Origin of the sequence: Streptococcus mitis (assembly GCF_901542415.1) — a bacterium.
GTDB lineage: Bacteria > Bacillota > Bacilli > Lactobacillales > Streptococcaceae > Streptococcus > Streptococcus mitis_BL.
Map to the genome: position 1 here is coordinate 1,691,340 of NZ_CABEHV010000004.1, position 57,076 is coordinate 1,748,415.

At 40.6% G+C, this 57,076-nt stretch carries 66 protein-coding genes and 1 riboswitch (1 of these 67 running past the window's edge); of the genes, 59 read left to right on the plus strand and 7 right to left on the minus strand.

The genetic code is table 11. From position 1 onward, the window contains the following. The first annotated feature begins 6 nt into the window (after positions 1-6). From uvrA to FQT24_RS09045, 48 genes are all read left to right on the plus strand, one after another. Entirely contained in the window at positions 7-2,838 is a 2,832-nt protein-coding gene (gene uvrA / locus FQT24_RS08800; protein WP_143952768.1) for an excinuclease ABC subunit UvrA, read from the plus strand. Further along, the gene (locus FQT24_RS08805; protein WP_143952769.1) at positions 2,831-3,892 is read left to right on the plus strand and encodes a M24 family metallopeptidase; all 1,062 of its coding nucleotides are present in this window, start codon (positions 2,831-2,833) and stop codon (positions 3,890-3,892) included. The genes uvrA and FQT24_RS08805 overlap by 8 nt, the downstream gene beginning before the upstream one ends. Positions 3,893-3,949: 57 nt before the next feature. After that, positions 3,950-4,100: riboswitch (M-box (ykoK) riboswitch) on the plus strand. Between the two features lie 194 nt (positions 4,101-4,294). Further along, complete coding sequence (mgtA, locus tag FQT24_RS08810; protein ID WP_143952770.1) at positions 4,295-6,955, plus strand: magnesium-translocating P-type ATPase; 2,661 nt, start codon at positions 4,295-4,297, stop codon at positions 6,953-6,955. 135 nt (positions 6,956-7,090) lie between these two features. Beyond that, a complete protein-coding gene (spx, locus tag FQT24_RS08820; RefSeq protein WP_000591165.1) occupies positions 7,091-7,489 on the plus strand; it encodes a transcriptional regulator Spx in 399 nt (132 codons plus the stop codon). Between the two features lie 60 nt (positions 7,490-7,549). After that, the gene (locus FQT24_RS08825; protein ID WP_000725153.1) at positions 7,550-8,119 is read left to right on the plus strand and encodes an SP0191 family lipoprotein; all 570 of its coding nucleotides are present in this window, start codon (positions 7,550-7,552) and stop codon (positions 8,117-8,119) included. An 86-nt stretch (positions 8,120-8,205) separates the two neighbouring features. Then, complete coding sequence (locus FQT24_RS08830; RefSeq protein WP_000507059.1) at positions 8,206-8,472, plus strand: IreB family regulatory phosphoprotein; 267 nt, start codon at positions 8,206-8,208, stop codon at positions 8,470-8,472. 3 nt (positions 8,473-8,475) lie between these two features. Next, positions 8,476-8,895 (plus strand): Holliday junction resolvase RuvX, encoded by a 420-nt coding sequence (gene ruvX, locus FQT24_RS08835; protein WP_004239076.1) that lies wholly within the window; start codon positions 8,476-8,478, stop codon positions 8,893-8,895. Positions 8,896-8,910: 15 nt separating this feature from the next. Next, on the plus strand, positions 8,911-9,216 hold the full coding sequence (locus FQT24_RS08840) for a DUF1292 domain-containing protein (protein WP_000017620.1): 306 nt from the start codon (positions 8,911-8,913) through the stop codon (positions 9,214-9,216). 353 nt (positions 9,217-9,569) lie between these two features. Further along, a complete protein-coding gene (locus FQT24_RS08845; RefSeq protein WP_143952771.1) occupies positions 9,570-10,820 on the plus strand; it encodes a folylpolyglutamate synthase/dihydrofolate synthase family protein in 1,251 nt (416 codons plus the stop codon). 86 nt (positions 10,821-10,906) lie between these two features. Beyond that, on the plus strand, positions 10,907-11,371 hold the full coding sequence (locus FQT24_RS08850) for an SP_0198 family lipoprotein (RefSeq protein WP_143952772.1): 465 nt from the start codon (positions 10,907-10,909) through the stop codon (positions 11,369-11,371). 254 nt (positions 11,372-11,625) lie between these two features. Beyond that, on the plus strand, positions 11,626-13,158 hold the full coding sequence (gene cls / locus FQT24_RS08855) for a cardiolipin synthase (RefSeq protein WP_143952773.1): 1,533 nt from the start codon (positions 11,626-11,628) through the stop codon (positions 13,156-13,158). A 254-nt stretch (positions 13,159-13,412) separates the two neighbouring features. Then, positions 13,413-14,966: a damage-inducible protein CinA gene (locus FQT24_RS08865; RefSeq protein WP_143952775.1), complete on the plus strand. Its 1,554-nt coding sequence runs from the start codon at positions 13,413-13,415 to the stop codon at positions 14,964-14,966. Between the two features lie 119 nt (positions 14,967-15,085). Continuing rightward, positions 15,086-17,293, plus strand: coding sequence for an anaerobic ribonucleoside-triphosphate reductase (gene nrdD / locus FQT24_RS08870; protein ID WP_185952565.1), 2,208 nt, complete (start codon positions 15,086-15,088; stop codon positions 17,291-17,293). 11 nt (positions 17,294-17,304) lie between these two features. Beyond that, entirely contained in the window at positions 17,305-17,445 is a 141-nt protein-coding gene (locus tag FQT24_RS08875; RefSeq protein WP_143952777.1) for a hypothetical protein, read from the plus strand. Positions 17,446-17,488: 43 nt separating this feature from the next. Then, entirely contained in the window at positions 17,489-17,989 is a 501-nt protein-coding gene (locus tag FQT24_RS08880) for a GNAT family N-acetyltransferase (protein WP_143952778.1), read from the plus strand. Positions 17,990-17,994: 5 nt separating this feature from the next. Further along, a complete protein-coding gene (nrdG, locus tag FQT24_RS08885; protein WP_143952779.1) occupies positions 17,995-18,591 on the plus strand; it encodes an anaerobic ribonucleoside-triphosphate reductase activating protein in 597 nt (198 codons plus the stop codon). A 254-nt stretch (positions 18,592-18,845) separates the two neighbouring features. Further along, positions 18,846-19,154 (plus strand): 30S ribosomal protein S10, encoded by a 309-nt coding sequence (gene rpsJ / locus FQT24_RS08890; protein WP_001284513.1) that lies wholly within the window; start codon positions 18,846-18,848, stop codon positions 19,152-19,154. 81 nt (positions 19,155-19,235) lie between these two features. After that, on the plus strand, positions 19,236-19,862 hold the full coding sequence (gene rplC, locus FQT24_RS08895; protein ID WP_000160197.1) for a 50S ribosomal protein L3: 627 nt from the start codon (positions 19,236-19,238) through the stop codon (positions 19,860-19,862). A gap of 24 nt (positions 19,863-19,886) precedes the next feature. Next, positions 19,887-20,510, plus strand: coding sequence for a 50S ribosomal protein L4 (rplD, locus tag FQT24_RS08900; RefSeq protein ID WP_000024549.1), 624 nt, complete (start codon positions 19,887-19,889; stop codon positions 20,508-20,510). Then, complete coding sequence (locus tag FQT24_RS08905) at positions 20,510-20,806, plus strand: 50S ribosomal protein L23 (RefSeq protein WP_001055347.1); 297 nt, start codon at positions 20,510-20,512, stop codon at positions 20,804-20,806. The genes rplD and FQT24_RS08905 overlap by 1 nt, the downstream gene beginning before the upstream one ends. 17 nt (positions 20,807-20,823) lie before the next feature. Beyond that, positions 20,824-21,657 (plus strand): 50S ribosomal protein L2, encoded by an 834-nt coding sequence (gene rplB / locus FQT24_RS08910; RefSeq protein WP_000512911.1) that lies wholly within the window; start codon positions 20,824-20,826, stop codon positions 21,655-21,657. A gap of 103 nt (positions 21,658-21,760) precedes the next feature. After that, positions 21,761-22,042 (plus strand): 30S ribosomal protein S19, encoded by a 282-nt coding sequence (rpsS, locus tag FQT24_RS08915; protein ID WP_000533766.1) that lies wholly within the window; start codon positions 21,761-21,763, stop codon positions 22,040-22,042. Positions 22,043-22,053: 11 nt separating this feature from the next. After that, on the plus strand, positions 22,054-22,398 hold the full coding sequence (gene rplV / locus FQT24_RS08920; protein ID WP_000818137.1) for a 50S ribosomal protein L22: 345 nt from the start codon (positions 22,054-22,056) through the stop codon (positions 22,396-22,398). A 12-nt stretch (positions 22,399-22,410) separates the two neighbouring features. Then, positions 22,411-23,064, plus strand: coding sequence for a 30S ribosomal protein S3 (rpsC, locus tag FQT24_RS08925; protein ID WP_000529936.1), 654 nt, complete (start codon positions 22,411-22,413; stop codon positions 23,062-23,064). 3 nt (positions 23,065-23,067) lie between these two features. Further along, positions 23,068-23,481, plus strand: a complete 414-nt coding sequence (gene rplP, locus FQT24_RS08930) for a 50S ribosomal protein L16 (RefSeq protein WP_000960946.1) — start codon at positions 23,068-23,070, stop codon at positions 23,479-23,481. A gap of 9 nt (positions 23,482-23,490) precedes the next feature. Beyond that, positions 23,491-23,697, plus strand: a complete 207-nt coding sequence (gene rpmC / locus FQT24_RS08935) for a 50S ribosomal protein L29 (protein WP_000772918.1) — start codon at positions 23,491-23,493, stop codon at positions 23,695-23,697. A 24-nt stretch (positions 23,698-23,721) separates the two neighbouring features. Beyond that, entirely contained in the window at positions 23,722-23,982 is a 261-nt protein-coding gene (rpsQ, locus tag FQT24_RS08940; protein WP_000440801.1) for a 30S ribosomal protein S17, read from the plus strand. Positions 23,983-24,007: 25 nt separating this feature from the next. Then, positions 24,008-24,376, plus strand: coding sequence for a 50S ribosomal protein L14 (gene rplN / locus FQT24_RS08945; RefSeq protein ID WP_000616545.1), 369 nt, complete (start codon positions 24,008-24,010; stop codon positions 24,374-24,376). A gap of 78 nt (positions 24,377-24,454) precedes the next feature. Then, a complete protein-coding gene (gene rplX / locus FQT24_RS08950) occupies positions 24,455-24,760 on the plus strand; it encodes a 50S ribosomal protein L24 (protein WP_000497691.1) in 306 nt (101 codons plus the stop codon). 23 nt (positions 24,761-24,783) lie between these two features. Continuing rightward, positions 24,784-25,326, plus strand: coding sequence for a 50S ribosomal protein L5 (rplE, locus tag FQT24_RS08955; protein ID WP_000013542.1), 543 nt, complete (start codon positions 24,784-24,786; stop codon positions 25,324-25,326). Positions 25,327-25,343: 17 nt separating this feature from the next. Next, the gene (locus FQT24_RS08960) at positions 25,344-25,529 is read left to right on the plus strand and encodes a type Z 30S ribosomal protein S14 (protein WP_001085697.1); all 186 of its coding nucleotides are present in this window, start codon (positions 25,344-25,346) and stop codon (positions 25,527-25,529) included. 284 nt (positions 25,530-25,813) lie between these two features. Continuing rightward, the gene (gene rpsH, locus FQT24_RS08965) at positions 25,814-26,212 is read left to right on the plus strand and encodes a 30S ribosomal protein S8 (RefSeq protein WP_000245504.1); all 399 of its coding nucleotides are present in this window, start codon (positions 25,814-25,816) and stop codon (positions 26,210-26,212) included. Positions 26,213-26,399: 187 nt separating this feature from the next. Next, positions 26,400-26,936, plus strand: coding sequence for a 50S ribosomal protein L6 (gene rplF, locus FQT24_RS08970; RefSeq protein ID WP_000086640.1), 537 nt, complete (start codon positions 26,400-26,402; stop codon positions 26,934-26,936). Between the two features lie 83 nt (positions 26,937-27,019). Next, positions 27,020-27,376 carry a 50S ribosomal protein L18 gene (gene rplR / locus FQT24_RS08975; protein ID WP_000624044.1) on the plus strand — a complete coding sequence of 119 codons (357 nt, stop codon included), beginning with the start codon at positions 27,020-27,022 and terminating at the stop codon, positions 27,374-27,376. A 17-nt stretch (positions 27,377-27,393) separates the two neighbouring features. Further along, entirely contained in the window at positions 27,394-27,888 is a 495-nt protein-coding gene (rpsE, locus tag FQT24_RS08980; RefSeq protein ID WP_000874202.1) for a 30S ribosomal protein S5, read from the plus strand. Positions 27,889-27,901: 13 nt separating this feature from the next. Continuing rightward, entirely contained in the window at positions 27,902-28,084 is a 183-nt protein-coding gene (gene rpmD, locus FQT24_RS08985) for a 50S ribosomal protein L30 (RefSeq protein ID WP_000057241.1), read from the plus strand. Between the two features lie 143 nt (positions 28,085-28,227). Further along, the gene (gene rplO / locus FQT24_RS08990) at positions 28,228-28,668 is read left to right on the plus strand and encodes a 50S ribosomal protein L15 (protein ID WP_143952780.1); all 441 of its coding nucleotides are present in this window, start codon (positions 28,228-28,230) and stop codon (positions 28,666-28,668) included. A 12-nt stretch (positions 28,669-28,680) separates the two neighbouring features. After that, positions 28,681-29,991: a preprotein translocase subunit SecY gene (gene secY / locus FQT24_RS08995; protein WP_000465392.1), complete on the plus strand. Its 1,311-nt coding sequence runs from the start codon at positions 28,681-28,683 to the stop codon at positions 29,989-29,991. Between the two features lie 150 nt (positions 29,992-30,141). Beyond that, positions 30,142-30,780 carry an adenylate kinase gene (locus FQT24_RS09000; protein WP_001050440.1) on the plus strand — a complete coding sequence of 213 codons (639 nt, stop codon included), beginning with the start codon at positions 30,142-30,144 and terminating at the stop codon, positions 30,778-30,780. Positions 30,781-30,896: 116 nt separating this feature from the next. Then, the gene (infA, locus tag FQT24_RS09005) at positions 30,897-31,115 is read left to right on the plus strand and encodes a translation initiation factor IF-1 (RefSeq protein WP_001029883.1); all 219 of its coding nucleotides are present in this window, start codon (positions 30,897-30,899) and stop codon (positions 31,113-31,115) included. Positions 31,116-31,139: 24 nt separating this feature from the next. Beyond that, positions 31,140-31,256: a 50S ribosomal protein L36 gene (gene rpmJ / locus FQT24_RS09010; protein WP_001808836.1), complete on the plus strand. Its 117-nt coding sequence runs from the start codon at positions 31,140-31,142 to the stop codon at positions 31,254-31,256. Between the two features lie 17 nt (positions 31,257-31,273). Beyond that, entirely contained in the window at positions 31,274-31,639 is a 366-nt protein-coding gene (gene rpsM / locus FQT24_RS09015; protein WP_000090781.1) for a 30S ribosomal protein S13, read from the plus strand. Positions 31,640-31,656: 17 nt separating this feature from the next. Further along, positions 31,657-32,040: a 30S ribosomal protein S11 gene (gene rpsK / locus FQT24_RS09020; protein ID WP_001118386.1), complete on the plus strand. Its 384-nt coding sequence runs from the start codon at positions 31,657-31,659 to the stop codon at positions 32,038-32,040. A gap of 42 nt (positions 32,041-32,082) precedes the next feature. Next, on the plus strand, positions 32,083-33,018 hold the full coding sequence (locus tag FQT24_RS09025; protein ID WP_000568988.1) for a DNA-directed RNA polymerase subunit alpha: 936 nt from the start codon (positions 32,083-32,085) through the stop codon (positions 33,016-33,018). Positions 33,019-33,029: 11 nt separating this feature from the next. Then, positions 33,030-33,416, plus strand: a complete 387-nt coding sequence (gene rplQ, locus FQT24_RS09030; RefSeq protein WP_000331493.1) for a 50S ribosomal protein L17 — start codon at positions 33,030-33,032, stop codon at positions 33,414-33,416. A gap of 264 nt (positions 33,417-33,680) precedes the next feature. Continuing rightward, positions 33,681-33,947, plus strand: a complete 267-nt coding sequence (locus FQT24_RS09035) for an ACT domain-containing protein (RefSeq protein WP_101782123.1) — start codon at positions 33,681-33,683, stop codon at positions 33,945-33,947. A gap of 9 nt (positions 33,948-33,956) precedes the next feature. After that, entirely contained in the window at positions 33,957-35,294 is a 1,338-nt protein-coding gene (locus FQT24_RS09040; protein ID WP_143952781.1) for a PFL family protein, read from the plus strand. Between the two features lie 244 nt (positions 35,295-35,538). After that, the gene (locus FQT24_RS09045; RefSeq protein ID WP_143952782.1) at positions 35,539-36,231 is read left to right on the plus strand and encodes a histidine phosphatase family protein; all 693 of its coding nucleotides are present in this window, start codon (positions 35,539-35,541) and stop codon (positions 36,229-36,231) included. 101 nt (positions 36,232-36,332) lie between these two features. Here FQT24_RS09045 and FQT24_RS09050 read toward each other — a convergent pair whose 3' ends face one another. The 6 genes from FQT24_RS09050 to FQT24_RS09075 all read right to left on the minus strand — a co-directional run bounded on the left by FQT24_RS09050 (position 36,333) and on the right by FQT24_RS09075 (position 44,038). Beyond that, complete coding sequence (locus FQT24_RS09050) at positions 36,333-37,991, minus strand: ABC transporter permease (RefSeq protein ID WP_000440019.1); 1,659 nt, start codon at positions 37,989-37,991, stop codon at positions 36,333-36,335. Further along, positions 37,981-39,072 carry an ABC transporter ATP-binding protein gene (locus FQT24_RS09055; RefSeq protein WP_143952783.1) on the minus strand — a complete coding sequence of 364 codons (1,092 nt, stop codon included), beginning with the start codon at positions 39,070-39,072 and terminating at the stop codon, positions 37,981-37,983. Before FQT24_RS09055 ends, FQT24_RS09050 begins: the two co-directional genes overlap by 11 nt. A 12-nt stretch (positions 39,073-39,084) precedes the next feature. Next, a complete protein-coding gene (locus FQT24_RS09060; RefSeq protein ID WP_143952784.1) occupies positions 39,085-40,131 on the minus strand; it encodes an ABC transporter substrate-binding protein in 1,047 nt (348 codons plus the stop codon). 161 nt (positions 40,132-40,292) lie between these two features. Continuing rightward, positions 40,293-41,333 carry an ABC transporter substrate-binding protein gene (locus FQT24_RS09065; RefSeq protein ID WP_143952785.1) on the minus strand — a complete coding sequence of 347 codons (1,041 nt, stop codon included), beginning with the start codon at positions 41,331-41,333 and terminating at the stop codon, positions 40,293-40,295. A 292-nt stretch (positions 41,334-41,625) separates the two neighbouring features. After that, positions 41,626-42,396 carry a response regulator transcription factor gene (locus FQT24_RS09070; protein ID WP_143952786.1) on the minus strand — a complete coding sequence of 257 codons (771 nt, stop codon included), beginning with the start codon at positions 42,394-42,396 and terminating at the stop codon, positions 41,626-41,628. Then, the gene (locus FQT24_RS09075; protein WP_143952787.1) at positions 42,389-44,038 is read right to left on the minus strand and encodes a sensor histidine kinase; all 1,650 of its coding nucleotides are present in this window, start codon (positions 44,036-44,038) and stop codon (positions 42,389-42,391) included. Before FQT24_RS09075 ends, FQT24_RS09070 begins: the two co-directional genes overlap by 8 nt. Positions 44,039-44,185: 147 nt before the next feature. On the opposite strand from FQT24_RS09075, the gene leuS reads away from it, so the two are divergent. The 5 genes from leuS to FQT24_RS09100 all read left to right on the plus strand — a co-directional run bounded on the left by leuS (position 44,186) and on the right by FQT24_RS09100 (position 49,945). Beyond that, positions 44,186-46,687: a leucine--tRNA ligase gene (gene leuS, locus FQT24_RS09080; RefSeq protein ID WP_143952788.1), complete on the plus strand. Its 2,502-nt coding sequence runs from the start codon at positions 44,186-44,188 to the stop codon at positions 46,685-46,687. Positions 46,688-46,779: 92 nt separating this feature from the next. Continuing rightward, complete coding sequence (locus FQT24_RS09085) at positions 46,780-47,235, plus strand: MarR family winged helix-turn-helix transcriptional regulator (RefSeq protein WP_125415555.1); 456 nt, start codon at positions 46,780-46,782, stop codon at positions 47,233-47,235. Positions 47,236-47,291: 56 nt separating this feature from the next. Continuing rightward, the gene (locus FQT24_RS09090) at positions 47,292-48,524 is read left to right on the plus strand and encodes an acyl-CoA thioesterase/BAAT N-terminal domain-containing protein (RefSeq protein ID WP_143952789.1); all 1,233 of its coding nucleotides are present in this window, start codon (positions 47,292-47,294) and stop codon (positions 48,522-48,524) included. A gap of 297 nt (positions 48,525-48,821) precedes the next feature. Then, the gene (locus tag FQT24_RS09095) at positions 48,822-49,517 is read left to right on the plus strand and encodes a GNAT family N-acetyltransferase (protein WP_143952790.1); all 696 of its coding nucleotides are present in this window, start codon (positions 48,822-48,824) and stop codon (positions 49,515-49,517) included. An 11-nt stretch (positions 49,518-49,528) separates the two neighbouring features. Beyond that, complete coding sequence (locus FQT24_RS09100; RefSeq protein WP_143952791.1) at positions 49,529-49,945, plus strand: GNAT family N-acetyltransferase; 417 nt, start codon at positions 49,529-49,531, stop codon at positions 49,943-49,945. An 828-nt stretch (positions 49,946-50,773) separates the two neighbouring features. Here the strand turns inward: FQT24_RS09100 and FQT24_RS09105 are convergent. Continuing rightward, the gene (locus tag FQT24_RS09105) at positions 50,774-50,866 is read right to left on the minus strand and encodes a type I toxin-antitoxin system Fst family toxin (protein WP_000970382.1); all 93 of its coding nucleotides are present in this window, start codon (positions 50,864-50,866) and stop codon (positions 50,774-50,776) included. A gap of 133 nt (positions 50,867-50,999) precedes the next feature. Between FQT24_RS09105 and ruvB the strand changes: the two genes are divergently transcribed. The 6 genes from ruvB to FQT24_RS09135 form a co-directional block, all read left to right on the plus strand. Continuing rightward, the gene (gene ruvB, locus FQT24_RS09110) at positions 51,000-51,998 is read left to right on the plus strand and encodes a Holliday junction branch migration DNA helicase RuvB (RefSeq protein WP_143952792.1); all 999 of its coding nucleotides are present in this window, start codon (positions 51,000-51,002) and stop codon (positions 51,996-51,998) included. Further along, on the plus strand, positions 51,979-52,551 hold the full coding sequence (locus FQT24_RS09115; RefSeq protein ID WP_045612346.1) for a nucleotidyltransferase family protein: 573 nt from the start codon (positions 51,979-51,981) through the stop codon (positions 52,549-52,551). The genes ruvB and FQT24_RS09115 overlap by 20 nt, the downstream gene beginning before the upstream one ends. Positions 52,552-52,782: 231 nt before the next feature. Beyond that, entirely contained in the window at positions 52,783-53,541 is a 759-nt protein-coding gene (locus FQT24_RS09120; protein ID WP_143952793.1) for an isoprenyl transferase, read from the plus strand. 8 nt (positions 53,542-53,549) lie between these two features. Further along, complete coding sequence (locus FQT24_RS09125) at positions 53,550-54,353, plus strand: phosphatidate cytidylyltransferase (protein ID WP_033689427.1); 804 nt, start codon at positions 53,550-53,552, stop codon at positions 54,351-54,353. Positions 54,354-54,374: 21 nt separating this feature from the next. Further along, the gene (gene rseP, locus FQT24_RS09130; protein WP_084862787.1) at positions 54,375-55,634 is read left to right on the plus strand and encodes an RIP metalloprotease RseP; all 1,260 of its coding nucleotides are present in this window, start codon (positions 54,375-54,377) and stop codon (positions 55,632-55,634) included. Between the two features lie 12 nt (positions 55,635-55,646). Continuing rightward, positions 55,647-57,076, plus strand: the 5' portion of a protein-coding gene (locus tag FQT24_RS09135; RefSeq protein WP_143952794.1) for a proline--tRNA ligase. 424 nt of this gene lie beyond the right edge of the window; 1,430 of the gene's 1,854 nt are visible here — the first part of the coding sequence; it begins with the start codon at positions 55,647-55,649; its stop codon lies off the right edge, out of view.

Genomic DNA, 57,076 nt, shown 5'->3' on the forward strand with positions numbered 1-57,076 from the left:
ACAAAGATGCAAGATAAAATTGTCATTCATGGGGCGCGTGCCCATAATTTAAAAAATATTGATGTGGAGATTCCGCGAGACAAGTTGGTTGTCGTAACCGGCTTGTCAGGTTCAGGGAAATCCAGTCTGGCTTTTGATACCCTCTATGCGGAGGGTCAACGTCGCTATGTGGAGAGTTTGTCAGCCTACGCTCGTCAATTCTTGGGGAATATGGAGAAGCCCGATGTAGATGCTATTGATGGTCTCAGCCCAGCTATTTCCATCGACCAGAAAACGACTAGTAAAAATCCTCGCTCGACCGTGGGAACAACGACTGAAATCAATGACTATCTGCGTCTCCTCTACGCACGTGTGGGGACGCCTTACTGTATCAACGGGCATGGGGCTATCAAGGCTTCTTCGGTGGAGCAAATCGTGGATAAGGTTTTGGAGTTACCTGAACGCCAGCGCCTGCAAGTTTTAGCTCCGGTCATCCGCAAGAAAAAAGGCCAACATAAGAGTGTTATTGAGAAGGTTCAGAAAGACGGTTATGTCCGTGTCCGTGTGGATGGGGAAGTCTATGATGTGACCGAAGTGCCAGAGTTGTCTAAGAGCAAGCAACACAATATTGATGTCGTGGTTGACCGTATTGTTATCAAGGAGGGTATCCGTAGTCGTCTCTTTGATTCCATTGAGGCTGCCCTTCGTATTGCAGAAGGTTATGTCATTATCGACACCATGGACGACTCTGAGTTGTTGTTCTCTGAGCATTATGCCTGCCCAGTTTGTGGATTTACTGTTCCAGAGTTAGAGCCGCGTCTCTTCTCCTTCAATGCTCCTTTTGGCTCTTGTAGTGAGTGTGACGGCTTGGGCATCAAGCTGGAGGTGGATACTGATTTGGTAGTACCAGATGCCAGCAAAACCTTACGTGAGGGGGCCTTGGCTCCTTGGAATCCTATCTCATCCAACTACTATCCAAATATGCTAGAGCAGGCTATGACAGCCTTTGGAGTGGATATGGATAAGTCTTTTGAGGACTTGTCAGAAGAAGATAAGAACTTGATTCTCTATGGCTCAGATGGTAAGGAATTCCATTTCCACTATGAGAATGAATTTGGTGGTGTGCGCGATATCGACATTCCTTTTGAGGGAGTTGTCAATAATATCAAGCGTCGCTATCACGAGACAAACAGCGATTATACACGCACTCAGATGCGCCTCTACATGAATGAGCTGACCTGCGGAACCTGTCACGGCTATCGTCTCAATGATCAGGCCTTGTCTGTCCGTGTGGGTGGTGAGCAAGGACCACATATCGGAGAAATTTCAGACCTGTCTATCGCAGACCACTTGGACTTGGTGAGCCAGCTAACCTTGTCTGAAAATGAAGCCATCATTGCTCGTCCCATTCTCAAAGAAATCAAGGACCGTTTGACTTTCCTCAATAACGTGGGGCTTAACTATCTGACCCTGTCTCGTTCAGCAGGAACCCTTTCAGGTGGGGAAAGTCAGCGTATTCGTTTGGCAACCCAGATTGGTTCTAACCTATCAGGTGTTCTTTATATTCTAGATGAGCCGTCAATCGGTCTTCACCAGAGGGATAATGACCGTTTGATTGCCAGTCTCAAAAAGATGCGTGATTTGGGTAATACTCTCATCGTGGTGGAACATGATGAAGATACTATGCGCGAAGCTGATTATCTGATTGACGTTGGTCCTGGTGCCGGTGTTTTTGGTGGGGAGATTGTTGCTGCAGGTACGCCCAAACAGGTGGCTCGCAACAGCAAGTCTATCACAGGCCAGTACTTGTCAGGAAAACGTGCCATTCCAGTACCAGAAGAGCGACGTGTCGGAAATGGTCGTTTTATCGAGGTGACAGGAGCGCGTGAGAACAACCTGCAAAATGTCACAGCTCGCTTTCCACTAGGAAAATTCATCGCCGTTACAGGGGTATCTGGCTCAGGCAAGTCGACCCTAATCAACAGCATTCTCAAAAAAGCTATTGCCCAGAAGCTCAACCGCAATTCAGACAAAGCAGGTAAATTTAAGACTATTACAGGGATTGAGCATGTCGACCGCTTGATTGATATTGACCAGAGCCCTATCGGACGGACGCCGAGGTCCAACCCAGCTACCTATACAGGTGTCTTTGACGATATACGTGACCTTTTTGCTCAAACAAACGAAGCCAAGATTCGTGGTTACAAGAAGGGGCGCTTCAGTTTTAACGTCAAGGGTGGTCGTTGCGAAGCCTGCTCAGGTGACGGGATCATCAAGATTGAGATGCACTTCTTGCCAGATGTTTATGTGGCTTGTGAAGTCTGCCACGGAACCCGCTACAATAGTGAAACCCTAGAAGTTCATTACAAGGAAAAAAATATCTCGCAGGTCTTGGATATGACCGTCAACGATGCAGTGGAATTCTTCCAACATATTCCAAAGATTCAACGTAAACTTCAGACCATCAAGGATGTGGGACTGGGCTATGTGACGCTAGGGCAACCAGCTACCACCCTTTCTGGGGGAGAAGCCCAGCGTATGAAGCTGGCTAGTGAACTCCACAAACGATCGACAGGAAAATCTTTCTACATTCTGGATGAGCCGACGACAGGTCTTCATACCGAGGATATCGCTCGCTTGCTTAAGGTTTTAGCTCGCTTTGTAGACGATGGCAATACAGTCCTCGTCATTGAGCACAATCTAGACGTTATTAAGACTGCAGACCATATTATTGACTTGGGACCTGAGGGCGGTGTCGGTGGTGGAACCATCATCGCAACAGGAACTCCAGAAGAAGTAGCGGCCAATGAAGCCAGCTACACAGGACACTATTTGAAAGGAAAGTTACATCATGAATAAACGTGTACAAGCATTTCTAGCTAAAATGCAAGAAAAAGAACTAGATGGCATCATCATCAATAACCTTAAAAACGTCTATTATTTGACTGGTTTTTGGGGCTCAAACGGAACAGTCTTCATCAGCCGTGACCGTCAGGTCTTGGTGACAGACTCTCGCTATATCATTGCAGCTAAGCAAGAAACCAGTGGGTTTGAGATTGTGGCTGATCGTGATGAATTGGCTGTCATTGCAGGCATTGTTAAGGATATGGGCTTGTCTCGAATCGGTTTTGAGGATGAGATTTCAGTATCTTATTACCACCGTATGCAGGTAGCCTTTGAAGGAATTGACTTGCTTCCACAAACTCAGTTTGTTGAAGGTCTTCGTATGATTAAGGATGAGGCGGAGATTGCAGCTATTCGCAAGGCTTGTTCTATTTCAGACCAAGCTTTCCGCGATGCGCTTGACTTCATCAAACCAGGAAAAACTGAGATTGAGATTGCCAACTTCCTTGACTTCCGCATGCGTGAGTTGGGAGCATCTGGCTTGTCTTTTGACACTATTCTAGCTAGTGGGATCAACTCTTCCAAACCCCATGCCCATCCTATGCACAAACCAGTGGAGCTAGGAGAAGCCATTACCATGGACTTCGGTTGCCTTTATGACCACTATGTCAGTGATATGACACGGACTATCTACTTGGGGCATGTTAGCGACGAGCAAGCAGAGATTTACAATACGGTTTTGAAAGCCAACCAAGCCTTGATTGACCAGGCTAAAGCAGGATTAGGTTTCCGTGACTTTGACAAAATTCCTCGTGATATTATCATCGAGGCAGGTTATGGCGACTACTTTACCCACGGTATCGGACACGGTATTGGGCTGGATATTCATGAGGAACCTTACTTTAGCCAAACTTCTACAGAAATTATTAAGGCAGGTATGGCCTTAACCGATGAACCAGGTATCTATATCGAAGGTAAATATGGCGTTCGTATTGAGGATGATATCCTGATTACAGAGGCAGGTTGTGAATTATTGACCCTAGCTCCAAAAGAGTTGATAGTTATCTAAGAGTTAAACAACTCAAATGATTGACTTTTAAATTTTAAAGGTTTATACTGAAAAGCGAAAACGGTAGGTGAGGCTACCATAGGGATACGGATGACTACCGCAAAGCAGTGGAGACACTACTCGTTGGTCAACAGTCCTGGTCGCGAAGGCCAAGACTAAGCTCATTACATTGCCCTATGGAGTTAAAGCTTGAACGAAAAACAGATAATTAGTTTTTTAATCCTGCCATTTTATGGTGGGATTTTCTACTGTTTAAATCAAAGAAAGGAGATAGACGATGCAAATTGACGATCATCCGGAACCGCACATACACAGCCAATCGCTGATTTGTGTCGTTCTGCCCTTATAAAGTGATTGGTCTCTGTGTATGAAACACATCATTCATACAGATAGGAGAAACCAATGAAAACTACAAAAGAAAGATTAGCAACAGCTATTCATACATCTTTAAACGAAACTCTCTCTTTTTATAAGACAAGTCTAACAGGCTTGACTGAGGAGCAGGTGGAGAAAAATCGTGACCGATATGGCGAAAATACTATCACAAAGGGTCAAGAAGACAGTATCCTCAAAAAGATTTACGAATCCATTATCAATCCTTTTACAATCATCTTACTGGTCATCGCCGTAATTTCCTTGGTGACCAATGTCTGGTTGGCAAAACCAGGTCAAGAAGATCCGACGACTTCTATTATCATCGTTGTCCTAGTCCTCATTTCTGGTGGCATACGCTTTGTCCAAGAACTCCGTAGTGATAAGGCTGCGACCAATCTATCAAAAATGATTGTCAACACAGCGACTGTCATTCGTCAAGGAGAAATCCAAGAAGTACCTATCGATGATTTGGTAGTGGGTGACGTGGTTAAATTAAGCGCTGGAGACATGATTCCAGCAGATCTTCTTTTATTTGAGTCGCGCGATTTCTTTGTACAACAGTCGGGCTTGACAGGTGAAAGTGAATCGGTTGAAAAATTGGCCTTGACCAAGGCAACAGTTCAACAATCTGATAGTCTGCTAGAAGCAGAAGCGCTCACCTTTATGGGAACCAATGTCTTATCTGGTAGTGCCAAGGCCGTGATTTTAGCAGTTGGCGATGATACCATGATGGGGGCCATTGAGCAGACTTTGAACACCTATGACGAGCCTACTTCGTTTGAGCGGGAGATGAATAGTATTTCTTGGCTCCTGATTCGCTTGATGTTGGTCATGGTTCCCATCGTGTTTCTTTCTAATGGCTTGACAGATGGAGATTGGTTAGAAGCTGGCGTATTTGCTTTGAGTGTTGGTGTCGGATTAACACCTGAGATGCTTCCTATGATTATCACGGCCAGTCTAGCAAAAGGCTCCATTATCATGGCCAAGGAAAAAGTGGTTATCAAGAAACTCAATGCCATACAGGACTTAGGGGCGATTGATATCTTGTGTACGGATAAAACCGGAACCCTCACTCAAGACGAAATTGTTCTTGAATATCCTTTGGATATACATGGAGATTTGGATTTGACCGTCTTGAGACGAGCTTATCTCAATTCTTATTTTCAAACGGGCTTGAAAAATTTGATGGACAGAGCCATCATCAAACGGACTGAAAAGGAAGCAAAAGAACACACCCTCTTGCAAAATCTGGCTCAAACTTTTCAAAAAATAGATGAGCTTCCCTTTGATTTTGAACGTAGACGGATGAGTGTTATCGTTAAGGATGAACACGGAGTGGTTAGTTTGGTAACCAAGGGGGCCCTAGAGGAAATGTTGACGATTTCCAGTCATGCGGAATACCATGGAGTGATTACTTCATTGACAGATGCTATTAGAGAAGAAATTTTAGCGGAAGTCCGACAACTAAATCAACAAGGTTTGCGTGTCTTGGGAGTGGCCTATAAGTCAGGTTTGAGGGAAGGTCATGCCTATACAGTTGATGATGAAGGGGATATGATTCTAACTGGTTATTTAGCCTTCCTAGATCCTCCTAAACCATCTGCAGCACCAGCAATTAAGGCTCTGTTAGAACATGGGGTTCAAACAAAGATTTTGACGGGAGACAACGAAAAAGTTACCCAAGCAGTCTGTGAAAAGGTTGGTTTGGATATCAATCAGATGCTGTTAGGATCTGAAATTGATCAGATGAGTAATCAAGAATTGGCTCAAGCCGTGGAGGAGGTAACAGTCTTTGCCAAACTTTCTCCTGACCAAAAAGCAAGGATTATTTTGCAATTTAAGGCTAATGGTCATGCTGTAGGTTATATGGGGGATGGAATCAATGACGCTCCTTCTATGAAGGTTGCAGATGTGGGGATTTCTGTTGATACAGCAGTAGATATTGCCAAAGAAACAGCTGATGTTATCCTACTTGATAAGGATCTCATGGTGCTGGAAAAAGGACTTGTTGAAGGTCGTAAGGTATATGCCAATATGACTAAATATATCAAAATGACAGTGAGTTCTAATTTTGGGAATATCTTATCCCTATTGGTCTCTGGCATCTTTTTGCCATTTTTACCAATGGCACCAGTCCATTTGATTATCCTAAATCTAGTCTATGATTTGTCTTGTATTGCCTTGCCTTTTGACAAGGTGGATAAAGATTTTTTGAGAAATCCGCATACCTGGGAAGCTAAGTCCATCACACGTTTCATGGTTTGGATGGGGCCTATTTCTTCTGCCTTTGATATTTTGACCTTTATTTTGCTCTATTTTATCATTGTACCCATGACGACAGGTCAAGCCTATGTCCATGGAGCGGAGTCTGCCGTAGGATTTATTGTCTTGTTTCAGACAGGTTGGTTTATCGAGTCCATGTGGTCACAGACCATGGTTATTCATATGTTGCGTTCAGCCAAAATTCCCTTTTTACAAAGTCGTCCAGCTTGGCTAGTCCTTGTGACAACCTTATTGGCTGCAGCCTTTGTGACCTTCCTTCCCTATAGTCCACTAGCTAGTCTTCTCCATCTAACTCCTTTAAAATCGATTTATTTCATCTTTTTACTTTTCATCATTATTTTGTATATGATTAGCGTGACAATTGTGAAAAAAATCTATATTAAGAAATATAAAGAATGGCTGTAAATTTTATTTTGTCAAGAAAAAAGTACGAAAATGACGAAAAAAGTCAAAAAAATTTAAAAATAGGTCGCAAGTCGGATGTTTTTTATGGTATAATAGACTAAACTGATAGTAACATGTAGCGAAAGGGGTAGGTACATGATTAAAATTTATACAGTCTCAAGTTGTACTAGCTGTAAAAAAGCAAAAACCTGGCTCAATGCCCACCAGTTAAGTTATAAAGAACAAAACCTTGGTAAAGAAGGAATTACGAGAGAAGAATTACTGGATATTCTAACCAAAACAGATAACGGAATAGCCAGCATCGTTTCGTCTAAAAATCGCTATGCCAAAGCCCTTGGAGTGGATATTGAAGATTTGAGTGTCAACGAAGTCCTCAATCTGATTATGGAAACACCGAGAATTTTAAAGAGCCCAATCCTTGTAGATGAAAAACGCCTGCAAGTTGGCTATAAGGAAGATGATATTCGTGCCTTCCTACCACGCTCTGTCCGTAATGTAGAAAATGCAGAAGCACGTTTGCGTGCAGCTCTATAAACATCAAGGCTGGGAGCAACTCCCAGTCTTATTTTAATTTAAAAAAGAAAGAAGAAAGAAATGAAAAAAATAGTTCTTGTTAGTCTAGCTTTCCTTTTTGTCCTAGTTGGTTGCGGACAGAAAAAAGAAACTGGAACAGCTACAAAAACAGAAAAGGATACGCTTCAGTCGGCATTGCCAGTTATTGAGAATGCTGAGAAGAATACAGTTGTGACCAAGACTTTGGTCTTGCCCAAGTCAGATGATGGTAGCCAGCAAACCCAAACCATTACATACAAGGACAAGACTTTTTTGAGCTTAACGATTCAACAAAAACGTCCAGTTTCTGATGAGTTGAAGACTTATATCGACCAACATGGGGTGGAAGAAACTCAAAAAGCTCTTCTCGAGGCAGAGGAGAAGGATGAGGCTATCATAGAAGCTCGTAAATTAGCAGGATTTAAGCTTGAAACCAAACTATTGAGCGCAACAGAACTTCAAACAACGACTAGTTTTGATTTTCAAGTTTTGGATGTCAAGAAGGCTTCTCAGTTAGAATATTTGAAGAACATTGGTTTAGAAAATCTCTTGAAGAATGAACCAAGCAAATATATTTCAGACAGATTGGCAAATGGCGCGACAGAACAATAGAAAATCCAAATAAATAGACTGCCTGAATTGTAGAACGTAAGGAATTATGCTATAATGGTACTATTCTAAGGAAAGAGGGTGTTAGAATGGGATTTACTGAAGAAACAGTACGTTTTAAATTGGACGATTCCAATAAAAAAGAAATTAGCGAAACTCTGACTGATGTTTATGCTTCGTTGAACGATAAGGGCTACAACCCGATTAACCAAATCGTAGGTTACGTATTGAGTGGAGACCCTGCCTACGTTCCTCGTTATAATAATGCACGAAATCAAATCCGTAAGTATGAGCGCGATGAAATCGTTGAAGAATTGGTCCGCTACTACCTTAAAGGACAAGGAGTCGATCTATAACCTATGAGAATTATGGGATTGGACGTCGGTTCAAAAACGGTAGGGGTAGCCATTAGCGATCCGCTTGGTTTTACAGCTCAAGGACTTGAAATCATCCAAATCAATGAGGAGCAAGGTCAATTTGGTTTTGACCGCGTTAAGGAGTTGGTTGATACTTACAAGGTGGAACGATTTGTAGTGGGCTTGCCTAAAAACATGAACAATACAAGCGGACCGCGCGTGGAAGCTAGTCAAGCCTACGGAGCAAAGCTAGAAGAGCTTTTTGGTTTACCAGTAGACTATCAAGATGAACGCTTGACAACAGTTGCCGCAGAGCGCATGTTGATTGAACAAGCAGATATTAGTCGCAATAAGCGCAAGAAAGTCATTGATAAGTTAGCAGCTCAGCTGATTTTACAAAATTATTTAGATAGAAAATTTTAATACAAAGGAGAGGCTATGTCACACGATCATAACCACGACCACGAAGAACGTGAATTAATTACACTAGTAGATGAGCAAGGAAATGAAACCTTGTTTGAAATCCTTTTGACGATTGACGGAAAAGAAGAATTTGGTAAAAACTATGTTCTTCTAGTACCAGTTAACGCAGAAGAAGACGAAGACGGACAAGTTGAAATCCAAGCTTACTCATTCATCGAAAACGAAGATGGAACAGAAGGCGAATTGCAACCAATTCCAGAAGACTCAGAAGACGAATGGAACATGATTGAAGAAGTCTTCAACAGCTTTATGGAGGAGTAAACACGTCCAGTGGACGTGTTTAGCCCTGCGCTAGAAATTAGAAACGCAGGCACATCCAGGGGATGTTTTTAGCCCAGTTCCTTAAAATAAGAGAGAACTGGTGTGTTCAGTGAACATTTTTACCCTGACGCTAAAAATAAAGACCGTAAGTAAGTCTGGGAGACTGTATCAGCCCAACTCCTAGAAATTAGAAGAGTTGAAATATTTGGGGAGAATTTTACCCCACGTTAATATCCATAGTTGCTAGTGATTAGCTAACCAGGTAAGAGGTCGGGACGAAAATCCTGACCTCATTTTTGTTATCTACGGAATTTTGCTAGATAATTGATTAGACTTTTGTCAAGGAGATGTATATGTTTGAAGTAGAAGAATGGCTCCATAGTCGGATTGGTTTGAATTTTCGATCAGGTTTGAGCCGAATGCAGCAAGCGGTGGATTTGTTAGGAAATCCCGAGATGTCTTACCCTATTATCCACGTCACTGGGACTAATGGGAAAGGTTCTACCATTGCTTTTATGAGGGAGTTATTTATGGGGCATGGCAAAAAAGTTGCGACCTTTACCTCCCCTCATATCGTCTCCATCAATGACCGAATCTGCATTAATGGAGAACCTATAGCAGACTCAGACTTTATCCGTTTAGCTGAGCAGGTCAAGGAGATGGAAAAAACACTTCTGCAAACTCATGACCAGTTGTCCTTTTTTGAATTGCTGACCTTGATTGCTTTTCTTTATTTTAGAGAGCAAGAGGTGGATTTGGTTTTATTAGAAGTGGGAATTGGTGGCTTACTTGACACAACCAATGTGGTAATTGGAGAGATTGCTGTCATCACCTCCATCGGACTTGACCATCAGGAGACTCTGGGTGACAGTATAGCAGAAATTGCAGAGCAGAAAGCTGGTATTTTTAAGGCTGGTAAAAAGGCAGTGATTGCTAAGTTGCCTTCAGAAGCTAGGCTTGTTTGTCAGAAAAAAACAGACTCTTTAGCTGTTGACCTTTATCAGGCAGGTCAGGATTTTTCAATGCTGAATGGGGATTTTTCAAGCTCTTTGGCTTACCTTTCACAGTTGAAAATAGGTTTGGAAGGAGCTTATCAGCAGGAAAATGCGGCCTTGGCGTTGCAAACGTTTCTTCTTTTTATGGGAGAAAGAAAGGAAGCTGTTGATGAACAGGTTGTAAGACAGGCTTTGGAGAAGACCCATTGGGCTGGGCGTTTGGAGCGTATTCGTCCTCAGATTTACTTGGACGGTGCTCATAACCTTCCTGCCTTGACTCGCTTGGTTGAGTTTATTAAAGAAAAAGAGCAGGAAGGTTATCGTCCTCAAATCCTATTTGGAGCCTTGAAACGGAAGGATTATCAAGGGATGTTGGCTTATCTGACTGAAAAATTGCCTCAGGTGGAACTCAAGGTGACGGGCTTTGACTATCAAGGTTCTTTGGATGAAACAGATGTAACAGGTTACGATATAGTTCCTTCTTACCGAGAATTTATTAGCAATTTTGAAGCAAGAGCAGATGCCCAGGATTTGTTGTTCGTTACAGGTTCTCTCTATTTTATCTCAGAAGTACGGGGCTACTTGCTGGTCCATGAGCAGATGAATTGACCTCCTTTTTTGAACTTGTTATACTAGGAAAACTACTAGTTAGAAGGAAAAAATTCTGTAAATTGGTAGCAGAAAGGAAATTCATCATGAAATTAAAAAGATTCACACTTTCTCTTGCTTCTCTAGCAAGTCTTAGTCTCTTAGTAGCTTGTTCACAAAGAATTCAACAAGTTCAACAACCAGTAGTTCAATCGCAAACACAACAAACTCAGCAATCACAACCTGCTGCTTCCTCTTCTACAGAAAATAGTAACCAGGCAACGACAAGTTCTTCACAAAATGTGCCTGAGGCTCAACCAACCAATATTGATGGAACTTACACTGGCCAGGACGAAGGAGACCGTATCACTTTAGTGGTAACTGGAACAACTGGTACATGGACACAGGTGGAAACTGATGGGGAACAAGAAATCAAGCAGGTTAGCTTTGATGCCGCTAATCAACGCATGATTATTGGGGATGATGTCAAGATTTATGCAATCAATGGAAATCAGATGATTATAGACGATATGGATAGAGAAGCGTCTGATCGCATTGTTTTATCAAAATAGACTAGAAGGAGACTGGTTTTGTCAGTCTCTTTTGCTTTTACTCAGAAAAATGATTATAAATACTTGCCTTCTATCGAATACATGAGTTATACTAGTATCAATTACCTGTTTTTAGCATTCATACTCTTCGAAAATCTCTTCAAACCACGTCAGCTTCCATCTGCAACCTCAAAACAGTGTTTTGAGCAACCTGCGGCTAGCTTCCTAGTTTGCTCTTTGCTTTTCATTGAGTATCAAAATATCAAGGAGGGGATATGAAATATAGAAAATTTCAATTATTAATGTCCAAGTATGGCTTTAGTCTTTCGATTATGCTGCTTGAACTTTCTCTTGTTTTTGGTCTCTTTCTTTACTTAGGGCGTATGGCTCCTATTCTGTGGGTTATTCTCTTAATCTTTATGAGTATGGCGACTATCGTAGCGATTGTCAATCGCTCAATGGCGCCTGATAGTAAAGTGATGTGGTTAGTGGTGACTTTTGTTCCTGTCATTGGTCCCTTGCTCTATCTGATGTTTGGTGAAAGGCGATTGTCCAAAAAAGAAATCAAGCAGTTGGACAAACTTGGTTCTATGCATTTTCGGGAGGATAACAGTAAAGCTCTCCGCCAGAAATTGAAGGAAGATGATAAGGCGGCTTACGGAGTTATCAAATCTTTACTAAGTATGGATAGCAATGCCGATGTCTATGATCGAACAGATTCACAATTCTTTTCTTCGGGTGAGAGCATGTGGCAACATATGCTAGAAGACCTCAAGAAAGCTGAGAAATTTATCTTTCTAGAGTACTATATTGTCGAAGAAGGTCTAATGTGGAATAGCATACTAGATATACTAGAGCAAAAGGCAGCTCAGGGTGTAGAGGTCAAGATGCTCTATGATGATATCGGCTGTATGGCGACTTTGCCTGGAGACTATACTGTTCAGCTTCGTAGTCGAGGAATTGAAGCCCATAAGTTTAACAAGGTGATTCCTCGTTTGACGGTAGCTTATAATAATCGGGATCATCGGAAAATCCTTGTCATAGATGGTCAGATAGCCTATACAGGAGGGATTAACTTAGCCGATGAGTACATCAATCATGTAGAACGCTTTGGTTATTGGAAGGATAGTGGGATTCGCTTAGATGGTCCTGGTGTCAAGGCTCTAACCCGTCTCTTTTTGATGACCTGGTACATCAATCGTGGGGAAATTAGTGATTTTGACCAGTATCACTTGGAAAATCAACCTTGTTCTAGCCAAGGACTCTGCATTCCATATGGGAGTGGACCCAAGCCCATCTTCCGTACTCAGGTAGGGAAAAAAGTCTATCAAAGTTTAATTAATCAAGCCACTGATTCAGTCTACATCACAACTCCCTATTTGATTATTGACTACGACTTGACAGAGAGTATTAAAAATGCAGCTATGAGGGGTGTTGATGTCCGCATTGTGACACCTTTCATTCCGGATAAAAAATTAATCCAACTCATCACAAGAGGAGCCTATTCGGATTTGTTATCAGCAGGAGTAAGAATTTTTGAGTATAGTCCAGGCTTCATTCACAGTAAACAAATCTTAGTGGACAAGGACTTTGCTGCAGTTGGAACCATTAACTTAGATTACAGAAGTTTGCTTCACCACTATGAAAATGCAGTTTTGCTATATAAAACGGCATCAATCACGGAGGTTCAAAAAGATTTTGAGGAGATTTTTTCAGTATCGCAAGAAATTTTTGCTCATACGATAAAAAATAGCTGGTACCAAAAATTGATTAAGGAAATTGCCCAGTTATTTGCCCCTATCTTATAAGAAATCTAGGACTTAGGACACAAGCCAGTCCTATTTTTCTTGTCTTTTACGAATAAGAAGATGTAGGAGGAAAGATGCTAACTCAGAAAGAATTGAACTATATCACGATATTTAAACAGACACATTTACACCGATTTCGAGAAATTGAAACCTTTGTGAAACTATGCAAAAAATCACTCAAACAGCCATCACAAGCTGACAATTCTAGGTCTTTTTGATATACTAAGACAGATAAATTGAATAGGAGAAACGACATGGCTGTATATGGCAGAATCGAAGAAGTATCCGAAACGATACAGAGTAATGAAATTGAAAATAGATTGGATAGGAACCTTGAATCTCATGTAGAAAAAGAAGAACAGGTAGCTTTTCCGTTTTTCAGACTCATCATTGGAAGTACGATTGCAACGGTTTTTTCTGTGGTGATACCTTTACTTTTAGATATGGTAAGTCCTTCTCAGGCTCAGGATTTGTATATAGGGTGGGCTTTACATCAGGGAGGACAGCTCTACAGTAGCTATTATGCTAGTCACGGTCTTATTTATTACTTGCTACTTTACATCACCCAAGGAGGCATCCTTTTTGCCTTGGTAGAATGGCTAGCCCTCTTAGGAGGAGGTTATTTCCTCTTTTCTTCAACTGACTATCTGACGGGACAAAGGGAACAAGCCAAGCAACTCCTAACCATATTTTATATTTTGGTATCCGGTCTCGGTTTTGGAGGAGGATATGCTACGATTTTAGCTCTGCCATTCCTGTTTGAAGGATTTTCATTCATAGCAGCTTATCTATCAAATCCTAACCATGACAAGGGGTTTCTACGTCTGGGAATTTTCTTGGCTCTATCATTTTTCATAGAGCCTCTTACAAGTCTTCTCTTTATTGCAGTAGTAACGATCGGTTTATTTGTCTTTAATGTTGGGCATGGCCGCCTTGCTCATGGAGTTTATCAGTTTTTTGCAGCAGCACTTGGCTTTTCTCTCATCTTTTACCCAGTAGGATATTATGTTCTTGCTTCAGGTGGTTTTGGAGAAGCTCTAGGAAGTCTTTTATATCCGATTGATTCCCTTCAGGTCTTTACCAATCCTCAACTAATGGATAATGTTGTATTCTATGGTTTGTTGACCTTTGGTTTAGGAGCTCTCTTCCTTGTTTTTCTAGGCTTGTTCCAATCAAAGGCATCAAGATTATATGTTATTTCAGTACCAGCTAGTTTTGCTTTCTTATTTGTATTAGCCTTGTTGCTTTTTTCTCAAGAACCTCTTCACGGTTCGCGTTTGATTCTAATCATTCCATTTTTACTCCTTCTTTTGATGACCAGTATTCGTGGGAAACATTCAGCTAGGGGAGCTCGCCGTAGTAGAAGAGAAGAAGTTCCTACTTTATGGAAAAAATTCATGAAGGGGAATCTCTACCTACCGATACTAGTGGTGGTTTATCTGATTGCTATTCCTTTTGTGGCTCGTTTTGTCTTGCATCCAGCTTCTTATAGAGAACAACATCAAGTGGTAGATAGAGTCAAACAAGAGACGAGTGATGGTGACCAAATCTATATCTGGGATTCTCATGTTCAGATGTATAAAGAAAGCCAGCGTTTGGCTGGGTCTACGCTCCCATCACCTCTTCTTTATATGAATACAGAAGAAAATAAAACTTCCATGATTAATGACTTGAAAGAAAACCAACCTAAGTTAATTGTGGTGAACGACAAGGTGGTTCTCTGGTCTGAAGTAGAAACAATCTTGAAAGAAAATTACCAACAAGTAAAGACTGATTACTCAGAGTTTAAAGTCTATAAAATTAAATAAATAAATCAATATCTTGTGTATTTTTAAAAATTTTAGGATTTTTACCACAAGATATTGATTTTTATTTTTTTAGTGATATAATACTTTTTAGATATAACATTTTAGAAAAGAGCATGTATATGATTGCACTAGAAGAAAAAATTACAACTTTACCAACTCTCTTCGTCGAGAAACGAGATGGGAGACGTGTTGTATTTGATGTGGACAAGATTGACAAGGCTCTCCACAAGGCGGCAGACAAGGTTATGGATGTGACACCCTTGGTCGAAAAACGCCTCAATGCTCTGACCGAGCGAATTGTCACAGAAATTCATAGTCGCTTTCCACAGGGGGTTAAGATTTACGAAATTCAAAATATCGTAGAACATGAACTCCTTGAAGCCAAAGAATATGCGCTAGCTGAGGAGTATATTACTTATCGGACACAAAGGGATTTTGAGCGTTCAAAAGCGACTGATATCAATTTTAGCATCCATAAACTTCTCAACAAAGACCAGGCCGTTGTCAATGAAAATGCTAATAAAGACAGCGATGTCTTTAATACCCAGCGTGATTTGACGGCCGGGATTGTTGGAAAGTCAATCGGACTGCAAATGCTTCCTAAGCACGTAGCCAATGCCCACCAAAAGGGGGATATCCACTATCACGATTTGGATTATAGCCCCTACACACCGATGACCAACTGCTGTTTGATTGATTTCAAGGGTATGTTGGAAAATGGTTTTAAGATTGGAAATGCAGAGGTAGAAAGCCCCAAGTCTATCCAGACTGCAACAGCTCAGATTTCGCAAATCATCGCCAACGTTGCTTCTAGCCAGTACGGTGGCTGTTCAGCTGACCGTATAGATGAAGTTTTGGCGCCTTATGCAGAGAAGAATTATCAAAAACACCTCAAGGATGCGGAAGAATGGGTCTTACCTGACAAACGGGAAGATTACGCTTGGAAGAAAACCCAAAAAGACATCTACGATGCCATGCAATCTCTTGAGTATGAAATCAATACTCTCTTCACTTCAAATGGACAAACACCTTTTACTTCGCTAGGTTTTGGTCTGGGAACCAATCGTTTTGAGCGTGAAATTCAAAAAGCTATCTTGAACATCCGAATCAAGGGCCTTGGTTCAGAACATCGAACAGCCATCTTCCCTAAACTCATCTTTACTCTGAAACGAGGTCTCAATTTAGAGGAAGGAACTCTAAACTACGACATCAAGCAGTTGGCTCTAGAGTGTGCAACCAAGCGGATGTATCCAGACGTCTTGTCTTATGATAAGGTTGTTGACTTGACAGGCTCCTTCAAGGTTCCTATGGGTTGCCGTTCGTTCCTTCAAGGATGGAAGGATGAAAATGGTGTAGAAGTCAATTCAGGCCGTATGAATCTGGGTGTTGTGACGGTTAACTTACCTCGTATTGCTCTTGAATCTGAAGGTGATATGAATAAGTTCTGGGAAATCTTCAACGAGCGGATGAACATTGCAGAAGATGCTCTGGTTTACCGTGTCGAACGAACTAAAGAAGCGACGCCAGCCAATGCTCCTATCCTTTATCAATACGGTGCTTTTGGCCATCGTCTAGGTAAAGAAGAAAGTGTTGACCAGCTCTTTAAGAATCGTCGAGCGACAGTTTCGCTGGGCTATATCGGCTTGTATGAAGTAGCGACAGTTTTCTTTGGTAACAGCTGGGAAAGTAATCCAGATGCTAAGGAATTCACGCTGGATATCATTCGCGATATGAAACGCCGTGTAGAAGAGTGGTCAGACCAATACGGTTATCATTTCTCTATCTACTCAACACCGTCTGAAAGTTTGACAGACCGTTTCTGTCGACTAGATACAGACAAGTTTGGTTCTATTCCTGATATTACAGATAAGGAATACTATACCAACTCTTTCCACTACGATGTTCGTAAAAATCCAACACCGTTTGAAAAATTGGACTTTGAGAAAGTCTATCCAGAAGCAGGTGCGTCGGGTGGTTTCATCCATTATTGTGAGTATCCAGTTCTCCAGCAAAATCCAAAGGCCTTGGAAGCTGTGTGGGATTATGCCTATGACCGCGTGGGTTATCTTGGGACCAATACTCCAATTGACCGTTGCTATAAGTGTGACTTTGAGGGGGATTTTGAGCCAACTGAGAGAGGATTTGCTTGTCCAAACTGTGGCAATAGTGACCCTAAAACAGTAGATGTTGTTAAACGGACTTGTGGCTATCTAGGCAATCCTCAAGCAAGACCTATGGTCAACGGCCGTCACAAGGAAATCGCTGCGCGTGTCAAACATATGAATGGCTCAACGATTAAAATGGCTGGTCATCAAGTAACAAATTAGAAAGAAATGAAATGGGAAAATATCAATTAGACGATAAGGGGCGCGCACAAGTAACCCGTTATCACGAGAAACACTCTAAAGGTGGAGCTGGTAAAAAAGAACGTTTGCTTAACCTCAGAGAACAATTTTTAAACAAGAACAAGGAAAAATAAAAGTGAGAGTCAGCTCTCGCTTTTCTCTTAGTAGGAGGTAAGGATGGAATTACGCAGACCAAGATTAGCAGATAAAGAGACAGTTTTAGAGATGATGGCAGAGTTTAAAAGGTCCCAGTCACCTCACGACGGTGGTTTCTGGGATACAGAGAACTTTGTGTATGAAGAATGGTTGGAAACAAATATGCAAAAAGAAATGGGAATAAACTTGCATGAAAATCGTGTTCCTTCTATTCAATTTGTATCATTTGATGATGTAGGTCATGCTCTAGGATTTTTGAATCTGCGATTGAGCCTGAATGAGGATTTACTGAAATATGCTGGCCACATTGGCTACTCCATTCGTCCATCAGAAAGAGGTAAAGGTTATGCTAAGGAAACTCTCCGTCAGGGCTTGCAAGTTGCTAAGGAAAAGAACATTAAACGAGCTTTAGTGACTTGTAGCACAGAAAATCCAGCAAGCCGAGCTGTTATCTTAGCTAATGGTGGGGAGTTGGAGGATGTTCGAAACGGAACGGAGCGCTATTGGATAGACTTGGAGTAGACAGCATGACATGGAATACACCAAAACCTGGTGAATGGAAAAGCGAGGAGCTTAGTAAAGGGCGGATTATTGATTACAAGGCCTTTAACTTTGTCGATGGAGAAGGCGTGCGCAACTCCCTCTATGTCGCAGGCTGTATGTTCCACTGCGAGGGGTGCTATAATGTTGCGACTTGGTCTTTCAATGCAGGCATTCCTTATACAGCAGAGTTAGAAGAACAGATTATGGCAGATCTTGCCCAGCACTATGTTCAAGGCTTGACCTTACTGGGAGGGGAGCCATTCCTCAATACGGGCATTCTCTTGCCTCTCGTTAAACGCATTCGTAAGGAATTGCCAGATAAAGACATCTGGTCCTGGACGGGATATACTTGGGAAGAAATGATGTTGGAAACTCCAGATAAACTGGAACTCTTATCATTGATTGACATTCTTGTCGACGGACGATACGATCGAACTAAGAGAAATCTCATGCTCCAGTTTCGAGGTTCGTCCAATCAACGTATCATCGATGTGCAAAAATCTCTCAAAAGTGGGCAAGTAGTGATTTGGGATAAACTCAATGACGGGAAAGAAAGCTATGAACAGGTGAAGAGAGAGTAACTTTCTTCTATGAAAATACTTAAATAAATGACCTGTCAAAAAGGAAAACATTTTCATGTTAAAAATTTTAAAAAACAGCAACAAATCCCTTGCAATCGCAGGGGATTTGTGTTATTCTATTATGGTGCTGTAAATTACAGCCTTAGCTTTGATGCAAGAGGTTGCGACACGCTCGGTTGCATTGCCACGCAACACCGCGTCGGTTTTCTTGTGGAGCTAGCCTATTATCTTAAATAGACGAAAAGGAGAAAAAGATGGCAAACAAAAAAATCCGTATCCGTTTGAAAGCTTACGAACACCGTACGCTTGACACAGCGGCTGCAAAAATCGTAGAATCAGCTACTCGTACAGGTGCACAAGTTGCGGGTCCAATCCCACTTCCAACTGAACGTAGCCTCTACACAATCATTCGTGCGACTCACAAATACAAAGACTCTCGCGAACAATTTGAAATGCGTACACACAAACGTTTGATCGATATCGTTAACCCAACTCAAAAAACAGTTGATGCTTTGATGAAATTGGATCTTCCAAGTGGTGTAAACGTAGAAATCAAACTTTAATCTAAAGCTTGATATCTTGAGCATAAAAAACGCTCGTTAAAAACTTTTTGAATAAAAATATAGAAAAGGAACTATTTTCTCATGACAAAAGGAATCTTAGGGAAAAAAGTGGGAATGACTCAAATCTTCACTGAAGCTGGCGAATTGATCCCTGTAACAGTTATTGAAGCAACTCCAAACGTTGTTCTTCAAGTTAAAACTGTTGAAACAGACGGATACAACGCTATCCAAGTTGGTTTCGATGACAAACGCGAAGTATTGAGCAACAAACCTGCTAAAGGACATGTAGCGAAAGCTAACACGGCTCCTAAGCGCTTCATTCGTGAATTCAAAAACGTTGAAGGCTTGGAAGTTGGTGCTGAAATCACAGTTGAAACATTCGCAGCTGGAGATGTTGTTGACGTAACTGGTACTTCTAAAGGTAAAGGTTTCCAAGGTGTTATCAAGCGCCACGGACAATCACGTGGACCAATGGCTCACGGTTCTCGTTACCACCGTCGTCCAGGTTCTATGGGACCTGTTGCACCTAACCGCGTATTCAAAGGTAAAAACCTTGCAGGACGTATGGGTGGCGACCGCGTAACAATTCAAAACCTTGAAGTTGTACAAGTTGTTCCAGAAAAGAACGTTATCCTTATCAAAGGTAACGTACCAGGTGCTAAGAAATCTCTTATCACTATCAAGTCAGCAGTTAAAGCTGGTAAATAATAAGGAAAGGGGAATACAGTCAAAATGGCAAATGTAACATTATTCGACCAAACTGGTAAACAAGCGGGCGAAGTTGTTCTTAACGATGCAATCTTTGGTATCGAACCAAACCAATCTGTTGTGTTTGATGTGATCATCAGCCAACGTGCTAGCCTTCGTCAAGGAACTCACGCAGTTAAAAACCGCTCAGCTGTTTCAGGTGGCGGACGCAAACCATGGCGTCAAAAAGGAACTGGACGTGCTCGTCAAGGTTCTATCCGCTCTCCACAATGGCGTGGTGGTGGAATCGTCTTCGGACCAACTCCACGTAGCTATGCGTACAAACTTCCTCAAAAAGTTCGTCGCCTTGCACTTAAATCTGTTTACTCAGAAAAAGTTGCTGAAAATAAATTTGTAGCCGTTGATTCTCTTGAATTTACAGCTCCAAAAACTGCTGAATTTGCAAAAGTTCTTGCAGCTTTGAGCATCGATTCTAAAGTCCTTGTTATTCTTGAAGAAGGAAACGAATTCGCAGCTCTCTCAGCTCGTAACCTTCCAAACGTGAAAGTTGCGACTGCTACAACTGCAAGTGTTCTTGACATCGCAAATAGTGACAAACTTCTTGTTACTCAAGCAGCTATCTCTAAAATCGAGGAGGTTCTTGCATAATGAATTTGTATGATGTTATCAAAAAACCTGTAATCACTGAAAGCTCAATGGCTCAACTTGAAGCAGGCAAATATGTATTTGAAGTTGACACTCGTGCACACAAACTTTTGATCAAGCAAGCTGTTGAAGCTGCTTTCGAAGGTGTTAAAGTTGCTAATGTTAACACAATCAACGTAAAACCAAAAGCTAAACGTGTTGGACGTTACACTGGTTTTACTAACAAAACTAAAAAAGCTATCATCACACTTACAGCTGATTCTAAAGCAATCGAGTTGTTTGCTGCTGAAGCTGAATAATCTAAGGAGGAAATATCGTGGGAATTCGTGTTTATAAACCAACAACAAACGGTCGCCGTAATATGACTTCTTTGGATTTCGCTGAAATCACAACAAGCACTCCTGAAAAATCATTGCTTGTTGCATTGAAGAGCAAGGCTGGTCGTAACAACAACGGTCGTATCACAGTTCGTCACCAAGGTGGTGGACACAAACGTTTCTACCGTTTGGTTGACTTCAAACGTAACAAAGACAACGTTGAAGCAGTTGTTAAAACAATCGAGTACGATCCAAACCGTTCTGCAAACATCGCTCTTGTACACTACACTGACGGTGTGAAAGCATACATCATCGCTCCAAAAGGTCTTGAAGTTGGTCAACGTATCGTTTCAGGGCCAGAAGCAGATATCAAAGTCGGAAACGCTCTTCCACTTGCTAACATCCCAGTTGGTACTTTGATCCACAACATCGAGTTGAAACCAGGTCGTGGTGGTGAATTGGTACGTGCTGCTGGTGCATCTGCTCAAGTATTGGGTTCTGAAGGTAAATACGTTCTTGTTCGTCTTCAATCAGGTGAAGTTCGTATGATTCTTGGAACTTGCCGTGCTACAGTTGGTGTTGTCGGAAACGAACAACATGGACTTGTAAACCTTGGTAAAGCAGGACGTAGCCGTTGGAAAGGTATCCGCCCAACAGTTCGTGGTTCTGTAATGAACCCTAACGATCACCCACACGGTGGTGGTGAAGGTAAAGCACCAGTTGGTCGTAAAGCACCATCTACTCCATGGGGCAAACCTGCTCTTGGTCTTAAAACTCGTAACAAGAAAGCGAAATCTGACAAACTTATCGTTCGTCGTCGCAACGAGAAATAATATTAAACTAGTCGCTTAAGCAACTAGTAAATCCGCCAGCTCGGTAGCGCTCCATAGGAGCGCAAGCCGCTGTGGTACAACATTTAAAGGAGAAAATATAAAAATGGGACGCAGTCTTAAAAAAGGACCTTTCGTCGATGAGCATTTGATGAAAAAAGTTGAAGCTCAAGCTAACGACGAAAAGAAAAAAGTTATTAAAACTTGGTCACGTCGTTCAACGATCTTCCCAAGTTTCATTGGTTACACTATTGCAGTTTATGACGGACGTAAACACGTACCTGTTTACATCCAAGAAGACATGGTAGGTCACAAACTTGGTGAATTTGCACCGACTCGTACTTACAAAGGTCACGCTGCAGACGACAAGAAAACACGTAGAAAATAAGGAGAACATAAATGGCAGAAATTACTTCAGCTAAAGCAATGGCTCGTACAGTACGTGTTTCACCTCGTAAATCACGTCTTGTTCTTGATAACATCCGTGGTAAAAGCGTAGCCGATGCAATCGCAATCTTGACATTCACTCCAAACAAAGCCGCTGAAATCATCTTGAAAGTTTTGAACTCAGCTGTAGCTAACGCTGAAAACAACTTTGGTTTGGATAAAGCTAACTTGGTAGTATCTGAAGCATTCGCAAACGAAGGACCAACTATGAAACGTTTCCGTCCACGTGCGAAAGGTTCAGCTTCACCAATCAACAAACGTACAGCTCACATCACTGTAGCTGTTGCAGAAAAATAAGGAGGTAAAATCGTGGGTCAAAAAGTACATCCAATTGGTATGCGTGTCGGCATCATCCGTGATTGGGATGCCAAATGGTATGCTGAAAAAGAATACGCGGATTACCTTCATGAAGATCTTGCAATCCGTAAATTCGTTCAAAAAGAACTTGCTGACGCAGCAGTTTCAACTATCGAAATCGAACGCGCAGTAAACAAAGTTAACGTTTCACTTCACACTGCTAAACCAGGTATGGTTATCGGTAAAGGTGGTGCTAACGTTGATGCACTCCGTGCAAAACTTAACAAATTGACTGGAAAACAAGTACACATCAACATCATCGAAATCAAACAACCTGATTTGGATGCTCACCTTGTAGGTGAAGGAATTGCTCGTCAATTGGAGCAACGTGTTGCTTTCCGTCGTGCACAAAAACAAGCAATCCAACGTGCAATGCGTGCTGGAGCTAAAGGAATCAAAACTCAAGTATCAGGTCGTTTGAACGGTGCAGATATCGCCCGTGCTGAAGGATACTCTGAAGGAACTGTTCCACTTCACACACTTCGTGCAGATATCGATTACGCTTGGGAAGAAGCAGATACTACATACGGTAAACTTGGTGTTAAAGTATGGATCTACCGTGGTGAAGTTCTTCCAGCTCGCAAAAACACTAAAGGAGGTAAATAACCAATGTTAGTACCTAAACGTGTTAAACACCGTCGTGAATTCCGTGGAAAAATGCGCGGTGAAGCAAAAGGTGGAAAAGAAGTAGCATTCGGTGAATACGGTCTTCAAGCTACAACTAGCCACTGGATCACTAACCGCCAAATCGAAGCTGCTCGTATCGCCATGACTCGTTACATGAAACGTGGTGGTAAAGTTTGGATTAAAATCTTCCCACACAAATCATACACTGCTAAAGCTATCGGTGTGCGTATGGGATCTGGTAAAGGGGCACCTGAAGGTTGGGTAGCACCAGTTAAACGTGGTAAAGTGATGTTCGAAATTGCTGGTGTATCTGAAGAGATTGCACGCGAAGCGCTTCGTCTTGCTAGCCACAAATTGCCAGTTAAATGTAAATTCGTAAAACGTGAAGCAGAATAAGGAGAAGGCATGAAACTTAATGAAGTAAAAGAATTTGTTAAAGAACTTCGTGGTCTTTCTCAAGAAGAACTCGCGAAGCGCGAAAACGAATTGAAAAAAGAATTGTTTGAACTTCGTTTCCAAGCTGCTACTGGTCAATTGGAACAAACAGCTCGCTTGAAAGAAGTTAAAAAACAAATCGCTCGTATCAAAACAGTTCAATCTGAAGCGAAATAATAGACTAGGGAAGGAGAAATTTCAATGGAACGCAATAATCGTAAAGTTCTTGTTGGACGTGTTGTATCTGACAAAATGGACAAGACAATCACAGTTGTAGTTGAAACAAAACGTAACCACCCAGTCTATGGTAAACGTATTAACTACTCTAAAAAATACAAAGCTCATGATGAAAACAATGTTGCCAAAGAAGGCGATATCGTACGTATCATGGAAACTCGCCCGCTTTCAGCTACAAAACGTTTCCGTCTTGTAGAAGTTGTTGAAGAAGCGGTCATCATCTAATCAAACCTGAAAGGAGAAAACTGAAATGATTCAAACAGAAACTCGTTTGAAAGTCGCAGACAACAGCGGTGCTCGCGAAATCTTGACTATCAAAGTTCTTGGTGGTTCAGGACGTAAATTTGCAAACATCGGTGATGTTATCGTGGCATCTGTAAAACAAGCTACTCCTGGTGGTGCGGTTAAAAAAGGTGACGTTGTTAAAGCAGTTATCGTTCGTACTAAATCAGGTGCTCGTCGTGCTGATGGTTCATACATCAAATTTGACGAAAACGCAGCAGTTATCATCCGTGAAGACAAAACTCCTCGCGGAACACGTATCTTTGGCCCAGTTGCACGTGAATTGCGTGAAGGTGGCTTCATGAAGATCGTGTCACTTGCTCCAGAAGTACTTTAATTTTTAGAAACAAACTAGTCCCCTGGATTTACCTCCAGGGTGCCCTTATGGGCGTAAGAAAAATCAAGGAGAAACCTAATGTTTGTAAAAAAAGGCGACAAAGTTCGCGTAATCGCTGGTAAAGATAAGGGAACAGAAGCTGTTGTCCTTACTGCCCTTCCAAAAGTAAACAAAGTTATCGTTGAAGGTGTTAACATCGTTAAGAAACACCAACGTCCAACTAACGAGCTTCCTCAAGGTGGTATCATCGAGAAAGAAGCAGCTATCCACGTATCAAACGTTCAAGTTTTGGACAAAAATGGTGTAGCTGGTCGTGTTGGTTACAAATTTGTAGACGGTAAAAAAGTTCGCTACAACAAAAAATCAGGCGAAGTGCTTGATTAATCACGAAGGAAAGGAGAAGTATAATGGCAAATCGTTTAAAAGAAAAATATCTTAATGAAGTAGTTCCTGCTTTGACAGAACAATTCAACTACTCATCAGTGATGGCTGTGCCTAAAGTAGATAAGATCGTTTTGAACATGGGTGTTGGTGAAGCTGTATCAAACGCTAAAAGCCTTGAAAAAGCTGCTGAAGAATTGGCACTTATCTCAGGTCAAAAACCACTTATCACTAAAGCTAAAAAATCAATCGCCGGCTTCCGTCTTCGTGAAGGTGTTGCGATCGGTGCAAAAGTTACCCTTCGTGGTGAACGTATGTACGAATTCTTGGATAAATTGGTTTCAGTTTCACTTCCACGTGTACGTGACTTCCATGGTGTTCCAACAAAATCATTTGACGGACGTGGAAACTACACACTTGGTGTGAAAGAACAATTGATTTTCCCAGAAATCAACTTCGATGACGTTGACAAAACTCGTGGTCTTGACATCGTTATCGTAACAACTGCTAACACTGACGAAGAGTCACGTGCATTGCTTACAGGCCTTGGAATGCCTTTTGCAAAATAATATAGGAGGTAAATCTAATGGCTAAAAAATCAATGATTGCTAAGAACAAACGTCCAGCGAAGTTCTCTACTCAAGCTTATACTCGTTGTGAAAAATGTGGTCGTCCACATTCAGTTTACCGCAAATTTAAACTTTGCCGTGTTTGCTTCCGTGAATTAGCTTACAAAGGACAAATTCCTGGTGTAACAAAAGCATCTTGGTAATTTAAGATATCAAGGGCGTCAAAACTCTAAGTGAAAATAGGAAACTTGACGAAGAAACTAAAGTTTCTAGGAAAGTTTATCTTTTTCACACAGAGTTTAGCCCGGGTTCAGTTGGGCTAGCCAATTTGAACACGAGCTACAGCTTTGGCAAAAAAGACCAATTTTCTTTGGAGCATCGCTCCTGCATCAAATTGCCTATTTTTGCTCTTGCTGTTACGCTCTTTGTATCATGTATTAACTAGCAAGTGCAACTTGCAAACTACTAGTAAGAGGAGAAAAACAAAATGGTTATGACTGACCCAATCGCAGACTTCCTAACTCGTATTCGTAACGCTAACCAAGCGAAACACGAAGTACTTGAAGTACCTGCATCAAACATCAAAAAAGGGATTGCTGAAATCCTTAAACGCGAAGGTTTTGTAAAAAACGTTGAAATCATCGAAGATGACAAACAAGGCATCATCCGTGTATTCCTTAAATACGGACCAAACGGTGAAAAAGTTATCACTAACTTGAAACGTGTTTCTAAACCAGGACTTCGTGTCTACAAAAAACGTGAAGACCTTCCAAAAGTTCTTAACGGACTTGGAATTGCTATCCTTTCAACTTCTGAAGGTTTGCTTACTGATAAAGAAGCACGCCAAAAGAATGTTGGTGGGGAAGTTATCGCTTACGTTTGGTAATATTCAGCTCCCAATTTCTTTGTGACTCTTCGTTATCGTCTCTTGCCTAACCCAAAGTTATGCCTGCGAGACGATGTCTAGATTCACTTTGAAATTGAAACCTAAATGTTCCTTTAAATCGAGAAATCGATTTAACCCCGTGAAAACTGGCCGTTATGGCCTGACAATTTAACAGGAGAAAATAAACATGTCACGTATTGGTAATAAAGTTATCGTGTTGCCTGCTGGTGTTGAACTCACTAACAATGACAACGTTGTAACTGTAAAAGGACCTAAAGGAGAACTTACTCGTGAGTTCTCAAAAGATATTGAAATCCGTGTGGAAGGTACTGAAGTAACTCTTCACCGTCCAAACGATTCAAAAGAAATGAAAACTATCCACGGAACTACTCGCGCCCTTTTGAACAACATGGTTGTTGGTGTATCAGAAGGATTCAAGAAAGAACTTGAAATGCGCGGGGTTGGTTACCGTGCACAACTTCAAGGATCTAAACTTGTTTTGGCTGTTGGTAAATCTCATCCAGATGAAGTTGAAGCTCCAGAAGGAATTACTTTTGAACTTCCAAACCCAACAACAATCGTTGTTAGCGGAATTTCAAAAGAAGTAGTTGGTCAAACAGCTGCTTACGTACGTAGCCTTCGTTCACCAGAACCATATAAAGGTAAAGGTATCCGTTACGTTGGTGAATTCGTTCGCCGTAAAGAAGGTAAAACAGGTAAATAATGTTGAGTGGTTGATTCTCAACCACCAACCTATTTTCCAACTTTGTGCATAGCACACGATTTAAAACTAAAGAGGTGAAAACTGTGATTTCAAAACCAGATAAAAACAAACTCCGCCAAAAACGCCACCGTCGCGTTCGCGGAAAACTCTCTGGAACTGCTGATCGCCCACGTTTGAACGTATTCCGTTCTAATACAGGCATCTACGCTCAAGTGATTGATGACGTAGCGGGTGTAACGCTCGCAAGTGCTTCAACTCTTGACAAAGAAGTTTCAAAAGGAACTAAAACTGAACAAGCCGTTGCTGTCGGTAAACTCGTTGCAGAACGTGCAAACGCTAAAGGTATTTCAGAAGTGGTGTTCGACCGCGGTGGATATCTATATCACGGACGTGTGAAAGCATTGGCTGATGCAGCTCGTGAAAACGGATTGAAATTCTAATAGGAGGACACTAGAAAATGGCATTTAAAGACAATGCAGTTGAATTAGAAGAACGCGTAGTTGCTGTCAACCGTGTTACAAAAGTTGTTAAAGGTGGACGTCGTCTTCGTTTCGCAGCTCTTGTTGTTGTTGGTGACCACAACGGTCGCGTAGGATTTGGTACTGGTAAAGCTCAAGAAGTTCCAGAAGCAATCCGTAAAGCAGTAGATGATGCTAAGAAAAACTTGATCGAAGTTCCTATGGTTGGAACAACAATCCCACACGAAGTTCTTTCAGAATTCGGTGGAGCTAAAGTATTGTTGAAACCTGCTGTAGAAGGTTCTGGAGTTGCCGCTGGTGGTGCAGTTCGTGCCGTTGTGGAATTGGCAGGTGTGGCAGATATTACATCTAAATCACTTGGTTCTAACACTCCAATCAACATTGTTCGTGCAACTGTTGAAGGTTTGAAACAATTGAAACGCGCTGAAGAAGTTGCTGCCCTTCGTGGTATCTCAGTTTCTGATTTGGCATAAGAAAGGGGATAAAATGGCTCAAATTAAAATTACTTTGACTAAGTCTCCAATCGGACGCATTCCATCACAACGTAAAACTGTTGTAGCACTTGGACTTGGCAAATTGAACAGCTCTGTTATTAAAGAAGATAACGCTGCTATCCGTGGTATGATCACTGCTGTATCTCACTTGGTAACAGTTGAAGAAGTAAACTAATTATTTTTAGGGGATGTGCACTATACCATCCCCTAAAACTAGATATAGTCATCTTAGATGGCTCTGTATAGGCGAGTTGATGGGGGAGACAACCTTTTCTTCCTTATCGGCGCTAGCATTTTACAAAAGAGGAGAAAATATAAATGAAACTTCATGAATTGAAACCTGCAGAAGGTTCTCGTAAAGTACGTAACCGCGTTGGTCGTGGTACTTCATCAGGTAACGGTAAAACATCTGGTCGTGGCCAAAAAGGTCAAAAAGCACGTAGCGGTGGCGGTGTACGTCTTGGTTTTGAAGGTGGACAAACTCCATTGTTCCGTCGTCTTCCAAAACGTGGATTCACTAACATCAACGCTAAAGAATACGCAATTGTGAACCTTGACCAATTGAACGTCTTTGAAGATGGTGCTGAAGTAACTCCAGTTGTTCTTATCGAAGCAGGAATTGTTAAAGCTGAGAAATCAGGTGTTAAAATTCTTGGTAACGGTGAGTTGACTAAGAAATTGACTGTGAAAGCAGCTAAATTCTCTAAATCAGCTGAAGGAGCTATCACTGCTAAAGGTGGTTCAGTAGAAGTCATCTAAGAGAGGTGACCTATGTTTTTTAAATTATTAAGAGAAGCTCTTAAGGTCAAGCAAGTTCGATCAAAAATCTTTTTTACGATTTTTATCGTTTTGGTTTTTCGTATCGGAACTAGTATCACAGTTCCATTTGTCAATGCCAATAGCTTGAACGCCTTAAGTGGCCTATCATTCTTAAACATGTTGAGTTTAGTGTCAGGTAACGCCTTAAAAAACTTTTCGGTTTTTGCACTTGGTGTGAGTCCCTACATTACTGCCTCTATCGTTGTTCAACTCTTGCAAATGGATATTTTACCCAAATTTGTAGAGTGGGGTAAACAAGGGGAAGTAGGTCGAAGAAAATTAAACCAAGCCACACGATATATTGCTCTTGTTCTTGCTTTTGTACAATCTATCGGGATTACAGCTGGTTTTAATACCTTGGCTGGAGCTCAATTGTTAACAACTGCTCTTACTCCACAAGTCTTTATCATGATTGGCATCATTCTAACAGCTGGTAGCATGATTGTGACTTGGTTGGGTGAGCAAATTACAGATAAGGGATACGGTAACGGTGTTTCTATGATTATCTTTGCAGGGATTGTTGCTTCAATCCCAGAGATGATTCAGGGAATCTATGTTGACTATTTTGTCAACGTACCAAGTAGTCGTATCAATTCATCTATTATTTTTGTAATCATATTGATTATCACAGTTTTGTTGATCATTTACTTTACAACCTATGTCCAACAAGCTGAATATAAAATTCCAATCCAATATACAAAGGTTGCGCAAGGAGCACCCTCTAGTTCATACCTTCCTTTGAAGGTCAATCCAGCAGGTGTTATCCCGGTTATCTTTGCAAGTTCCATTACTGCAGCTCCTGCAGCTATCTTGCAGTTTTTAAGTGCTACAGGTAATGATTGGACTTGGGTGCGTACAGCACAAGAAATGCTTGCAACTACATCACCTACTGGTATTGCCATGTATGCTTTATTGATTATTCTCTTTACATTCTTCTATACATTTGTACAGATTAATCCTGAAAAAGCTGCAGAAAACCTACAAAAAAGTGGGGCCTACATCCATGGTGTTCGTCCTGGTAAAGGAACAGAAGAATATATGTCTAAACTTCTTCGTCGTCTCGCAACTGTAGGATCGCTCTTCCTAGGTGTGATTTCAATCTTACCGATTGTAGCAAAAGATATTTTTGGACTTTCAGAAGCAGTTGCTTTTGGAGGAACCAGTCTTTTGATCATTATTTCAACTGGTATTGAAGGAATTAAGCAATTAGAAGGTTACTTATTGAAACGCAAGTATGTTGGTTTCATGGATAGAACAGAATAAAAGTATTTACATTAGTAGTAAATGCTGAGAGAGTGGAGACATAAACTTTAACATATGTGAGGGTTTAGTCTCCCCTCTTCTATTTTGTTTTTAAACAGGGGTGAAAAGACTTTTTACTTCTATTTAAAAATAAAATAAGGAGATCAAATCATGAATCTTTTGATTATGGGCTTACCTGGTGCAGGTAAGGGAACTCAAGCAGCAAAAATCGTAGAACAATTCCATGTTGCACATATTTCAACAGGTGATATGTTCCGCGCTGCAATGGCAAATCAAACTGAAATGGGTGTTCTTGCTAAGTCATATATTGACAAGGGTGAATTAGTTCCTGATGAAGTTACAAATGGAATCGTAAAAGAACGTCTTTCACAAGATGATATTAAAGAAACAGGATTCTTGTTGGATGGTTACCCACGTACAATTGAACAAGCTCATGCTTTGGATAAAACTTTGGCTGAACTTGGCATTGAACTAGAAGGTGTTATCAACATTGAAGTAAATCCAGATAGCCTCTTGGAACGTTTGAGTGGCCGTATCATCCACCGCGTAACTGGAGAAACTTTCCACAAGGTCTTTAACCCACCAGTTGAATATAAAGAGGAAGATTACTACCAACGTGAAGATGATAAACCTGAGACAGTAAAACGTCGTTTGGATGTTAATATTGCTCAAGGGGAACCAATCATTGCTCACTACCGTGCCAAAGATTTGGTTCATGACATCGAAGGTAATCAAGATATCAATGATGTCTTCTCAGATATCGAAAAAGTATTGACAAATTTGAAATAAAGCGTTTTTCACACTTGCAATAATCCGCTACAAATGTTATACTGAGATAGTCTGACTTATAATTGTTGTCTCTGTGTCTAGAGGCATCGAATCGAAATTTATGGAGGTGCTTTTGCGTGGCAAAAGACGATGTGATTGAAGTTGAAGGCAAAGTAGTTGATACAATGCCAAATGCAATGTTTACGGTTGAACTTGAAAATGGACATCAGATTTTAGCAACAGTTTCTGGTAAAATTCGTAAAAACTATATTCGTATTTTAGCGGGAGATCGTGTTACTGTCGAAATGAGTCCATATGACTTGACACGTGGACGTATCACTTACCGCTTTAAATAATCGAAAAACTTGGAGGGATAAGAAATGAAAGTAAGACCATCGGTCAAACCAATTTGCGAATACTGTAAAGTTATTCGTCGTAATGGTCGTGTTATGGTAATTTGCCCAGCAAATCCAAAACACAAACAACGTCAAGGATAAGATAGAAAGGAGAAAACATGGCTCGTATTGCTGGAGTTGACATTCCAAATGACAAACGCGTAGTAATCTCATTGACTTATGTTTATGGTATCGGACTTGCAACATCTAAGAAAATTTTGGCTGCTGCTGGAATCTCAGAAGATGTTCGTGTACGTGATCTTACATCAGATCAAGAAGATGCTATCCGTCGCGAAGTGGATGCAATCAAAGTTGAAGGTGACCTTCGTCGTGAAGTAAACTTGAACATCAAACGTTTGATGGAAATCGGTTCATACCGTGGTATCCGTCACCGTCGTGGACTTCCTGTCCGTGGACAAAACACTAAAAACAACGCTCGCACTCGTAAAGGTAAAGCTGTTGCGATTGCAGGTAAGAAAAAATAATATAGGAGGTAAAAGTCTTGGCTAAACCAACACGTAAACGTCGTGTGAAAAAGAATATCGAATCTGGTATTGCTCATATTCACGCTACATTTAATAACACTATTGTTATGATTACTGATGTGCATGGTAATGCAATTTCTTGGTCATCTGCTGGTGCTCTTGGTTTTAAAGGTTCTCGTAAATCTACACCATTCGCTGCTCAAATGGCTTCTGAAGCTGCTGCTAAATCTGCACAAGAACACGGTCTTAAATCAGTTGAAGTTACTGTAAAAGGTCCAGGTTCTGGTCGTGAGTCAGCTATTCGTGCGCTTGCTGCCGCTGGTCTTGAAGTAACAGCAATTCGTGATGTGACTCCAGTGCCACACAATGGTGCTCGTCCTCCAAAACGTCGCCGTGTATAATCATCGCATTACACTGCTTTTCGTTTAAGAGGGAGTAACTAAATGATCGAGTTTGAAAAACCAAATATAACAAAAATTGATGAAAATAAAGATTATGGCAAGTTTGTAATCGAACCACTTGAACGTGGCTACGGTACAACTCTTGGTAACTCTCTTCGTCGTGTACTTCTAGCTTCTCTACCAGGAGCAGCTGTGACATCTATCAACATTGATGGTGTGTTACATGAGTTTGACACAGTTCCAGGTGTTCGTGAAGACGTGATGCAAATCATTCTGAACATTAAAGGAATTGCAGTGAAATCGTACGTTGAAGACGAAAAAATCATCGAACTGGATGTTGAAGGTCCTGCTGAAGTAACAGCTGGTGACATTTTGACAGATAGCGATATTGAAATTGTAAATCCAGATCATTATCTCTTTACAATCGGTGAAGGTTCTTCTCTAAAAGCGACTATGACTGTTAACAGTGGTCGTGGATATGTACCTGCAGATGAAAATAAAAAGGATAATGCACCAGTTGGGACACTTGCTGTAGATTCTATTTATACACCAGTTACCAAAGTCAACTATCAAGTGGAACCTGCTCGTGTAGGTAGCAATGATGGATTTGACAAACTAACCCTTGAAATCTTGACAAATGGAACAATTATTCCAGAAGATGCTTTAGGGCTTTCAGCACGTATTTTGACAGAACATCTTGATTTGTTTACAAATCTTACTGAGATTGCTAAGTCAACTGAAGTGATGAAAGAAGCTGACACTGAATCTGACGACCGTATTTTGGATCGTACGATTGAGGAACTGGACTTGTCTGTGCGTTCATACAACTGTTTGAAACGTGCCGGTATCAATACTGTGCATGACTTGACAGAAAAATCTGAAGCAGAGATGATGAAAGTACGAAATCTTGGACGCAAGAGTTTGGAAGAAGTGAAACTCAAACTCATTGATTTGGGTCTTGGATTAAAAGATAAATAAAGGAGGAATACATGGCTTACCGTAAACTAGGACGCACTAGCTCACAACGTAAAGCAATGCTTCGCGATTTGACAACTGACCTTTTGATCAACGAATCAATCGTGACAACTGAAGCTCGTGCTAAAGAAATCCGTAAAACTGTTGAAAAAATGATTACTCTAGGTAAACGTGGTGATTTGCATGCACGTCGTCAAGCAGCTGCTTTCGTACGTAATGAAATCGCATCTGAAAACTATGATGAAGCAACTGATAAGTACACTTCTACTACAGCACTTCAAAAATTGTTCTCAGAAATCGCACCTCGTTATGCTGAACGTAACGGTGGATACACTCGTATCCTTAAAACTGAACCACGTCGTGGTGATGCAGCGCCAATGGCGATCATCGAATTAGTATAAAATCATCAATTTTGTTGAGTGTTATGATGATGGAGTCTTGTGCTCTTAGTCTAGCTCTGGTCTACCGCTAGGATTTCGGTCCTAGCGGGAACACTCATCATAAGTTGGGATAGTAGACGCTTGTTTACGAAATTGTTTTTTTCTTAAGAACAACTTCGTAAGCAGGCGTTTTTGAGTATTTTAGTTAGAATTATGCTATACTATTTGAAAAGAATCCTGTTTAATGTTCAGGTTTCCTATTAAAAGAAGAATTGGAGTTTGCTTATGAAAGCGATTATAACTGTTGTTGGTAAAGATAAATCTGGAATTGTTGCAGGTGTTTCTGCTAAAATTGCAGAATTGGGTTTGAATATTGACGATATTTCTCAAACTGTCTTGGATGAATATTTTACGATGATGGCTGTCGTCTCTAGTGATGAAAAGCAAGATTTTACCTATCTTCGTAATGAATTTGAAGCTTTTGGGCAAACTTTGAATGTAAAAATCAATATTCAGAGTGCAGCGATTTTCGAAGCTATGTATAATATCTAGGAGGTGCATATGGATATTAGACAAGTTACTGAAACTATCGCCATGATTGAGGAGCAAAACTTCGATATCAGAACTATTACCATGGGGATTTCCCTATTAGACTGTATTGATCCAGATATCAATCGTGCTTCGGAGAAAATTTATCAAAAGATTACGAGCAAGGCAGCTAATTTAGTGGCTGTTGGCGATGAAATTGCAGCTGAGTTGGGAATTCCTATCGTTAATAAGCGTGTATCGGTGACTCCTATTTCTCTGATTGGGGCAGCGACAGATGCAATAGACTATGTAGTTTTGGCAAAAGCGCTTGATAAGGCTGCGAAAGAAATCGGTGTGGATTTTATTGGTGGTTTCTCAGCCTTGGTACAAAAAGGTTATCAAAAGGGAGATGAGATTCTCATCAATTCTATTCCTCGTGCTTTGGCTGAAACGGACAAGGTCTGCTCGTCAGTCAATATCGGCTCAACCAAGTCTGGTATTAATATGACGGCTGTGGCAGATATGGGACGTGTTATCAAGGAAACGGCTACTCTATCTGATATGGGAGCGGCCAAGTTGGTTGTATTTGCTAATGCTGTTGAGGACAATCCATTTATGGCGGGTGCCTTCCATGGTGTTGGGGAGGCAGATGTTATCATCAATGTCGGAGTTTCTGGTCCTGGTGTTGTGAAACGTGCCTTGGAAAAAGTTCGTGGACAGAGCTTTGATGTAGTAGCCGAAACAGTTAAGAAAACTGCCTTTAAAATCACTCGTATTGGTCAATTGGTTGGTCAGATGGCTAGTGAAAGACTGGGTGTGGAGTTTGGTATTGTGGACTTGAGTTTGGCGCCAACTCCTGCGGTTGGAGATTCTGTTGCACGTGTCCTTGAAGAAATGGGGCTAGAAACAGTTGGTACGCATGGAACGACGGCTGCCTTGGCTCTCTTGAATGACCAAGTTAAGAAGGGCGGAGTGATGGCCTGCAACCAAGTCGGTGGTTTGTCTGGTGCCTTTATCCCTGTTTCTGAGGATGAGGGGATGATTGCTGCAGTGCAAAATGGCTCTCTTAATTTGGAAAAATTAGAAGCCATGACGGCTATCTGTTCCGTTGGTTTAGATATGATTGCTATTCCAGAAGATACACCTGCTGAAACCATTGCGGCCATGATTGCAGATGAGGCTGCAATTGGTGTCATTAACATGAAAACAACAGCTGTTCGTATCATTCCAAAAGGAAAAGAAGGCGATATGATTGAGTTTGGTGGCCTATTAGGAACTGCACCTGTTATGAAGGTCAATGGAGCTTCGTCTGTCGATTTCATCTCTCGCGGAGGACAAATCCCAGCACCAATTCATAGCTTTAAAAATTAAGAAAATAGGAGAAATTTTAAGCTCTATTTAAGGTTAGCTGTGTATACTATAATCATTAAATAAAGACCTCCTAATATTATTTGAAACAGATAACACTGATTTAGTTTGAATTTGATTTTCATCTAATATCTTTATTTAATAGAACTCCTAAACTTTTTCATAATAATCTCCTGCAAAAGTCGCCTGTCTGGGTGGCTTTTGTTTTATCATCCATGATATAATAGAAGCAAACGGAGGACGGAAAATGGTAAAAGTACGATTGTATTTGGTACGTCATGGCAAGACTATGTTTAACACGATTGGTCGCGCGCAAGGTTGGAGCGATACTCCCTTAACAGCTGAAGGTGAACGAGGGATTCAAGAATTAGGAATCGGTTTGCGAGAATCTGGTCTACAGTTTGAGCGTGCTTATTCGAGTGATTCTGGTCGCACTATTCAGACAATGGGAATTATCCTTGATGAACTTGGTTTGCAGGGGAAAATCCCTTACCGCATGGACAAGCGTATCAGAGAATGGTGTTTTGGTAGCTTTGATGGAGCCTACGATGGCGATCTTTTCATGGGCATTATTCCTCGTATCTTTAATGTGGACCATGTTCACCAATTGTCTTATGCTGAACTGGCTGAGGGCTTGGTAGAGGTTGATACAGCTGGTTGGGCTGAAGGCTGGGAAAAACTCAGTGGCCGAATCAAGGAAGGTTTTGAAGCGATTGCCAAAGAAATGGAAGAACAAGGTGGGGGCAATGCCCTTGTCGTCAGCCACGGAATGACCATCGGAACCATTGTTTATCTGATTAATGGCATGCATCCGCATGGTCTCGATAATGGTAGCGTAACGATCCTTGAATATGAGGACGGCCAGTTTAGCGTTGAGGTTGTCGGTGACCGTAGTTACCGGGAGTTAGGACAGCAGAAGATGGAGGAAGCCTCTATTTAATCAGTCTAGACTTGCTTGCTCTGAACTAGGGATTTGATAAGAATATCAAGATAAGAAAAACAGCCGAGGGTAATCCTTTCGGCTGTTTTTGATGGGGAAAACTAAAGTGTAATGCTATTGCTTTTAGAGATTTTCATAAACAAGAGCAAAGAACCTACTGTTAGAACAGTCAGGATAGTTGACAAGGCTGCGGCTACACCGTAATTTCCTCTGAGAACCTCTGTATAAATAGCTACAGTCATTGTTCTTGTTTTGACATTGTAGAGGAGGATAGAAGTAGAGAGCTCTGAAATCATTGTGACCCAAGATAGGATGGCTCCAGAAATAATACCAGATAGCATCATTGGAGTTGTAATCTTGGCAAAGGTATTGAGACGGCTACTTCCTAAGCTTTCAGCAGCTTCTTCAATACTTGGTGCTATTTGTTGCAAGCTAGCAACAGATGATCGAATAGTATAAGGCAATCTTCTGACAGATAGGGACATGATCAAGATGAAAGCTGTCCCTGTAATCATAAGAAATCCACTTCCAAATAGACCGGTATTGAAGGAAGAAATGAAGGCAATCCCTAGAACGGTTCCTGGTACAATATAAGGGACCATACTGAGGCTGTCAATTAAGTTTGTAAACAAATTCCGTTTTCTAACGGCTAGGTAGGAGATAAATGTTGCGAATAGGACAACTAGAACTAAGGCAATCAAAGGGATACGAATGGTATTGAAAATAGCAGATCCCATACGATTGAAAGCTACCTTGTAACTGTTTAGAGAATAACCTTTGACAAATACCATACCTGATGTTTTTAGGAAAGAAGTATAAATCAAGTAGACTTGAGGTAGAACAGAGAACAAGATAATTCCGTAGACTGTTGCATAAATGGCAGCCATTTTTCCTTTTGTAGTTTTTTTAGGCTCAATTGGATGGAGCGAATTCATGCTGAAACTGTAGCGGTTTGAGATGTATTTTTGGATAAGGAAAATCGCCAAGGCAATGATAATCGCCATAATTGCTAAAGCAGATGCAAAAGCAGAATTTCCTCCAACCTCGCTAATGAATTGGGTATAAATCAAGACGGGGAAAGTCCGATATCCTTCACCAATCAACATAGGCGTTCCAAAGTCTGAGAATGCTCTCATAAATACAAGCAAGGCAGCAGCTAGTAAGGTTGGAACTAGGAGGGGTAAAACAACCGTTACGATACGCTTAACTCCGAAGGACCCCATGCTTTCAGCAGCTTCAAGTAGAGAATTGTCAATACTTTTCATTGTCCCAGCAACGTATAGAAATACCAGTGGAAATAGTTGCAGTGTAAAGACAAGTACAATTCCTTTGAATCCATAAATATCAATAGCTGGAAGATGAAGAGTATTTGTCATGAATTTTGTGATGACCCCATTTCGTCCCAGCAAGAGAATCCAGGAGTAGGCTCCCACGAAAGGAGCTGACATGGAAGCAATGATAATCAATATTTGTAGAAATTTCTTTCCCTTGAAGTCATACATGGAAAAAAGATAAGCTAATAGGGTTCCTACAACTAAGGAAGTGACAGTAGCGGTAATGGAAACCTTGAAACTGTTGACAAGTGTCTCAGAGTAGTAGGCTTTACTAAAGAAAGTGACAAAATTAGCTAGTGAGAATTGTCCTTCATGTATGAGTGCTTGCTTGAGCACGGTAACGATAGGATAAACGAGAAAGACAAGATAGGTAAGAAAGATGAAGAAAGAGGAGGCTGTCCAAATATTTAGTTTTTTACGTTCCATGGTTGACTCCTTTTATCAGGTTTTGGGAACCATCTGCAGAAAAGACGTTTAATTTTTGAGTATTGATTCGTAGACGAATACGATCGCCTTTTTGTAGATCTTCTTCAAAAGTTGATTCTTCGCTAACTTGAATTTTTGAGGCAAATCCTGTTTCGATGAAGTATTCAGTATTCAGTCCAAGATAGACGCTATCGCTAATAATTCCTTCAATATCTCCAGATTCATCTTTAATGAATTCTTCAGGACGAATACTTACATGAATAGCTTGTGCTTCAGCCTGATCAAGGGCTGGCATTCGAAGGGCATAGCCATCTGAAAAGACGATATAAGCGCCGTCGCTCCGTTTTTCGAGATTGGCAGGGATAATATTTGTGCGTCCGATAAAGGTTGCTACAAACTCATTAGCTGGTTTATGATAGAGTTCTTTTGGTCGGCCGATTTGTTGAATCACCCCATCTTTCATAACAGCAATTTGGTCTGAAATAGCCATAGCTTCTTCTTGGTCGTGGGTCACATAAACAGTTGTAATTCCCACTTCGTGTTGGATTTCTCGAATGGCTTGACGCATATCCAAGCGAAGTTTGGCATCTAGGTTACTGAGCGGCTCGTCCATGAGGAGAACACTTGGATTAACAGCTAAGGCGCGTGCCAAGACGACACGTTGTTGTTGTCCACCACTAAGTTTATCGGGCTTTCGATCCGCATATTGAGCAATTTGCATGAGTTCAAGATACTTATTGGTCTGTTGGACCAATTCTTCTTTAGGGACTTTCTTTTGCTTGAGACCAAAAGCAACATTATCTCGAACAGTCAAATGTGGGAAAATAGCGTAGTTTTGAAAAACCATCCCTATATTGCGTTTGCTGGGTTCCATATTATTGATTTTTGTATCATCGAAGTAAAATTCTCCGCCTTCGATACTGTTGAAACCTGCAATCATACGAAGAAGAGTCGTTTTCCCACAACCTGAAGGCCCAAGAAGGGTAAAGAGACTTCCTTTTGGAATTGTAATGTTCAAATTCTCAATAACAGGGACATCGTGGTAGATTTTTTTGGCGTTAATAATTTTGATCTCACTCATAGTGAACCTCTTTTACTGTTTAGATTGGATATCTGTAAAGACTTCGTTGTATTTCTTAACAATATCTGATTTATTCTTGATGACATAATCATAATCTTCAGTGAGTGTTTTGATTTTGTCAATTGGTTTCATGTTTTCGCTTGTTTTGGCATTTTTACGAACAGGACGGTTAGTAGTGGTTGTACCAAGTGTATCTTGTACTTCTTGAGAGATAATAAAATCGATAAATTTCTTGGCATTTTCCATATTTTTCGCTTTTTTAACGATAGCAGCACTAGCAGGTAGGAAGACGGTTCCTTCTTTTGGATAGACTACCTTGATATTAGCTCCGTCATTTAAGAGTTTAACTGCTGGATCTTCATAAGAGAGACCAACAGCCATTTCTCCGTCAGCGACTGCTTTATAGACACCAGATGAGCTTGAACCGATTTTACCATCAATAAGTGTGAAGAGATCTTTTACATAAGACCAAGCTTTATCGTCTTTGTAACCACCTTGAGCTTGTAGCATATTTGTTAATTGAGCAAAGGCGCTAGAAGAGTTTGCTGGGTCAGCAGTTGCGATTTTTCCTTTTAGTTCAGGTTTGAGAAGGTCGCTATATCCTTCGATGTTCATGCCTTTTGTTAAATCAGGATTGACGATTAAAACACTACCATCTAGTGTATAAGGTGTAGAGTAGCCAGTTGTGTTTTGATATTCTTTGATAACATTATCATTTTCTTTTGAAGTATAGTTTTCAAAGAGTTCTCCGTGGGTAGCATATTGTGTATAAGAACCACCAAAGATGACATCAGCTACAGGAGCTTCTTTTTCTGACTCCAGTTTTTTGAAAAGCTCTCCGGTACCAGCTTGAATCAGTTCTACTTTGATACCATATTTTTCTTCAAAGGCAGGAATAGTTGCTCCGATTAAGCCCTCTGAGTTTGGTGAATAAACGACTAGCGAACCGCCGTCTCCTTTATCAGATGAACCGCCATCGGCAGATTCATTAGAAGAACAAGCAGCAAGACCAAAAAGAGCTAGTCCGCAAGCAGCATAATATATCCATTTCTTTTTCATGATGGATACCTCCGTTATGTTATTTAAGTTTATTTTAAAACAATGTAAGCGTTTTTAAAACCGATAATTCTATTCTATTAGAGTAAAATTCTCTACAAAAACGGAAGTAATCTTTTTAATTTTATAGTAGGGTTTGATAGTTAATTATTGAGTATCAAATGTTATTTTTTAGATTGGATATCTGTAAAAATATCATTGTACTTTTTAAGAATAGCGGATTTGTTCTTGATGACATAATCTGAATCTTCAGTAGCAACATTGATTTCTGTCATAGCCTTCATATTTTTATTGGTTTTAGCATTTTTACGAATAGGTCGGATTGTAGTTTCGGTTCCTAGCTTATCTTGGATTTCTTGTGAAAGGAGGAAATCGATAAACTTCTTGGCATTTTCCATGTGTTTGGCGTTTTTGACGATAGCTGCATTACCAGGTAAAAATACGGTTCCTTCTTTTGGATAAATGACTTTTACATCAACCCCATCATTTAAGAGTTTTAAAGCAGGATCTTCATAGGTAAGTCCTACAGCCATTTCTCCGTCGGCGACAGCTTTGTAAACATTTGAAGAGCTAGATGCAATCTTTCCATCTACTAGGGTAAATAGATTTTTCACATAGGTCCAAGCTTGTTCATTTTCGTATCCACCTTGATCGACAAGCATGTTTGTTAATTGTGCAAAGGCGCTAGAAGCATTACTTGGATCAGCAGTAGCAATTTTTCCTTTTAATTTAGGATTGAGTAGATCATTGTAGCCTTCAATTTTTATATCTTTTGTAAGGGATGAATTGGCAATGATGACACTGACATCAAGTGTATAAGGCGTATAGAATCCGGTTTTGTTTTGATAATCAGGGATTATCTGGTCGTTCTCTTGAGAAATATAAGGCTCAAAAAGATTTTCGTTAGAAGAGAAGAGGGCGTAGGAGCCTCCGAAAATGACATCAGCTACAGGGGATTCTTTTTCGGCCTCAGCTTTTTTGAACAATTCACCAGTGCTGGCTTGTACTAAGTCAACCTTAATACCATATTTTTCTTCGAAGGCTGGGACTGTTTCTTCGATAAGGTCTTCAGGGTTAGGCGAGTAGACAACCAAAGTGCTATCTGAATCTTTTTCAGTGCTAGTTTCCGCTTCTATAGGAGAAGAACATCCTGATAAAGAAAGGAATATCCAGCCACAAGAGAGAAAGAATAGTATTTTTTTCATAAGTATCTCCTTTTTTACGAACATTTTCTCTACCTAGATTGTTAATGTTTTTAAATTGTAGAGTCCTACAGGATATAATAAAAACCTTAAAGAAATCTAAAACGAAAAATAGGGAATGAGTTCCTAGATCAAGGATTGGTGGATTTTAGCTGAGATTTTGATGGTAATACTCTTTAAAACACGTCGCTTTATCTGCAATCTCAAAGCTATGATTTGAGTAGTTAGCACTTTGATTTTCATTGGGTAAAAGTACAAAATAAAAAGATTGCTAGAGTTGAGCAATCCTTTTACATCAATGATTTTTATCCATAAGTTTTAATTCTTTTGGAGAAATATGGAGATATTTTTTAAAAACTTTGGCAAAATATTTATAGTCTGAAAATCCAACTTGTTCAGAGATATCGCTTAAGGGAGAATTAGGAGACTCAGCCATTTTATCTATAGCTTGCTTGAGGCGGTAGCGTAAGATATATTCATTTAGCGTCATTGGGAAGTCTTCTTTGATAACCTTATATAGATAACTTTCACTATATCCTAGATTCTCTGCAATGCTAGAAATGGTAAAGTGCATGCAGTAGTGTTGGTGCACAAATTCAAGAATTTGCTGAATGATTTGGTTTTGTGTATCAATTTGTTGGATAGAGGTAAGTAAAGTTTGATATTCTTCTAAAAAAGGAGTTTCTTGACGAGTGCTAACTCGTAATCGCAAAACAATGTTTTGAAGACATTCTGTCAACTCCTTGGTATCAATTGGTTTGGATAAGAAATCAACTGCCCCATATTGCATGGCTTTTTTGGCATTTTGAAAATCGTTATAACCTGATAAGATAACTTTTTCATAGGAGAGAGTACGAGTGGCTTCGAACATCATAAAAGCATCCATAATTGGCATTGTGATGTCTGTTAAGACAATATGAGGTTCTTTTTCTTGGATGAGTTTCATTCCCTCTTGACCGTGACTGGCAGTTCCTACGACTTGGATACCTAAGGCAGAGTAGTCTACGGCAATTTCTAGCCATTTTCGGATGAGGTGTTCGTCTTCTACGATAATGAGCTTAAACATGAGTTAGTCCTTTCGTTATAAATTTGACCCAAGTTTCTCCTTGGCGATTGACTCCTAAATCTAGCTGGACATCAGAAAAGAAATTGCTCAATCGTTTATAGCTGTTAACGATGCCATGCTGGGTATGAGGGCTTTCTAAAGAGTCTAAAATAGCGAGTCGCTCTTGTTTTGTGAGTCCTCCAGCATTATCCTTGACTAAAAAAGTTAGAGAATCTGCTTCCAAGGTAATTTGGATATCAATATGAAGATCAATACGGTATTGCATCCCATATTTTATAGCATTTTCTACTAGAGGAAGCAAGAAAAGTTTAGGAATAGGCTGATTATCGACAGTTTCTGGACAGACAATATCATAAGAAAAGTGCTCAAAACGAATCTTATGAATAATTAGGTAATCCTCTATAATCTTTAAATCCTGACAAATGGTTGTTTCCTTTTCTAAATCGGTGATACTGTAGCGAAGAATGCGCGTGAGGTTTTGAATCAGGTCTTGTGTGAGAGCGGCATCCATTAAAGAAGTGATTTTAATCGTCTCAAGTGTATTGTAGAGAAAATGAGGATTGAACTGAGCTTCCAGCATTTTTCTTTCAAAAATCCACTTTTCTTTTTCTATGGTCAACATTTTCTGATGAAGTTGATCTAATTCATACAACATATTGTTGATTTTTTCTGCCATAAACTCAAACTCATCACCTGTTTGTAGAGAAAGCCTTTTTTCTGCTTGTTTGGGAATTTCTTGAAGTTGGTAAACCAAGCTTTCAATAGGAACAGCGTTGTGTGTAGCAATTTTGTGAGCAATTCGTCTTGCTTGCCAGAAGTAGAGGAAGAATATACATAAGGTGAGAATGGAGGCTAGACCAAGTAAGCTAGGAATAGGAAAGAAGGATTGAAAAGTATAGATTGAAAAAATAGCACCGACTTTTTCTTTTTGAACAATAAGCGGTTCGTTCGCATACCAGTGGGTGCGAGAGTGTAGGAGTTTTTCATCAAATTTTTCAAGAGTGGAACGAGTAAATTGATTTGTATTGTTGGAAAACATATTACCAAAGTTATCGGTAATGATGTATTTAGAATTTATCATTGGGAAACTTGAGATGAAATCATTCTCATTTACGAAAGCAATCGTATAGGCTATAACTCGTTGGTCTTGAAGTAGTGGTTTGATAAAGAGTGTGTAGTGTTGCTTGTCTGAAGAGAGAGCAATTTTTTCTGTAACTTTATCTTGAGAAGGATTTTGAATGAGCAGTTTTAGATAGTAGGGTGATAAAATACTTTCTTGGTGATTTCGATTGGTACTAAATAGTAAATCACCTGTATCACTTAGGATAATGAGGTCAGAACTAAGTTTTAATTTAGCTTTTGTCTCGTAAAATAAGCTAAAGACCTCTCTCTCTGTGTGTTTGCCATCCAAAAATCCAGGAATCATTTTATGGTTCATGGTAGTTAGGAGCTCATTATTTGCTTCTTTCATTTCTTGAACCTGTTTTACAATCTGTCTTGTATCTTTGGAGAGTTGCTGCTTTTGTAAAACATAGGAAAAACCAAAAAGTAAAATGAGTAGTAAGAGTGAGGTCACAAAGGCTGCGATAGAGCTTCTATGGAGAATTTCTTTTTGGAGAGATTTTTTAAAGGAATGAGACATCCGCTACCTCCTTGGAAGGGTTTTCTGTTATAAGTATAGCAGTTTAAAAATTCTAGAGCAAGGTAAAATAGAAAAGTATAGAATAGAACGAGACCAAATTCCCTCAAAAATGGTATAATAGTAACATCACAAAATTGGAGAGAGACCATGAGTTTTTACAATCATAAAGAAATTGAGCCTAAGTGGCAGGGCTACTGGGCAGAACATCATACATTTAAGACAGGAACAGATGCCTCAAAACCGAAGTTTTATGCGCTTGACATGTTCCCTTACCCGTCTGGAGCAGGTCTGCACGTAGGACACCCAGAAGGCTACACTGCAACCGATATCCTAAGTCGTTACAAACGTGCGCAAGGCTATAATGTCCTTCACCCAATGGGTTGGGATGCCTTTGGTTTGCCTGCAGAGCAATACGCTATGGATACGGGGAATGACCCGGCAGAATTTACAGCGGAAAACATTGCCAACTTCAAACGTCAAATCAATGCGCTTGGCTTCTCTTATGACTGGGATCGTGAGGTTAACACAACAGATCCAAACTACTATAAGTGGACGCAGTGGATCTTCACCAAGCTTTACGAAAAAGGCTTGGCCTATGAAGCGGAAGTGCCAGTAAACTGGGTTGAAGAGTTGGGAACAGCCATCGCCAACGAAGAAGTCCTTCCTGACGGAACGTCTGAGCGTGGAGGCTATCCAGTTGTCCGCAAACCGATGCGTCAATGGATGCTTAAAATCACGGCCTATGCAGAGCGATTGCTTAATGACTTGGATGAGTTGGATTGGCCAGAATCTATCAAGGATATGCAACGCAACTGGATTGGTAAATCAACTGGTGCCAATGTAACCTTTAAAGTTAAGGGAACAGACAAGGAATTCACAGTCTTTACGACTCGTCCTGACACTCTTTTCGGTGCGACTTTCACTGTCTTGGCTCCTGAGCATGACTTGGTTGACGCTATCACAAGTCCAGAGCAAGCTGAGGCAGTAGCTGACTACAAACACCAAGCTAGTCTCAAGTCTGACTTGGCTCGTACCGACCTTGCCAAGGAAAAAACAGGGGTTTGGACGGGTGCTTATGCCATCAACCCTGTCAATGGCAAGGAAATTCCAATCTGGATTGCGGACTATGTTCTTGCTAGCTATGGTACAGGTGCGGTAATGGCTGTGCCTGCCCATGACCAACGTGACTGGGAATTTGCCAAACAATTTGGCCTACCAATCGTAGAAGTGCTAGAAGGTGGAAACGTTGAAGAAGCTGCCTATACTGAAGATGGTCTTCATGTCAATTCAGACTTCCTAGATGGCCTTAACAAAGAAGTCGCTATTGCTAAAATTGTGGCTTGGTTGGAAGAGAAGGGTTGTGGACAAGAGAAGGTTACCTACCGTCTCCGCGACTGGCTCTTTAGCCGTCAACGTTACTGGGGTGAGCCAATCCCAATCATTCATTGGGAAGATGGGACTTCAACAGCTATTCCTGAAAGTGAACTCCCACTTGTCTTGCCAGTCACCAAGGATATCCGTCCTTCAGGTACTGGTGAAAGCCCATTGGCTAACTTGACTGACTGGTTGGAAGTGACGCGTGAAGATGGCGTTAAAGGTCGTCGTGAAACCAACACCATGCCACAATGGGCTGGTTCAAGCTGGTACTACCTCCGCTATATTGATCCACACAATACTGAGAAATTGGCTGATGAGGACCTCCTCAAACAATGGTTGCCAGTAGACATCTATGTGGGTGGTGCAGAGCACGCTGTACTTCACTTGCTTTACGCTCGTTTCTGGCATAAATTCCTCTATGATATCGGTGTTGTTCCAACTAAAGAACCATTCCAAAAACTCTTTAACCAAGGAATGATTTTGGGAACAAGCTACCGTGACCACCGTGGAGCTCTTGTAGCGACTGATAAGGTTGAAAAACGTGACGGTTCTTTCTTCCATGTGGAAACAGGAGAAGAGTTGGAGCAAGCACCAGCCAAGATGTCTAAATCGCTCAAGAACGTTGTCAACCCAGACGATGTGGTGGAACAATATGGTGCTGATACCCTTCGTGTTTATGAAATGTTCATGGGGCCACTCGATGCTTCCATCGCTTGGTCAGAAGAAGGTTTGGAAGGAAGCCGTAAATTCCTTGACCGTGTTTACCGTTTGATTACAAGTAAAGAAATTGTTGCGGAAAATAATGGTGCTCTTGACAAGGTTTACAATGAAACAGTCAAATCTGTTACTGAGCAAATCGAATCCATGAAATTCAACACAGCCATTGCCCAACTTATGGTCTTTGTCAACGCTGCCAACAAGGAAGACAAACTCTATGTGGACTATGCCAAAGGCTTTATCCAATTGATTGCCCCATTTGCACCTCACTTGGCAGAAGAACTCTGGCAAACAGTTACAGCAACAGGTGAGTCCATCTCTTACGTGGCTTGGCCAACTTGGGACGAAAGTAAATTGGTTGAAGACGAAATCGAAATCGTCGTCCAAATCAAAGGAAAAGTTCGTGCCAAATTGATGGTTGCTAAAGACCTATCACGCGAAGAATTGCAAGAAATTGCTCTGGCTGACGAAAAAGTCAAAGCAGAGATTGACGGTAAGGAAATCGTGAAAGTGATTGCGGTACCTAACAAGCTCGTTAATATCGTTGTGAAATAAGATAGGAATCCTTCAGAGTAGAATCTGGAGGATTTTTTATTTGACAGGAAGTTTCTGTTTTGTTAATATGATTAACAAAGGAAAGAGAGATTATGGATAAAAAAGAATTTATTGCATTTAATAATCGTTTCAATAGATTTATTTTAGCGTTTGACCAGTTAAAAAAAAATCAACATAAAAGTGGTGTTGACAAATCCATTACGTTGAATGAGGTACATTTGATTGTTGTGATTGGGAAAAATCAACCCTTAAATCTAGTAAAATTATCTGAATTATTAGAAGTTTCAAGAAGTGCAATAACTCAAAGTGTTAGGAGATTGATTCAAAAAAATTTAGTTGTTTTTGATTTTGATCCGAATAATGGGAAAAATAAATATTTGAGATTATCTGAAAAAGGCATCGAAATTTTTAAAATCCATAAGGAGCAACAAGAATATATTGAAAAATCAATCTTTTCAGTTTTAAACAACTATAGCGAGGTGGAACTTAAAACAGTTGTGAAATTGATGGATGATATTGAAAAGGTGTGGGGAGAATTACCGTGGTAAAAGTCACGGTAAATTTCAAATATAATTGTTAAGTAAATTAACAAAAAGGAGAAGATATGACTGTAAACATAGAACTGATTTCACAAACAGATTTAGCGGATGAATCTTTTTATATTGCTATTAATGGTTTAGAACCAAGGGCAATGTATTGTGTAGAAATGTACCTGTCTGATTATTACTGTATAAATGCTCCCTTGCTTTTAGATCATGATGTTATATGGAAATCAACCGCAATTTTTTTATCTGATCAGGACGGTATGATTGATACCTCTCAGACAGCATCTATTTCGGGATCTTATAAAGGAGTTTCAGAAATGGGATTATTCTTTAATGCGAAACCGTTGAAGAATAGGAAAAGGAGATTACCGAGTTCTCTTGATAGAATTCCATTACGAGATTGTTTTGGTGTTGAAATTAAAATCAGGCTGGGAAAAGATATGGTCGCGGAGCAAAGTTTTGTAAGGCGTTATATGAATCTGGGAGTAAGATATCAAGATATCTATGACAAGCATTTTCAAGGTCGATTATTTTATGATGAAAAGTTAAGAAGGGCGCCAGCCGTGATTATTGTTAGCGGTAGTGAGGGAAGAATTGAAAAAGCTCAGAATATTGCCCAACTTTTATCTTCTAGAGGCTATATTTGTCTTGCGATAGCTTATTTTGGTTTAGAGGGATTACCCCAAAATTTAGAACGAATTCCAATAGAATGTCTGGAGGAGGCGAAAGATTTTCTATATCATCATCCTCAAGTTGATAATACAAAAATAGGAATATATGGTCGCTCTAAAGGAGCAGAGCTTGTTCTGGCTGGACAAAGTATTTTGGAAGATGTGCAATGTTTGGTACTCAATTCCCCCTCAAATGTAATATTTGAGGGAATAAAGGGAAAACTCAATTCTAATTCATCTTCTTGGACATATTTACAAAAGGAACTTCCTTATCAAAAATTTCAGTTAGGAGAGTATTTGTTAAATAAGTTTTTTGGAAAACATATTCCTGAAGATAGTAGGGCTCAGATTGATGTGAGTAAAATTTCCTCCCCTTTATTATTACTAGGAAGCGATGTTGATGAAATATGGAATGCATCATCCGCGATAGATGATATCATTTCACATTATAAAGGGGAATCCATTTTGTTTAAAAAATACCATGAAACAGGGCATATGTTGACGGTTGCTTATCAACCGAATCATCGTTATCGAAAAGATTGGCGCTTATTAATGAAAGAAAGTGTAGACTCTTGGCTTGTTACGATAAATTTTTTTGATACACATCTGAAGAATTTGTAGATAGTGCTGAACCGTACTATAATAGTCCTAACTAAGATAAAAACACAGTTCTGGTTGGTAGTCCAGTCTACAAAAGCAAACACTAAAACAAGAGAAATTTGAATACAAACAGTAAAAAATAGAGAGAAGCATAAGGGACATTAACTCACTCGTTCCCATATTTGATTATTCCTCCATAAAGTGGATGGATGATTTTTATAAGAGGAGTTTGCATTATTGAATAGAAAACCAAGTGTTTCCTAAAATTTTCATTGAGATATGTTATACTATATTCAATAAGTGAATAAGGAGAAAGCTATGCCAGTAAACGAATATGGTCAGATGATTGGTGAGTCAATGGAAGGTTATACACCCGGTGCACTGCCTTCTATTGATTTCTTAGAAGGGCGTTATGCTCGAATAGAGGCTCTCTCGGTAGAAAAGCATGCGGAGGATTTGCTAGCTGTTTATGGCCCGGATACTCCTCGGGAGATGTGGACCTATCTTTTTCAGGAGCCAGTAGCAGATATGGAAGAGTTGGTTAGCATTTTAAATCAGATGTTGGCTCGTAAGGACCGTTTTTACTATGCAATCATAGACAAGGCGACTGGTAAGGCTTTGGGAACTTTTTCTCTCATGCGCATTGACCAGAATAACCGAGTGATAGAAGTGGGCGCAGTCACTTTTTCTCCAGAACTCAGGGGGACACGGATAGGGACAGAGGCTCAGTATCTTCTGGCTCGCTATGTTTTTGAGGAGCTGAACTATCGTCGTTATGAGTGGAAATGCGATGCCTTAAATCTGCCATCCAGACGAGCAGCGGAACGTTTGGGCTTTGTCTATGAAGGAACTTTCCGTCAGGCAGTGGTTTATAAGGGCCGTACGAGAGATACGGATTGGTTATCTATGATTGATAAGGACTGGCCCCAAGTCAAATCTCGTTTGGAAACGTGGTTGCGTCCTGAAAACTTTGATAAAAATGGACAGCAGTACAAGAGCTTGAGAGAACTCTAAGAGGAGTTGAGATGATTACTATTAAAAAGCAAGAAATTGTCAAGCTAGAGGATGTTTTGCATCTCTATCAGGCTGTCGGTTGGACAAATTATACCCATCAACCAGAGATGCTGGAGCAGGCCTTATCTCATTCATTAGTGATTTATCTGGCGCTTGATGGCGATGCTGTGGTGGGCTTGATTCGTTTGGTTGGAGATGGATTCTCATCAGTATTGGTTCAGGATTTAATTGTTTTACCAATCTATCAGCGTCAAGGGATTGGTAGTGCCCTAATGAAAGAGGCTTTAGAGGATTACAAAGATGCCTATCAAGTCCAGCTGGTGACAGACCAGACAGAAAGAACCTTGGTATTCTATCGTTCTTTGGGTTTTGAAGCCTTATCCACCTATAATTGTATAGGGATGACTTGGGTGAATCGAGAAAAATAATAAAACTTGTTTTTTCTTAAGCAAAGTTTAAGGATGGTCTAGTATCATATAGTCATTAAATAAAGACCTCCTAACTTTATTTAATGAAATCCTAAAACTTTTTTCATCATAATCTCCTAATGAAGTCACCCAATCAGGTGGCTTTTTTTCGTGGTGAGGTGATGGTGATAGAAATTTTTTGCAAAATAGTAAAATTTGAGAAAAGTTAAGCTAGTTTTAAGCTTCGTCTTGTATCATATAGTTATTAAATAAAGACCTCCTAACTTTATTTAATAAAATCCTAAACTTTTCTTTTTCATAATAATCTCCCTTAACTCCACCCAATCAGGTGGAGTTTTTTGGCTTTGTTCTAGGCTTTTTGGGAGTGTTCTAAACATCATTTTTCGATATTTTCAGATATTTTTCGGATTTTGGTCGGGGAATTGGCGGGGATCTTTTTAGCGAATATGACTAAGAAATAGGTTTGCTGTTACTTCGGCTACTTCAACCTCACTTTGAATGTAAGTGACTGTTAATTGAGGGACTGGAACTACTGTAATAATGATTTTGCTTGTCTAGTAGTGGCGTATTAAATGAGAAGTGACATATAAGATTGTCTCTTCGTTTACTAAATCAAAATTTCTATGAAATTGATAGAATCCCTAATTTTCTCTTAAACTTGAAAGTCTTGTTATAAAGCGGTTAAAGCTTGCAAAGCTGAGAATGTAAACCTTTGACAAAATTTGTGAACTATGGGATAATAAAAAGGAATTGAGTACTAGTTCTATATCATAGGCTAGAAAAGACCCCAAGCTCACGTCCAAATAAGCTTGGGGGTCTTTTTTGACACTATTTGTCCTTGTTTAGCCATTTATCGACTAAGCGAAGAACGACACCGACCACAATTGGTCCGATGATAGTTTTGAGTACTAATTCCATCATGGGCTATCTCACCTCCTTTCGTAGGCGGTGTAGAAGTGCCGATGAATATTATACCACATAAATGCTAAACTTGGGGGTCACCTAATCAGGTGGCTTTTTTGTTTGTGGCTTGGATTTTTGATATAATAGAGCCATGAGTAGAATTTTAGACAATGAGATAATGGGGGACGAGGAGTTAGTGGAACGCACGCTCCGTCCTCAGTATTTACGTGAATATATTGGGCAGGATAAAGTCAAGGACCAGCTCGAAATCTTTATCGAAGCTGCCAAAATGCGGGATGAGGCGCTGGATCATGTCCTCTTATTTGGACCTCCAGGTCTGGGGAAAACGACCATGGCTTTTGTAATTGCCAATGAACTGGGAGTAAATCTTAAGCAGACTTCGGGTCCAGTCATTGAAAAAGCCGGTGATTTGGTAGCGATTTTGAATGACTTAGAGCCTGGGGATGTTCTCTTTATTGATGAGATTCATCGTTTGCCAATGTCAGTGGAAGAGGTGCTTTATAGTGCCATGGAGGACTTCTACATTGATATCATGATTGGGGCTGGTGAAGGCAGTCGCAGTGTTCATTTGGAGTTGCCACCTTTCACTTTGATTGGTGCGACGACTCGGGCTGGTATGCTCTCAAATCCGCTACGGGCACGTTTTGGAATTACAGGTCACATGGAGTATTATGCCCATGCTGACTTGACGGAAATTGTTGAGCGGACGGCAGATATTTTTGAGATGGAAATCACTCATGAGGCAGCATCTGAATTAGCCCTACGTAGTCGTGGAACCCCTCGTATTGCCAATCGTCTCCTCAAACGCGTGCGCGATTTTGCCCAGATTATGGGGAATGGGGTTATCGATGATCTTATTACTGATAAGGCTTTGACTATGCTGGATGTTGACCATGAAGGTCTGGACTATGTGGACCAGAAAATCCTTCGCACCATGATTGAGATGTACGGTGGTGGTCCTGTTGGTCTAGGAACTCTTTCTGTTAACATAGCAGAAGAGCGTGAGACAGTTGAAGACATGTATGAGCCCTACTTGATTCAAAAAGGTTTTATCATGCGGACACGTTCTGGACGGGTGGCGACTGCTAAGGCATATGAGCATTTAGGGTATGAATATATTGAAAAATAAGGCTGAAATTTTAGACTCTTTCAGAGAAAATCCGGATATGATGGCTATTTTGACTATCATCCGAAACCTTGGTCTGAAAGATTCTTGGTTGGCAGCAGGTTCTGTCAGAAATTTTATCTGGAATCTCTTGTCAGAGAGACCAGCATTTGATCTTGAAACAGATGTAGATGTGATTTTCTTTGATCCGGATATTTCTTATGAGGAAACCTTGTTCCTAGAGAAAAAGTTGAGAGCGGATTTTCCTCAGTATCAGTGGGAATTGAAAAATCAAGTCTATATGCACCAGCACAGCCCTCATACTGCTCCCTATAGCAGCTCTTGTGATGCTATGAGTAAGTATCCAGAACGATGTACGGCTGTTGGACTGCGCTTGAATGAAAAATCCGTTTTGGAACTCTTTACTCCATACGGTTTGGAGGATATTTTGAATTTTCAAGTTCGTCCAACTCCTCATTTTTTAGAGAATCAAGACCGAATGGTTCTCTATCAAACACGATTATCCAAGAAAAATTGGCAGGAGAAATGGAAAAATTTGATTTTTAAAAATACTTAAGGAAACTTTAAGCTAGGAAGTGTATACTAAGTTCATAAGTTAAGAAGATCTTAACTTAAACTCCTAAAACTTTTTCATAATAATCTCCCTATAAAAAATAGAGTCGCCCAATCAGGTGGCTTATTTTTTTGAAAAATGGGCTTGGTGCCTGAGAATAAATAGCTTAGTGATAGAAGAAAATAGGGAAATATGGTATAATGAAACGATAGATTTTTGAATAGGAATAAGATCATGTTTGGATTTTTTAAGAAAGATAAGGCTGTGGAAGTAGAGGTTCCGACACAGGTTCCTGCTCATATCGGCATCATCATGGATGGCAATGGCCGTTGGGCTAAAAAACGTATGCAACCGCGAGTTTTTGGACACAAGGCGGGCATGGAAGCATTGCAAACTGTGACCAAGGCAGCTAACAAACTAGGCGTTAAGGTTATTACGGTCTATGCTTTTTCTACGGAAAACTGGACCCGTCCAGATCAGGAAGTCAAGTTTATCATGAACTTGCCAGTAGAGTTTTATGATAATTATGTCCCGGAATTGCATGCGAATAATGTTAAGATTCAAATGATTGGGGAGACAGACCGCCTGCCTAAGCAGACTTTTGATGCTTTAACCAAGGCTGAGGAATTGACTAAGAACAACACAGGTTTGATACTTAATTTCGCCCTCAACTATGGTGGACGTGCTGAGATTACACAGGCTCTTAAGTTGATTTCCCAGGATGTGTTAGATGCCAAAATCAACCCAGGTGACATCACAGAGGAATTGATTGGCAACTATCTCTTCACCCAGCATTTGCCTAAGGAGTTACGAGACCCAGACTTGATTATTCGGACTAGTGGAGAATTGCGTTTGAGCAATTTCCTTCCATGGCAGGGAGCCTACAGTGAGCTCTATTTTACAGATACCTTGTGGCCTGATTTTGACGAGGTGGCCTTGCAGGAAGCCATTCTTGCCTACAATCGTCGTCATCGCCGATTTGGAGGAGTTTAGGAGGAAATATGACACAGGATTTACAGAAAAGAACCTTGTTTGCAGGGATTGCCCTGGCTATTTTCCTACCAATTTTAATGATTGGGGGCCTCTTGCTTCAGATAGCAATTGGAATCATAGCCATGCTAGCCATGCATGAACTTTTGAAGATGAGAGGTCTAGAGACCATGACGATGGAGGGCCTCTTGACCCTCTTTGCAACCTTTGCCTTGACCATTCCCTTGGAGAATTATCTGACTTTTTTACCAGTTGATGGGAATGTGGTTGCCTATAGTGTTTTGATTTCAATCATGTTAGGAACGACCGTTTTTAGCAAGTCTTATACGATTGAGGACGCTGTTTTCCCTCTTGCTATGAGTTTCTATGTTGGCTTTGGATTTAATGCTTTACTAGATGCTCGTGTTGCGGGTTTAGACAAGGCGCTCTTGGCCTTGTGTATTGTCTGGGCGACAGACAGTGGTGCCTATCTTGTTGGGATGAACTATGGTAAACGGAAATTAGCTCCGACAGTTTCTCCAAATAAAACCTTTGAGGGTGCCTTGGGTGGTATTTTAGGTGCTATTTTAGTAACCATCATCTTTATGATGTTTGACAATACAGTTGCTCTTCCGTATGGAATTTACAAGATGTCAGTCTTTGCTATTTTCTTTAGCATAGCTGGACAATTTGGTGATTTACTAGAAAGTTCGATTAAGCGTCACTTTGGTGTCAAGGATTCTGGGAAATTTATCCCTGGACATGGTGGTGTTTTGGATCGTTTCGATAGTATGTTGCTTGTATTTCCAATCATGCACTTATTTGGACTCTTTTAATCAAAAGACGGAGGAAATACTATGCTCGGAATTTTAACCTTTATTCTGGTTTTTGGGATTATTGTAGTGGTGCACGAGTTCGGGCACTTCTACTTTGCTAAGAAATCAGGGATTCTAGTGCGTGAATTTGCCATCGGTATGGGACCCAAAATCTTTGCTCATATTGGCAAGGATGGGACAGCCTATACCATTCGGATCTTGCCTCTAGGTGGCTATGTCCGTATGGCCGGTTGGGGTGATGATACAACTGAAATCAAGACAGGAACTCCTGTCAGTTTGACGCTTACTGATGATGGTAAGGTTAAACGCATCAATCTCTCAGGTAAAAAATTGGATCAAACAGCTCTTCCTATGCAGGTGACCCAGTTTGACTTTGAAGACAAGCTCTTTATCAAAGGATTGGTTCTGGAAGAAGAAAAAACATTTGCAGTGGATCACGACGCAACGGTTGTGGAAGCAGATGGAACTGAGGTTCGGATTGCACCTTTAGATGTACAATATCAAAATGCGACTATCTGGGGGAAACTCATTACTAATTTTGCAGGTCCTATGAACAACTTCATCTTAGGTGTCGTTGTTTTCTGGATTTTAATCTTCATGCAGGGTGGTGTCAGAGATGTCGATACCAACCAGTTCCATATTATGCCTCAAGGGGCTTTGGCTAAGGTAGGAGTACCAGAAACGGCACAAATTACCAAGATTGGCTCACATGAGGTTAGCAACTGGGAAAGTTTGATTCAGGCTGTGGAATCAGAAACCAAAGATAAGACGGCCCCGACCTTGGATGTGACTATTTCTGAAAAGGGGAGTGACAAACAAGTCACTGTTACTCCGGAAGAAAGTCAAGGCCGTTACCTTCTAGGTGTTCAACCGGGGATTAAGTCAGATTTTGTATCTATGTTTGTAGGTGGTTTTACAACTGCTGCTGACTCGGCCCTCCGAATTCTCTCAGAACTGAAAAATCTGATTTTCCAACCGGATTTGAACAAGCTAGGTGGACCTGTTGCCATCTTTAAGGCAAGTAGTGATGCTGCTAAAAATGGAATTGAGAATGTCTTGTACTTCTTGGCAGTGATTTCCATCAATATCGGGATTTTTAACCTTATTCCGATTCCAGCTCTGGATGGTGGTAAGATTGTGCTCAATATTCTGGAAGCTATTCGCCGTAAACCATTGAAACAAGAAATTGAAACCTATGTCACCTTGGCCGGAGTGGTCATCATGGTTGTCTTGATGATTGCTGTGACCTGGAATGACATTATGCGACTCTTTTTTAGATAATCGAGGAATATTATGAAACAAAGTAAAATGCCTATCCCAACGCTTCGCGAAATGCCAAGCGATGCTCAAGTTATCAGCCATGCTCTTATGTTGCGAGCTGGTTATGTTCGCCAAGTATCTGCAGGTGTTTATTCTTACCTACCACTTGCCAACCGTGTGATTGAAAAAGCTAAAAATATCATGCGCCAAGAATTCGACAAGATTGGTGCCGTTGAGATGTTGGCTCCTGCCCTTCTTAGTGCAGAATTGTGGCGCGAATCAGGTCGTTACGAAACTTATGGTGAGGACCTTTATAAACTAAAAAACCGTGAAAAATCAGACTTTATCCTAGGTCCAACTCACGAAGAAACCTTTACAGCTATTGTCCGTGATTCTGTTAAGTCTTACAAGCAATTGCCACTTAATCTTTATCAAATCCAGCCTAAGTATCGTGATGAAAAACGCCCACGTAATGGACTTCTCCGTACACGTGAGTTTATCATGAAGGATGCTTACAGTTTCCACGCTAACTATGATAGCTTGGACAGTGTTTACGATGAGTACAAGGCTGCTTATGAGCGTATTTTCACTCGTAGTGGTTTAGACTTCAAGGCTATCATTGGTGACGGTGGAGCCATGGGTGGTAAGGATAGCCAAGAATTTATGGCCATTACACCTGCTCGTACAGACCTTGACCGCTGGGTTGTCTTGGACAAGTCAGTTGCCTCATTTGATGAAATTCCTGCAGAAGTGCAAGAAGAAATCAAGGCAGAATTGCTTAAATGGATGGTTTCTGGTGAGGATACCATTGCTTACTCAAGTGAATCTAGCTATGCAGCCAACTTGGAAATGGCAACAAACGAGTACAAACCAAGCAACCGTGTTGTCGCTGAAGAAGAAGTGACTCGTGTTGCAACACCAGATGTTAAATCAATCGATGAAGTTGCAGCCTTCCTCAACGTTCCAGAAGAACAAACAATTAAAACTCTCTTCTACATGGCAGATGGTGAGCTTGTTGCAGCCCTTCTAGTTGGAAATGATCAACTTAACGAAGTCAAGTTGAAAAACCACTTGGGAGCAGATTTCTTTGACGTTGCTAGCGAAGAAGAAGTAGCAAGTGTTGTGCAAGCAGGATTTGGTTCACTTGGGCCAGTTGGTTTGCCAGAGAATGTTAAAATCATTGCAGACCGTAAGGTGCAAGATGTTCGAAATGCAGTTGTGGGTGCTAACGAAGATGGCTACCACTTGACTGGTGTGAACCCAGGTCGTGATTTTACTGCAGACTATGTGGATATCCGTGAAGTTCGTGAGGGTGAAATTTCACCAGACGGACAAGGTGTTCTTAACTTTGCGCGTGGTATTGAAATTGGTCACATCTTCAAACTCGGTACTCGCTATTCAGCAAGTATGGGAGCAGATGTTTTGGATGAAAATGGCCGTGCTGTGCCAATTATCATGGGATG

Coding starts and splice junctions, on each gene's coding strand:
- rpsQ (WP_000440801.1), top strand. CDS start 23,722: ATGGAACGCAATAATCGTAAAGTTCTTGTTGGACGTGTTGTATCTGAC.
- FQT24_RS08805 (WP_143952769.1), top strand. CDS start 2,831: ATGAATAAACGTGTACAAGCATTTCTAGCTAAAATGCAAGAAAAAGAA.
- rpsJ (WP_001284513.1), top strand. CDS start 18,846: ATGGCAAACAAAAAAATCCGTATCCGTTTGAAAGCTTACGAACACCGT.
- FQT24_RS08865 (WP_143952775.1), top strand. CDS start 13,413: ATGGCTGTATATGGCAGAATCGAAGAAGTATCCGAAACGATACAGAGT.
- FQT24_RS09035 (WP_101782123.1), top strand. CDS start 33,681: ATGAAAGCGATTATAACTGTTGTTGGTAAAGATAAATCTGGAATTGTT.
- FQT24_RS09050 (WP_000440019.1), bottom strand. CDS start 37,991: ATGGAACGTAAAAAACTAAATATTTGGACAGCCTCCTCTTTCTTCATC.
- ruvX (WP_004239076.1), top strand. CDS start 8,476: ATGAGAATTATGGGATTGGACGTCGGTTCAAAAACGGTAGGGGTAGCC.
- FQT24_RS09070 (WP_143952786.1), bottom strand. CDS start 42,396: ATGTTTAAGCTCATTATCGTAGAAGACGAACACCTCATCCGAAAATGG.
- FQT24_RS09045 (WP_143952782.1), top strand. CDS start 35,539: ATGGTAAAAGTACGATTGTATTTGGTACGTCATGGCAAGACTATGTTT.
- FQT24_RS09065 (WP_143952785.1), bottom strand. CDS start 41,333: ATGAAAAAAATACTATTCTTTCTCTCTTGTGGCTGGATATTCCTTTCT.
- rpsM (WP_000090781.1), top strand. CDS start 31,274: ATGGCTCGTATTGCTGGAGTTGACATTCCAAATGACAAACGCGTAGTA.
- rplX (WP_000497691.1), top strand. CDS start 24,455: ATGTTTGTAAAAAAAGGCGACAAAGTTCGCGTAATCGCTGGTAAAGAT.
- FQT24_RS09125 (WP_033689427.1), top strand. CDS start 53,550: ATGACACAGGATTTACAGAAAAGAACCTTGTTTGCAGGGATTGCCCTG.
- FQT24_RS08875 (WP_143952777.1), top strand. CDS start 17,305: ATGGGAAAATATCAATTAGACGATAAGGGGCGCGCACAAGTAACCCGT.
- FQT24_RS08840 (WP_000017620.1), top strand. CDS start 8,911: ATGTCACACGATCATAACCACGACCACGAAGAACGTGAATTAATTACA.
- FQT24_RS09000 (WP_001050440.1), top strand. CDS start 30,142: ATGAATCTTTTGATTATGGGCTTACCTGGTGCAGGTAAGGGAACTCAA.
- nrdG (WP_143952779.1), top strand. CDS start 17,995: ATGACATGGAATACACCAAAACCTGGTGAATGGAAAAGCGAGGAGCTT.
- rpsH (WP_000245504.1), top strand. CDS start 25,814: ATGGTTATGACTGACCCAATCGCAGACTTCCTAACTCGTATTCGTAAC.
- FQT24_RS09075 (WP_143952787.1), bottom strand. CDS start 44,038: ATGTCTCATTCCTTTAAAAAATCTCTCCAAAAAGAAATTCTCCATAGA.
- rplC (WP_000160197.1), top strand. CDS start 19,236: ATGACAAAAGGAATCTTAGGGAAAAAAGTGGGAATGACTCAAATCTTC.
- FQT24_RS08845 (WP_143952771.1), top strand. CDS start 9,570: ATGTTTGAAGTAGAAGAATGGCTCCATAGTCGGATTGGTTTGAATTTT.
- FQT24_RS09105 (WP_000970382.1), bottom strand. CDS start 50,866: ATGATGGAATTAGTACTCAAAACTATCATCGGACCAATTGTGGTCGGT.
- rpmC (WP_000772918.1), top strand. CDS start 23,491: ATGAAACTTAATGAAGTAAAAGAATTTGTTAAAGAACTTCGTGGTCTT.
- secY (WP_000465392.1), top strand. CDS start 28,681: ATGTTTTTTAAATTATTAAGAGAAGCTCTTAAGGTCAAGCAAGTTCGA.
- FQT24_RS09090 (WP_143952789.1), top strand. CDS start 47,292: ATGACTGTAAACATAGAACTGATTTCACAAACAGATTTAGCGGATGAA.
- rplN (WP_000616545.1), top strand. CDS start 24,008: ATGATTCAAACAGAAACTCGTTTGAAAGTCGCAGACAACAGCGGTGCT.
- spx (WP_000591165.1), top strand. CDS start 7,091: ATGATTAAAATTTATACAGTCTCAAGTTGTACTAGCTGTAAAAAAGCA.
- rplV (WP_000818137.1), top strand. CDS start 22,054: ATGGCAGAAATTACTTCAGCTAAAGCAATGGCTCGTACAGTACGTGTT.
- FQT24_RS08830 (WP_000507059.1), top strand. CDS start 8,206: ATGGGATTTACTGAAGAAACAGTACGTTTTAAATTGGACGATTCCAAT.
- FQT24_RS09120 (WP_143952793.1), top strand. CDS start 52,783: ATGTTTGGATTTTTTAAGAAAGATAAGGCTGTGGAAGTAGAGGTTCCG.
- mgtA (WP_143952770.1), top strand. CDS start 4,295: ATGAAAACTACAAAAGAAAGATTAGCAACAGCTATTCATACATCTTTA.
- FQT24_RS08905 (WP_001055347.1), top strand. CDS start 20,510: ATGAATTTGTATGATGTTATCAAAAAACCTGTAATCACTGAAAGCTCA.
- FQT24_RS08850 (WP_143952772.1), top strand. CDS start 10,907: ATGAAATTAAAAAGATTCACACTTTCTCTTGCTTCTCTAGCAAGTCTT.
- cls (WP_143952773.1), top strand. CDS start 11,626: ATGAAATATAGAAAATTTCAATTATTAATGTCCAAGTATGGCTTTAGT.
- FQT24_RS09060 (WP_143952784.1), bottom strand. CDS start 40,131: ATGAAAAAGAAATGGATATATTATGCTGCTTGCGGACTAGCTCTTTTT.
- FQT24_RS09025 (WP_000568988.1), top strand. CDS start 32,083: ATGATCGAGTTTGAAAAACCAAATATAACAAAAATTGATGAAAATAAA.
- rseP (WP_084862787.1), top strand. CDS start 54,375: ATGCTCGGAATTTTAACCTTTATTCTGGTTTTTGGGATTATTGTAGTG.
- rpmD (WP_000057241.1), top strand. CDS start 27,902: ATGGCTCAAATTAAAATTACTTTGACTAAGTCTCCAATCGGACGCATT.
- rplF (WP_000086640.1), top strand. CDS start 26,400: ATGTCACGTATTGGTAATAAAGTTATCGTGTTGCCTGCTGGTGTTGAA.
- FQT24_RS09100 (WP_143952791.1), top strand. CDS start 49,529: ATGATTACTATTAAAAAGCAAGAAATTGTCAAGCTAGAGGATGTTTTG.
- uvrA (WP_143952768.1), top strand. CDS start 7: ATGCAAGATAAAATTGTCATTCATGGGGCGCGTGCCCATAATTTAAAA.
- rplD (WP_000024549.1), top strand. CDS start 19,887: ATGGCAAATGTAACATTATTCGACCAAACTGGTAAACAAGCGGGCGAA.
- FQT24_RS09095 (WP_143952790.1), top strand. CDS start 48,822: ATGCCAGTAAACGAATATGGTCAGATGATTGGTGAGTCAATGGAAGGT.
- nrdD (WP_185952565.1), top strand. CDS start 15,086: ATGATTGCACTAGAAGAAAAAATTACAACTTTACCAACTCTCTTCGTC.
- leuS (WP_143952788.1), top strand. CDS start 44,186: ATGAGTTTTTACAATCATAAAGAAATTGAGCCTAAGTGGCAGGGCTAC.
- FQT24_RS09040 (WP_143952781.1), top strand. CDS start 33,957: ATGGATATTAGACAAGTTACTGAAACTATCGCCATGATTGAGGAGCAA.
- FQT24_RS08825 (WP_000725153.1), top strand. CDS start 7,550: ATGAAAAAAATAGTTCTTGTTAGTCTAGCTTTCCTTTTTGTCCTAGTT.
- FQT24_RS08960 (WP_001085697.1), top strand. CDS start 25,344: ATGGCTAAAAAATCAATGATTGCTAAGAACAAACGTCCAGCGAAGTTC.
- rplO (WP_143952780.1), top strand. CDS start 28,228: ATGAAACTTCATGAATTGAAACCTGCAGAAGGTTCTCGTAAAGTACGT.
- rplP (WP_000960946.1), top strand. CDS start 23,068: ATGTTAGTACCTAAACGTGTTAAACACCGTCGTGAATTCCGTGGAAAA.
- rpsE (WP_000874202.1), top strand. CDS start 27,394: ATGGCATTTAAAGACAATGCAGTTGAATTAGAAGAACGCGTAGTTGCT.
- rplE (WP_000013542.1), top strand. CDS start 24,784: ATGGCAAATCGTTTAAAAGAAAAATATCTTAATGAAGTAGTTCCTGCT.
- rplQ (WP_000331493.1), top strand. CDS start 33,030: ATGGCTTACCGTAAACTAGGACGCACTAGCTCACAACGTAAAGCAATG.
- ruvB (WP_143952792.1), top strand. CDS start 51,000: ATGAGTAGAATTTTAGACAATGAGATAATGGGGGACGAGGAGTTAGTG.
- FQT24_RS09055 (WP_143952783.1), bottom strand. CDS start 39,072: ATGAGTGAGATCAAAATTATTAACGCCAAAAAAATCTACCACGATGTC.
- FQT24_RS09085 (WP_125415555.1), top strand. CDS start 46,780: ATGGATAAAAAAGAATTTATTGCATTTAATAATCGTTTCAATAGATTT.
- rpmJ (WP_001808836.1), top strand. CDS start 31,140: ATGAAAGTAAGACCATCGGTCAAACCAATTTGCGAATACTGTAAAGTT.
- FQT24_RS08880 (WP_143952778.1), top strand. CDS start 17,489: ATGGAATTACGCAGACCAAGATTAGCAGATAAAGAGACAGTTTTAGAG.
- FQT24_RS09115 (WP_045612346.1), top strand. CDS start 51,979: ATGAATATATTGAAAAATAAGGCTGAAATTTTAGACTCTTTCAGAGAA.
- rpsS (WP_000533766.1), top strand. CDS start 21,761: ATGGGACGCAGTCTTAAAAAAGGACCTTTCGTCGATGAGCATTTGATG.